This window comes from Arthrobacter sp. ISL-85 (genome assembly GCF_018613675.1).
Classification (GTDB): domain Bacteria; phylum Actinomycetota; class Actinomycetes; order Actinomycetales; family Micrococcaceae; genus Arthrobacter.
This window is the reverse complement of sequence record NZ_JAGGPQ010000025.1, coordinates 57,672-114,311: the sequence shown is the minus strand read 5'-3', so window position 1 is coordinate 114,311 and position 56,640 is coordinate 57,672. Positions and strand designations below refer to the sequence as shown.

The following is a 56,640-nucleotide window of genomic DNA, read 5'->3' as shown; positions in this document are numbered from 1 at the left end:
AGGACCTCCGGTCGGTGGACAATGCCGACGAAGTCCTGGCCAGCATCGCCGAGAACGGCGCAGACCAGGACCGCGGCACGGAGCAGAAGGTGGTCTTCGTACAGATCCACCTGGACGAGGCCCCCGCCGACACCGCGGATGCCTACCTCCGGCTGCACCTGCTCTCGCACCGCCTGGTCCAGCCCAACACCATCAACCTTGACGGCATCTTCGGCAAGCTCCCCAATGTCGTGTGGACCAACTTTGGCCCGGCCGCCGTCGAAGGCTTCGAACTGACGCGCGCCAAGCTGCGCCGCCGGGGCGCAGTCACCGTCTACGGCATCGACAAGTTCCCCCGCATGGTGGACTACGTGGTGCCCAGCGGGGTCAGGATTGCCGACGCCGACAGGGTTCGCCTGGGTGCACACCTCGCCGCGGGCACCACGGTCATGCACGAGGGCTTCGTGAACTTCAACGCCGGAACCCTGGGCACCTCCATGGTGGAGGGGCGCATTTCGGCAGGCGTCGTGACCGGTGACGGCAGCGATGTTGGCGGCGGCGCCTCCATTATGGGCACCCTGTCAGGCGGCGGCAAGGAAAAGATCACCATCGGCGAACGCGTGCTGCTGGGGGCAAACTCCGGCGTGGGCATCAGCATCGGTGACGATTCTGTGGTTGAAGCCGGACTCTACGTCACGGCGGGCACCCGGGTCCGCGTTCCGGGACCGAAGGACGAGGTAGGCGAGGACACCACCAGGATCGTCAAGGCTGCCGAGCTCTCCGGCGTACCCAACCTGCTGTTCCGCCGCAACTCCACCACGGGAGCAGTGGAGGCCCTCCCCCGCAAGGGCCAAACGGTGGAACTGAACGACGCCCTGCACGCCAACTAGTCCTTTCGTGGCACCTCTGTCTGTGGCGCGCAGACGCGGCCTGCGCCGCCTGGCGGTGCTGCTCCTCACCCTTGCCTTGGCAGTGGGAGGCATTTACACGGCAGTGTACTTTGTGCAGCGTTCCGAGACCCTCGTGTCGGAACGGTGCACTGCCACGGCCGGGGACCGGACCGGGGAACTGGCGCCGGACCAGGCGGCCAACGCAGCCCTGATCACTGCCGCCGCCGTCCGGCGGCGCCTTCCCGCACGTGCGGCCACCATTGCCCTGGCCACCGCCATGCAGGAGTCCAAGCTGCGCAACATCGGGCACGGTGACCAGGCCGGCCCGGACTCGCGGGGACTGTTCCAGCAGCGGCCGTCGCAAGGCTGGGGCACCGAGGCCCAGATCATGGACCCCTACTACGCCGTCAACGCCTTCTATGACGCCCTCGTGAAGATCCCGGGATACGAGACGCTGGATATCACTGACGCGGCCCAGCAGGTCCAGCGCTCCGCTTACCCCAAGGCATATGCCCAGCACGAGGAGATGGGTAGGGCCTTCGCTTCCGGGCTTACCGGACAGACCCCGGCGGCCGTCCAATGCACGCTTCGCTCCCCGACAGCCGCGGGAAATTCCGCGACAGTGGCCACCGACCTTGAGCAGGCCTACGGCGGCGTTGATGCCCAGGTGGACGGCGCCACCCTGGTGGTTGCGGCGGACGGAGCGCTGGCGTGGTCGGTTGCCCAGTGGGCGGTTGCGAACGCCAAGGACCTGGCTGTGACCAAGGTGGAAGTGGCGGGCCGCAGCTGGGGCCGGCCCGGCGGGGACGGATGGCAGGCGTCGGGGGCCGCCGACGGGCAGGTGCGCATCACCATACGGCAGGACGACGCCGGCACGTGAGGACCGCCGTCGTCCTGCCGTGAAGGCTAGACCAGGATTTCCAGCACCGGCTGGACGTAGCTGCGCAGCAGCTCAGGCTGGCCCATCAGCTCCTGGCTCATGATGATCTTGTCCGGTTCCAGGTACCACGCCCGCTGCTCGTCCAGCGGCAACTCAATGATGGTCAGCGTGAAATCCCGCGAATCCCGCCCCACTTCCATCAGCCGGTCATCCACCATGTCCTCGAGCAGCTGGTCCGCCCCGCTGGCCACGCGCTCGGCTTCAAGCTCCGCATATTCGCTCCTGCGCTCCCTGGCCCAGGTCAGGGCAGAGCCGAAATGGGCCTGCAGGACCCGTTGGAGGGCCGGAGAGTTGCCGAAAGCTTCAAACCCGGGCGGGGACAGTTCGGGGGATGTGTGCGGATGGGCCTTCAGCAGCTGCTCCCACCACGCCTCCCACTCGGTCTTCAACGCGCCGAAGCCGCCAACGTCTGCGGTCAGATGGGTGTGGTCGGCGCAGCGGATTTTGGGGGACGCATGGGAGAGCAGGGGACGCCCCACTCCGTTCAGGCCAGCCGTGTCCCGGACGTAAAGGGCAATCATCATTGGCCCGGACGTATCGGTGGTGATTTGCCACCCTGACCCGCTTGCGTGACGCATCCAAAGTCCTTCCCTGGCCTACTGATGCCGGCCTCATGATCCGGTCCTGCCTACCCGGCTATCAGTCTATTCCCGCAGCCAGTTCACGGTAGTGCAGGGACAGGCTTTTGATCGCTCACCGTGCGAGCCCGTCCAGGTGGCGCTCAAGCACGTCCCGGCACATGCGCGCCGTCATCCAGTCCGGCTGCAGCAGGGCGTGCATGCACAGTCCGTCCAGCACGGCCAGGAGCCGCTCCGCCTCCACCACCAAGTTCTCCTGCGGTTCGTGGTCAGGGAGCAGGGTTGCGACGAGTCCCCCCACGATGGCCGCGACTTCGCGGTGGCTGCGGTCCGCTTCCGCGGCAAGGAACGGCCGGATGCGTGCTGCGTTCTTGAAGGCAAGCCAGGCACAAGCCTCCACGGCGGTTTCCTCATCCAGGGGAAGCATGCCACCCAGAAGGGTTAAGACAGCCTCCCGTTGACGGGGACTGCCGTGGGCAGCTTCCTCCACCGCCGGCAGCAGGCCCTCCAGCCGGCCGACCACGCGGTCAACCACGGTTCCGAACGTAAAGGCCAGCAGCTCCTCACTGCCTTGGAAGTAGTGCCGGACAGAACCCACTGCCAGTCCCGCCTCGTCCGCTACTTCCCGCAGCGACGCCCGCTCGAGCCCGTCCACGGCAATGATGCGGAGGACCGCCTGAACCACGTCCTGCCGCCGGGCCTCGGCATCTACAATTTTGGGCACCATTCTTATTAGCACACTTGTGCTTCCACTGCCCTGTCACACGGCGCCCGCCATCCGGAACACGGCGGCGGCCAACACTCCGCGTGGGATAGCGTTGAGGCATGAAAATCTTGGTCACAGGGGGCACCGGCTACATCGGTTCCCACACTGTTCTTTCCCTGCAGGAAGCCGGCCACGACGTGGTCGTCATCGACAACCTGGTCAACTCCAGCGAGGAGTCGCTGCGCCGCGTGGCCGAACTCACCGGCAAGACCGCAGAGTTCCACAACGTGGACCTGGTGGACGAGGCCGGCGTCGAAAAAGTCTTTGACGGGGCAGGCATCGAGGCCGTCATCCACTTCGCGGGCCTGAAAGCCGTAGGGGAATCGGTGCAGGAGCCGCTCAAGTACTACTACAACAACCTGGTGGGCACCCTGAACCTGGTCCGGGTCATGGACGGGCACAACGTCCGGTCCATCGTCTTCAGCTCGTCAGCCACCGTCTACGGCGAACACAACCCCATCCCCTACATGGAAAAGATGGAGATCGGCGCCAACAACCCTTACGGGCGCACCAAGGAACAGATCGAGGACATCCTGTCCGACCTCGGCGCCGCCGACTCCCGCTGGCACATAGCACTGCTGCGCTACTTCAACCCGGTGGGCGCCCACCCTTCCGGCCGGATCGGCGAGGACCCACAAGGCATCCCCAACAACCTCGTCCCGTTCATTGCCCAGGTGGCCGTGGGGCGCCGCGAGAAGCTCATGGTCTTCGGGGGCGACTACGACACCCCGGACGGCACCTGCCTGCGCGACTACATCCACGTGGTGGACCTGGCCGACGGACATGTGGCTGCGCTCAACCACATCGCTGACCGTACCGGCGTCTTCCGCTGGAACCTGGGCTCCGGCAAAGGCTCCTCCGTCCTGGAGGTGCTGCGCTCCTTTGAGAAGGCAGTGGGCAAGCCCATCCCCTATGAGATCACCGGCCGCCGGGCGGGCGACCTTCCGGCCTTCTGGGCCGACGCCACCTCAGCCCTGGCGGACCTCAGCTGGTCCACCACCAAGACCGTGGACCAGATGTGCGAGGACCACTGGCGGTGGCAGAAGAACAACCCCCAGGGCTACGCCTCGTAGCATTCCCTCCCATCGATTGCTGCGTACTTGTCGTTTTGGAGCCCCAGAACGACAAGTACGCAGCAATCGATGGTGTTTAAACGCGGAACGGCCGCCCACCTGTGGAAGGTGGGCGGCCGTTGTCGTCATTGCCTTGTGCCGGAAGCCGGCGGGGACGGTCAGCGGGCGGGGTAGTCCCGCTCCGGCTCTCCGATGTACAGCTGGCGCGGGCGGCCGATCTTGGTGTTCGGGTCGCTGATCATTTCGCGCCACTGGGCAATCCAGCCCGGCAGGCGGCCGATGGCGAACAGGACCGTGAACATCTTCTCCGGGAAGCCCATGGCCTTGTAGATCAGGCCGGTGTAGAAGTCCACGTTCGGGTAGAGCTTGCGCTGGATGAAGTAGTCATCGCTGAGGGCCTTCTCTTCCAGCCGCATGGCGATGTCCAGCAGTTCGTCGTTGCCGCCGAGCTTGCTGAGGATCTCGTGGGCCGTGGCCTTGACGATCTTGGCGCGCGGATCGTAGTTCTTGTAGACGCGGTGCCCAAAGCCCATGAGGCGGACGCCGTCCTCCTTGTTCTTGACCTTCTCCATGTAGTCCTCGGGCTTGAGGCCCTCGGCCTGGATCTGGCGGAGCATCTTCAATACGGCCTCGTTGGCGCCACCGTGGGCGGGGCCGAAGAGGGCGTTGATCCCGGCAGAAACGGAGGCGAAGAGGTTGGCGTTGGAGGAGCCCACCAGTCGCACGGTGGAAGTGGAGCAGTTCTGCTCGTGGTCCGCGTGCAGGATAAGCAGCAGGTCCAGGGCCTTGGCGACCACCGGGTCCACCTCGTACTGTTCGGCGGGCAGGCCGAAGCTGAGGCGCAGGAAGTTCTCCACCAGGTTCATGGAGTTGTCCGGGTACAGCATGGGCTGGCCGATGGACTTCTTGTGCGCGTATGCGGCGATGACCGGCAGCTTGGCCATGAGGCGGATGGTGGACACCTCCACCTGCTCGGCATTGAACGGGTCCAGGGAGTCCTGGTAGAACGTGGACAGCGCGGACACGGCAGAGGACAGCACCGGCATGGGGTGCGCGTCGCGCGGGAAGCCACCGAAGAAGCCCTTGAGCTCCTCGTGCAGCAGGGTGTGGCGCCGGATCTTCTGGTCGAATTCGTCCAGCTCAGTGGGCGTGGGCAGGTTGCCGTAGATCAGCAGGTAGGACACCTCAAGGAAGCTGGAGTGCTGCGCCAACTGCTCGATGGGGTATCCGCGGTAGCGCAGGATGCCCGCATCGCCATCGATGTAGGTGATGGCGGAGGTGGTTGCTGCGGTGTTCATGAAGCCGGGGTCAAAGGTCACGGCACCGGTCTGCTTCAGCAGCTTGGAGACGTCGTAGCCTTCGTTCCCTTCAACAACCTGGATGCGCGGGAGCTTCAGCTCGCCACCTGCGTGGAGCAGGGTCGCAGCATTGTTGGTCTCAGTCATGGAGTCCCCTTCATGAGGCGTCTTCGGCCTCTGTCGAAAGCTTGATCCAACATCAGGTGAGCCGTGCACGAAGCCTGAGGAGACAGGTTCCAACACCCGGGCTGCCTTCTTGTAGAAAGCCACCATTGATCGTCAACTTAAAAAGTACCGCTCCTTGGCGGGTGTCACTAATCCGTAGCCTTCCCGTCCGGCCTAAAATGCCCCGGATGTGGGACGAGTCACATGATTATTACGTGCCCGTGGGAGCTGGATCCGCCAGCCGTGAAACAGCGGCGTCAATCCGCTCATCGGATCCGGTCAAGGCCACCCGGACATAACCGTTGCCCGCGTCTCCGTAGAAGACGCCCGGCCCCACCACGATGCCCCGATCGGCAAGCCGGTCCACCGTTGCCCACGTATCCTCTCCTGCCGTCGACCACAGGTACAGGCCGGCGTCGGAGTCCTTGATCTCCAGGCCGAAATCGAGCAGCGCGGGCACAAGGCGTTCGCGCCGGCCGCGGTACAGGTCCTTCTGGGCCTCGACGTGGGTATCATCGCCCAGCGCCACCCGCATGGCCTCCTGGACCGGGTAGGGGACGATCATCCCCGCATGCTTGCGGCTGTTGACCAGGTTCGGCATCAGGTCCGGATCACCGGCAACGAATGCCGCCCGGTAGCCCGCCAAGTTGGATTGCTTGCTGAGCGAATACACGGCAAGCAGGCCTTGGTGTGAGCCGCCGGCCACCTGGGGATCGAGGATGCTGGGGACGCGCCGGCCGCCGCGCTGGACGTCCCAGTCGCCCCAGCCAAGCTCGGCGTAGCATTCGTCCGACGCCACCACAGCGCCCAGGTCACGGGCCTGCGCCACCAGGGCTTTCAGCGACCCGGCGTCCCGGACGCTGCCGGTGGGGTTGCCGGGCGAGTTGACCCAGATGAGGCGCACGCGCGACCGGGTGGCATCATCGAGCTCGTCCAGATTGTCGGCGGCAACGGAAGTGGCCCCGGCGAGGGTGGCGCCGATATCGTACGTAGGGTATGCCACCTTTGGGCGTACGACGACGTCCCCGGGCTTCAGGCCCAGCAGCAGCGGGAGCCACGCAACAAGTTCCTTGGAGCCTACGGTTGGCATGATGTTGCGGGGATCAAGTCCAGACACGCCACGGCGGCGTTCGAACCAGCCGGCGATGGCTTCCCGAAGCGCAGGGGTGCCGTGAACGGTGGGATAGCCTGGGGCATTGGAGGCCGCTTTCAGGGCGTCCTGGACCAACTGGGGCGTGGGATCCACCGGGGTTCCGATGGAGAGGTTGACTACCCCGCCCGGGTGCTCCGAGGCCTTGGCCACGTAGGGGGCCATGGCCTCCCACGGGTAGTCGGGCAGGTTCAGGCCAAACGAATTCACTGCTGCGGTCACGTTGTCCGTCCGCGTCAGTGGTCTTGGTTCTGCGGCGGCAGGGCGGCGATCATCGGGTGGTCCTTGCCCGTGTTGCCGATCTTGGCCGCGCCGCCCGGGGAACCGAGGTCATCGAAGAACTCGACGTTGGCCTTGTAGTAGTCTGCCCATTCCTCCGGGGTGTCATCCTCGTAGTAGATGGCCTCCACCGGGCACACCGGCTCGCAGGCGCCGCAGTCGACGCATTCGTCCGGATGGATGTACAGCGAACGCTCGCCCTCATAGATGCAGTCGACCGGGCACTCCTCAATGCATGCCTTGTCCTTAACATCCACACACGGCTGCGCGATTACGTACGTCACGTCCCTGGCCTCTCCACGTTGGGTTCCGGCTTCCCGCCGGCTCTTGCATCCGGCGGCACGGCCGGACTGTTGACATCTGAGCCTATTATCTCCCAGCCCGTTCCCGCGAACCTAGCCGGCGCCCCTAGTATGAACTGGTGAGTCTGCCAGTGCCTGCGCCCGCCCGCTTCCTCGCCTCGGCTGAGCCCGGTACCCGGGTGGTGGTGCGCTACCGGATCGAGGGTGGCCTCACGGATGCCCTGGGCCACCTGCTGGCCTGCGACGCCGGTTCCTGCACCGTCCGTACCCGCCAGTCCGACGTCGTAATTCCCCTTGAGCTTGTGGTGGCCGCCAAGGAGGTCCCGCCCGCTCCCCCGAGCCGCCGGCCGGCCCGCGCTTAAACGCAGAACGCCACCGGTGCAGTACCGGTGGCGTTCTGGGGACTTGGTGAGCTACTAGGCCTTGGCGCGGGCGCGGTTGGCCTTGGACCGCTCATTGGTGTCCAGGATGACCTTGCGGATGCGGATGGCTTCCGGGGTCACCTCAACGCATTCGTCCTCGCGGGCGAATTCCAGCGACTCTTCAAGGGTGAGGTCGCGCGGCGGGGTCAGGTTCTCGAAGGTGTCAGACGAAGCGGCACGCATGTTGGTGAGCTTCTTTTCCTTGGTGATGTTGACATCCATGTCGTCGGCGCGGGAGTTCTCGCCCACGATCATGCCCTCGTAGACCTCGGACGTGGGCTTCACGAAGAAGGAGCCGCGTTCCTGCAGGTTGATCATGGCGAAGGGGGTCACAACACCCGCGCGGTCGGCAATCATCGAACCGTTGGTGCGGTATTCGATGGGGCCGGCCCACGGCTCGTAGCCTTCGGAGATAGAGGCGGCAATGCCTGCGCCGCGAGTGTCCGTGAGGAAGCGGGTGCGGAAACCGATCAGGCCACGGGCCGGAACGATGAACTCCATGCGGCACCAGCCGGTGCCGTGGTTGGCCATGTTGGTCATGCGGCCCTTGCGGGCAGCCATGAGCTGCGTGACGGCGCCCAGGTACTCTTCGGGAACGTCGATGGTCATGTGCTCCATCGGCTCGTGCACCTTGCCGTCGACAATCCTGGTGACAACCTGCGGCTTGCCAACGGTCAGCTCGAAGCCCTCGCGGCGCATCTGCTCCACCAGGATGGCCAGCGCCAGCTCGCCACGGCCCTGGACTTCCCAGGCGTCGGGACGCTCGGTGGGCAACACCTTGATGGAGACGTTACCGATCAGTTCCTTGTCAAGGCGGTCCTTGACCTGGCGCGCCGTGACCTTCGCGCCCTTGACCTTGCCGGCCAGCGGGGAAGTGTTGATACCGATGGTCATGGAGATCGCGGGATCGTCCACGGTGATCAGCGGCAGCGGCTGCGGGTTCTCGGCGTCGGTCAGGGTCTCACCGATGGTGATGTCCTCGATACCGGCGACGGCGACAATCTCACCCGGGCCAGCGGACTCGGCCGGAACACGGTCCAGGGCCTTGGTGGCCAGCAGTTCGGTGATCTTGACGTTCTTCAGCTCACCGTTGGCACGTGCCCAGGCAACCGTCTGGCCCTTGCGCAGGGTGCCGTTGTAGATGCGCAGCAGCGCCAGTCGGCCCAGGAACGGGGAGGCGTCCAGGTTGGTGACGTGCGCCTGCAGGACACCTTCCGGGTTGTAGGTGGGAGCGGGGATGTGCTCGATGATGGTCTTGAACAGCGGCTCCAGGTCCTCGTTTTCCGGGGCGGTGCCGTCGGCGGGCTGCTCGAGGGACGCGCGGCCAACCTTGGCGGCGGCGTAAACAACGGGGACTTCGAGGATCTTGTCCAGGTCGAGGTCCGGAACTTCATCGGCGAGGTCGGAGGCCAGGCCCAGGAGCAGGTCCATGGACTCGTGGACAACTTCCTCGATCCGGGCGTCGGGGCGGTCGGTCTTGTTGACCAGCAGGATGACGGGCAGGTGCGCGGCGAGGGCCTTGCGCAGCACGAAGCGGGTCTGCGGGAGCGGGCCTTCAGAAGCGTCCACCAGGAGGACGACACCGTCAACCATGGACAGGCCGCGCTCCACCTCGCCGCCGAAGTCGGCGTGGCCGGGGGTGTCGATCACGTTGATCGTGATGGTCTCGCCGTTGGAGGACGGACCGTTATAGGCCACGGTGGTGTTCTTGGCCAGGATGGTAATGCCCTTTTCGCGCTCCAGGTCACCGGAGTCCATCACGCGGTCTTCGAGGTGGTTGTGCTCGGCAAAGGAGTTGGTCTGCTTGAGCATGGCATCGACCAGGGTGGTCTTGCCGTGGTCAACGTGGGCCACGATCGCGACGTTGCGGAGGTCACTGCGTGATGCAGTGGCTACCGCGGTGTTGGTGGTGGTTTCAGACATGCGTAAAGACTCGATTCCGTGGGTCAGGTGTAGTCATCGCAACATTTCCAACCGAAACGCACGATAGATCAGGCCCTTAGCACAGGGCTCCTTTTCCAAGTCTAACTGCTGGGGCAAGTGATGGCCTAAATTTCGGCGGGGTTCACGGCCGCCGGAGACGCCGCGATCAGGCATCCCCGGAATGGGATGTGACCAAGTTCACTGACAGTTCTGCGTGCGTGGCATGATGTGGGTGACATAGAGCCCGACCTTTGAGAACGCCGGAGACAACGATGCCCCCTGACAAGGCCAGCATCCTCCGCGGTGCCGCATGGGGCGCCGCCGCAGTGGTTTCCGGACTCGTGGCGGTCGCCGGATTCTTGGGACCCACGGGCAACGGACTTTCGGGCGGCTCCTCCGACAACGGCCCGGCCCGGGCAGCCGCAGGCCAAGCAGCCGGCGGCGAGGCAGCAGCCGGGAACCAGGGCAGCGCGATGCAGGCGGTGGCGGCCACTTCCCAGGTCCGGAATCCGGGCAACGGAAGGCTCGAAGCAGTCCTGCCGGACGTCGGCATGACCGTCCTGCTGATCGGGGATTCGCAGTCGGAACCCACTGATGGCTGGCCTCGCGTGGGCCTCGCCGCAGCTGGGTACAACGTGTACTTCTGCGGCCGCGGCGGCACCGGCTACGTGGCAGCGAACGGCGCCACCGGTAATTACGTGGACGCCCTGCAGCGCGGTGACTGGCTGCTTCCCTCCGGCACGCCCGCACTGGTTGTGATCGAGGGTGGCGGGAATGATGCCGCCGGAGGCGCGAGCAACGTGCAGATCACACGAAACGCCGAGAGGCTGATCGCTGAACTGCGTGCCCGCTATCCCGGGACACGGCTGGCGATGATCGGCACCCTGGCGCGCGGGGCGAACGACGGCGGCGGCCGCCGGAGCGAGGTGGACGCGTTGCTGGGTGCCGTGGCGGCAGCCAACGGGCTGCCCTTTGTCTCCGCGGGTGATTGGCTGACCAGGTACGGGCTGGCAAAGGACCTCGCTGATGCGGTTCACATGAACGCCGAAGGCCGCGCGGCTCTCGGCGGAATTCTTGCGGGCAGGCTGCGGGAACTCGGGCTGGACCGGAAACCGGGAGCGGAGCAGGCCGCCCTCGCTGCAGTGCCTGGCAGCGACAGCACGTTGCAGGACTGACAAGCCAGCCTGCAGAACATCAATCCATGACTGTAGACAATGTAAACACGTGGAGCCGGGACCCAGAGGTCCCGGCTCCACCTGTCTACAGGAGGCTTCCCGCTATGCCACCTCAGGCGGAAGCATCAGCTTCGCGCCGGGGATGGCGTTGAGCAGTGCCTTGGTGTAGTCCTGCTGGGGCGATTCGAAGACCTCGTCCGTGGATCCTGTCTCCACCAGGCGGCCCTTCTCCATCACGCACACGTGGTCCGCGATTTGCCGCACCACAGCGAGGTCGTGGGTGATGAACAGGTACGTCAACCCGAGGTTGGCCTGGAGATCGGCCAGCAGGTTCAGCACCTGCGCCTGCACCAGCACGTCCAGGGCGGAAACTGCCTCGTCACAAATGATGACCTCGGGATCCAACGCCAGCGCCCGCGCAATGGCGACGCGCTGCCGCTGCCCGCCTGACAACTCGTTCGGATACCGCTGCATGGCGGACTGGGGCAGGGCCACCTGGTCCAGGAGTGTCCGGACCTTCTTCTCCCGGCTGGCCTGGTCCCCGATCTTGTGGACGCGCAGCGGTTCTTCGATCGTCCGGTAGATGTTGTACATCGGGTCGAGCGAGCCGTACGGGTCCTGGAAGATCGGCTGGACACGCCGGCGGAACTTGAACAGTTCGGCAGGCTTCAGGGCCGAGGTGTCAACGCCGTCGAACAGGATCCTGCCGTCCGTCGGCTTTTCCAGTTGGAGCACCATCTTGGCCACCGTGGACTTGCCGGACCCCGACTCCCCCACGATCGCCGTCGTGGTTCCCCGCCGGACGTCGAAGCTCACGCCGTCGACGGCCGCGAAGTCCGTCGCCTTGCCCAGCCCTGAGCGGAGCTTGTAGACCTTCCGCAGGTCCTGGATCTGCAGGAAGGTCTCCGGCTTGACTGTTTCAGCGGCAGGCGCCAGCAGGTCGGCCGTCTCCACACCCTGTTCCTTGGCCACCTGGATGCGGCGGCTGGCAAGGGAGGGTGCGGACTCCACGAGACGCTTGGTGTACGGGTGCTGCGGATTGCGCAGCAGTTCCAGCGACGGCCCCGCTTCAACGACGCGGCCCTGGTACATGACCACGACCTTGTCGGCACGCTCGGCTGCCAGGCCCAAGTCGTGGGTAATGAGCAGCACCGAGGTGCCCAGCTCGTTGGTCATGGTCTCCAGGTGGTCCAGGATCTGCCGCTGGACGGTGACGTCGAGGGCCGACGTCGGCTCGTCCGCAATCAGCAGGCGCGGCTGGCAGGAGAGACCAATGGCGATCAGGGCACGCTGGCGCATGCCGCCCGAGAACTCGTGCGGGTACTGGTTGGCCCGGCGCTTAGCGTCCGGCAGCCCCGCCTGGGACAGCACCTTGGCGATATCGTCCGGTCCGCTGGGCCGGCCGTTCGCCCGCAGTGTTTCCCGGACCTGGTAGCCGATCTTCCACACCGGGTTCAGGTTGGACATGGGGTCCTGCGGGACCATGCCAATAGTGTTGCCGCGCAGCTCGATCATGCGCTGCTCGCTGGCATGGGCGATGTCCTCGCCGTCGAGCAGGATCTGGCCGCCGGACACCTTGCCGTTGTTGGGCAGGAGGCCGATGGCGGCCAGTGCGGTGGTGGACTTGCCGGAGCCGGACTCCCCCACGATGGCCACCGTCTCGCCGGGCATGATGGTCAGATGCGCATTCCGCACCGCCTTGACCTCACCGCTGCCGGTCTTGAAGGTGATGGCGAGGTCGCGGATTTCGAGCAGCGGCCGGACGCCGGTGGCACCGGTCTCGTCAATGCGGACGTCTGGACTTGTCATCTCTTTATCTCTCATCGCTGACGGCTCTTCGGGTCGAGGGCGTCACGCACGGCGTCGCCCAGCATGATGAAGCTCAGTACCGTGATGGACAGCGCCGCGGCCGGGTAGAGCATGATTTCCGGCCGGGTCCTGATCGATGCCTGTGCCCCTGCGATGTCATTACCCCAGGACATGATGCTCTGCGGCAAACCGATGCCCAGGAAGGACAGGGTGGCTTCGGCCACGATGAACACGCCAAGCTCCAGCGTCGCCAGGACGATGATGGGAGCAAGCGCATTCGGCAGGACGTGGCGCAGCAGGGCGCCGAACTTGGACACCCCAAGGGCGCGGGCAGCGGTGACGAAGTCCGCGTTCCGTACCTCGATGACCGCGCCACGGGTGATGCGGGCCATCTGCGGCCAGGCCAGGAGCGCGATAACGAACACCACCGTCCACACGCTCTTGTTCTCGCGGAACAGCGGCAGCTGCGTGATTACCAGCGCGCCCAGGACGAGCGGCAGGGCGAAGAAGATGTCGCCCAGCCGGGCCAGTACGGCATCGATCCAGCCGCCGTAGTAACCGGCAAGTGCGCCGAGCGTCACGCCGATGACCAGCACGCACAGTACGGAAAGCAGGCCAACGGAAAGGGAGGCCTGGGTGCCGTGGATGACCCTGGAGTACACGTCGCAGCCTTGGAAGGTGAAGCCGAAGGGGTGCCCGGCGGTGGGGGCGCCTTCTGAATTGGAAAGCTCGCAGCCTGCGTTGGGCGGGGTAGACGTGAAGAGGCCCGGGAACAAAGCAATCACGATCAAGGCAATGATCAGCAGTGCCGAGATAATGAACAGCGGCCGACGGCGGAGCTTGCGCCACGCGTCTGCCCACAGGCTGAGCGGGGCCTGGTCAGTCTTGACGGCGTCCGTTGCCTGCAGCGGTGTCTCGTCGATGGGGGCCACGAAGTGGCTGTTATTACTGGTCATAGCGGATCCTCGGGTCAAGCCAGGCGTACAGGAGATCGACAAGCAGGTTGGCTACCACGAACACCAGCACCAGCACGCTGACGATGGAGACGATGGTGGGGCCTTCACTGCGAAGAACAGCCTGGTAGAGCTTGTTGCCTACGCCGGGAACGTTGAAGATGCCCTCCGTAACAATGGCACCGCCCATCAAGCCGCCCAGGTTGGCGCCCAGGTAGGTCACCACGGGGATCAGCGAGTTGCGCAGGATATGGGCCAGGACCACCCGCGGCCGGGAAAGGCCTTTGGCGGTGGCTGTCCGCACATAGTCGGCGTTCATGTTCTCGCTGACTGACGCGCGGGTCAGCCGGAGGACATAGGCGAAGGAGACGAGTCCCAAAACCACTGCCGGCAACAGCAGGGTTCCCCAGTTGGCGTTGGCGCCCACGGTGGGTTTGGCCCAGCCGAGCTGCACGCCGAAGACGAGCTGGAAAACGAAGCCCAGGACGAAGGTGGGGACTGCGATCACAACCAGGGAAGCCACCAGGACGGTGGAGTCGAACCAGCCGCCACGGCGCAGGCCGGCGAAGACGCCGAACGCAACCCCGAAAATGGCCTGGATGGCGAGTGCCTCGACGGCGAGCATCGCCGTCACGGGGAAGACACGGGCAAGGCTGGCGGCGATGGGCTGGCCGGTGAAGTCGTTGCCCAGGTTGAAGGTGAAGAGGTTTTTGAGGAACAGGCCGTACTGGACCCAGAACGGCTGGTCCAGGTTGTACTGGCTGCGCAGGGTGTCAATGACGGCCTGCGGGGGCTGGCGGTCGCCGAACAGCGCGGCGATGGGATCGCCGGGCAGGGCGAACACCATGTAGTACACCAAAAGGGTAGTGCCGATGAAAACAGGGATCACCTGCAGGAGTCGGCGCAGAATGAACCGGATCACAGGATCACCTGCCTTCCGGTAAGGGGGAAAACGCGTTCATGAATGCCTTCCTGCCGCTTGCAAGCCAATGGGGGCCCGGACGGAACCGGAACCCCCATCAGCCTGACGGCAAGTTAGATCTGGTGACTACTTTGCGGTAATGCCGTAGTAGAGGATTTCACCGTTCCAGCCGGTCTCGGCCTTCGTGATGTTGTTGCTCCACACGATCGGCCGTGCCTGGTCCCAAAGCGGCAGGCCCGGCAGGTCCTGGAACAGGATCTCCTGCGCCTGGTTGAACTTGGCGTTGGCCTCGTCGGTGCTCTTGGCGGCCAGGCCATCCTTGAGGAGCTTGTCGAACTCGGGGTTCGAGTACTTCTCGTAGTTGGAGGAAGCGCCCGTTGCCCAGACCGGTCCCAGGAAGTTGTAGAGCGACGGGTAGTCACCCTGCCAGCCTGCGCGGGTCAGGCCCGGCAGCTGCTGGGACTTGCGCAGGTTCAGGACTTCAGCGAACTTGGCGAAGGGCTGGATCTCAGCCTGGATGCCGAGGTTGTTCTTGAAGCCGTTGGCGACAGCGTCAATCCATTCCTTGTTGCCGCCGTCGGTGTTGGAGGCAATCTGGAGCGGCTTGGAAGCGTCATACGGCTGGATCTTGTCGGCCTGCGCCCACAGGTCCTTGGCCTTCGCGGGATCGAAGTTCAGGACTTCGCTGCCCTTGATGCCTTCCTTGAAGCCATCGATGACCGGCGGGGCGAATGCCTTGGCCGGGGTGCGGGTGCCGTTGAAGACCACCTTGGCGATTTCCTCGCGGTTGATGGCGTAGGACAGTGCCTGGCGGCGCAGCTTGCCAGCTTCTCCCTGGAAGTTCGGGTTGTAGCCCGGGATGTTCAGGGTGGAATCGGTGGCGACGGCCTTGGTGGCGTTCCGGTCCGGGAAGTCGTTGACGTAGGTCTTCAGTGCGTTGGACGGCAGAACGTCAGTGATGTCCAGGTTGTCTGACTGAAGGTCCGTGTATGCGGGGCCCGGATCGGTGTAGAACTTGAAGGTCACGCCGCCGTTCTTCGCTGCACGGGTGCCGTTGTAGTCAGGGTTCTTTACGAGCGTGATGGACTGGTCGTGGACCCAGGAACCCTGCTTCTCGAACTTGTAGGGACCGTTTCCTACCGGGTTCTCGCCGTAGGTCTTGGGGTCAGCCAGGGCTGCGGAAGGCAACGGGTAAAACGCCGAGTAGCCAAGGCGCAGGGACCAGTCAGCTTCAGGCTGCGCGAGCTTAACCGTGATGGTGGAATCATCGGTTGCCTGGAGACCGGACATCTTGTCAGCCTTGGGGGCGGGCGTGGTGGTGGTCTTGCCATCAGCACCCTTGGTGGAATCTACGGCAGAGACATCGTCGTAGCCTGCGATGGATTCAAAGAAGAATCCGTTGTTCTGCAGGTTCTTGGAGTTGGCGGCGAAGTTCCAGGAGTCAACGAACGTCTTGGCCGTGATGGCTTCACCATTGGTGAACTTCTGGCCCTGCTTGACCTTGATGGTCCAGTTCTGTGCGTCGGACGACTCGATGGAATCGGCCAGCGCATTGACGGCCTTGCCGTTTGCGTCGTAGCTGCGAAGGCCTTCGAACAGCAGGTTGACGACCCGGCCGCCGTAGACCTCGTTGGTGTTGGCCGGCAGCAACGGGTTTTGTGGTTCGTTGCTGTAGGCCGTGATGACCTTGTTCGGATCGCCGGCGGCACTGCTGGCACCGTCGTTGCTGCCACCGCCGCCGGTGCCGCATCCGGTCAGGGCAAGCGCGGCGATGGCCACGATGCCCAATGCTTTGGAAGTGCGCGTAAAACGCATTCCGCCTCCTATGAGTTGTGGGAGAGAGATATAGGGGAATCTTGTGCTTCCCCGCAGGCCGGACGCAGCTCAGCGCTGTGACGAAACCTACATAATACGAGTTAGCCTAACCGCACGTAGTCCAGATATTGGTACTCCGTTGCCAAACCGTGACCGGCGCAGTGCAATGCCGCATTCAAGGGTGGATAGTTAGGCACGTCACATGCTACTCGCCGGTAAGCCTGACGGCGAATCGGCGCCGCAAGGGCCAAAGGGCCCTAAACAGGGCGTGGCTGCAGCTAGGACAGCCGCCACTCCCACACGTTCCACCACACGCCGAGTGGCCCGGGGCTGGTCTTGACGCCGGTGACACGGGAACTGAAGGCCGTTGTTCCCAGGGTCTGGTAGAGCGGGAGGCCGTACGCGTCCTCCCAGATGTGCTTGTCGATTTCGGCCAGGAGCTCGTCCTGTTTGCCCAGGTCGGTGGTCACGGCCAGTTGCTCCATGACCTTGTCCGCGTCGCCGTCGGAATATCCCGTGAAGTTGCTGCCTGCCCCGGTCCGGAAGATCTGCGGCACCCTGCTGACACCGGCCTCTGACCCGATCCAGCCCGACAGGGCGGCGTCATAGCCACCCCGGCTTAGCGCGGCAGCCCAGTCCGCGCTTCCCTGCCCGCCGTCGATAACCCGGAATCCCGCCAGCCCGGCTGAATCGCGGATGAGGGCGAACGCTTTTGCCCGGTTCGGATTGTCCCGGTTATAAAGAATGCGGATGCTGGGAGTGGCATCCTTCAGGAGCTTCTTGGCCCCATCAATGTCCACCTTGGCGTAATCGGAAGACCCGTTGTTCTTCACGGTGTCGTCGTACTTGGGCTGACCGGGCAGGAACACCTGCGAATCCAGCGGCGCGTTGTCCGGCCCCTGGGTTCCCACCACGGCGTCCACGATCGCCTGCCGCGGCACCGTTTTGAGGAAGGCTTCCCTGACATCCTTGTCGGCGAACGGCCCGGAGAAGCTGAGGTCCAGATGGTCGTAGCCGGACTGTTTGTACCGTTCAACGGTGATCCCTTGGCCTGACAGGCCGGTGAGCAGATTGTCCGTGGCAGCCGAGGGCTGGGGCGAGATGATGTCTGCCTGGCCGTTGCGCAGGGCATCAACTGCCGCCGGCACTGCGCCCGTGAACCTGACATTGATCTCGTCCAGCCAAGGTTCCGCGCCCCACACGTAGTCCCGGTTGCGGACCAGCTTCATCGACACTTCCGGCACGATGTCGCGCACGATGTAGGGACCGCTGGACAGGTAGAGCGCGGGGTCGTCCGGAACGGATTTTGTGTTGAAACCGGTGTTCCAGAAGTCGCTGACCTTTTTGAGGGCCGGGTGCGGCGCCGGCTTGTCCGGGTTGCCGCGCGGCGTGTCCTTAAGCAGCTTGACCAGGTCTTGCTCATCGTTGAGCCCGCTCTTGGCCGCGACCACGTGGGCCGGGAGTCCGACGTCGAACGCCACTTCCCAGTCAGCGTACGGTGCGGCGTACTCGATGGTGATGGAACGGCCGTCCGACCCGATTTCGGGAAACAGGGTACCCGCCAGCCCTGTGGTGTCGGAGGCAACCGAGAAGTACTTGGTGCCCTTGCCGGCGGCGGCGGGGTCGACGTCGTCGAAGTAACCCGACCCTGCGGCCCAGCTCAGCAGGAGGTCGGCAGCTCCGATCTGGGCGCCGTCCGACCACTTCACGCCGTCGTTGACCGTGTACTTCACCTTGAGCGGCTGGTCCGAGACCTTTTCGAAGTGCCCGAACTTGTCGTTGCGGACCACCCTGGAGCTGGCGTCGAGGTAGAAAAAGCCCGAGTGCGTGATGGCACCGATCTTGGAGTTGATGTCGGTGTTGCCGTTGGCGCTGTAGGGGTTGAACGAGGAGAATGCGTTGACCTCGGCCACGGTGACACTGCCGCCGCGCTTGGCCTCCCCCACCACCACGGACGGGGCGCTGGCGCCCGAACAACCCGAAAGAACCAGGGCAGCCGCCAACGAGGCAATAAGCAACTGCATCAGACGCCGGACCGGCATGCCGCCTCCTTGTGGTTTTCCCTCTCCGGAGGGGACTGGGGCCGCTGCGATCACGCCCTACAAACTCAGGATACTTGGTACTGCTGCCCGGTATCCGAATCCGATCCCCCGCCACTTGGAGAGGTAGTCCGGGCAGCCGGACGGGACCTCCGGCCCAAGCCCGGCCAGGATCCATGCCCCTTGCGGGTGCAGTCCGTCATCCTGCCAGGAAACGATGATCTGCGTATGGTTCCAGCGTGACGCCGCCCATAGACGCTGACCGTCCCGCCGTCCAATAAAGGGATTGCAGCCCGCACCTTTGGCCACTTGCCGTACTCCCACGAATGCACGGCCTCTGGTGCACCCTCATACCTCGGTGTCAGGTACTCGTAATTGTTGTCCTCAAGGGTGAAGCTGCCTATGCCGTAAACAAACCTGCCCCGGTTCAGCATCCGGCCAACGGCTTACAGGTCGATTTTCACCACGGAGAGCACAGTAGGTGGAGGGAGTGACAAACCTGTCGGACAAAGAAAAACACCCCCACGCGAATCGGCCGGACTCAAGCGTGGGGGTGTTTCTAGGGAGGTGGCCTCCGGTAATTTGGGGGGTGACCGGAAGCCATTACAACCATAAGCAAACTTATTGTTTCCGTCAAATCTGTGATTCCGACCACATGTATCGTCACCCGTGGGATGTGGCTCCAGGCAACTACTTTCGGGGGAGCCACATCCCTCTATTTATTGCCCCTATAGAGGCTCCTATGAGGACTGATAGCTCGCCGCCAAGCTCAACGTATCCACGGATACAGTGCGCCGCACGTGCACGGCAGGTAAATGGCCTCACGCAAGGATCGGTCGGCTGAATCGCTTTACTGATGAGGACTACCAAGCCATCGTTGCCAGGCCGGCAGCTCCAGAACCGTGTCAAGGGTACGGCGCAAGCGCATTGCGGAGATGCTCAGATCGATGTCAGACGGTCGCCTCCAGGCCCGCCGAAAAGCCCCGGTCCTGCCAGTAGGCCCGGGGCTTTTCAGCGGCTCCACTACGCATCCATCCATCCGCTCTTCCGAACCCATCGAGTAATCTCCGTCAGGTCATCGTCAATCCTGGCGAGGACAGCCACGTCTATCGTTCGGTGCGTCCTGTTCTCGCGTTCGATCAGCCCATCCGCCACGCGTTTGGCAGCCTCGAAAGATTCGGCTTCGAACTGCTGCGGTTTGGACTGACTCCGCTTGTCACTGCCATCTATCGGATAAAGGAACGTGAGATGGAAGGTCTGCATGCGGACAGTGTACTAAGAGCTTTTAGCGCGCCTGTGCTGTTTCACAGGGCTGCCAGCGGGCAGCAGAAAACCCCCGCGTCCGTTGACTCAAACCGCGGGGGTTCTTCTAGGGCAAAACTAGTACCTACCATGCCGGTTTACCTAATCGCGTGACTGGCTAAGGGGTGGGCGGTTAGGCACTTCTACGCCTCCGGGCTAATCGCGGCCGGCTGTGAGGTGGTTACGGTCCAACGGGCCCTAGGGCGTGTCTCCTAAAGCTGTCAGCCAGATGCTGATGGCCCGAAGGACTGCTCCGCCGCGACAGGTGAGTGCGAGTTTGTCGTAGCGTGTGGCCAGGGCTCGCCATTGCTTGAAGGTGTTGAAGTTCCGTTCGACGACATTGCGGCCCTTGTAATCTTCCCTGTCGAAGGCCGGAGGTCGGCCGCCGCTGGAGCCTCGTCGTTTTCGATGACCGATCTGATCGGATGGTTGCGGGATGACTGCGACGATGCCGCGGTCACGCAGGTGGGTTCTGATTGCTCTGGAGGAGTATGCCTTGTCACCGCGGACACGGTCCGGGCGGGTTCGCGGTCTGCCCGGACCGGCGCGGTTGATCTTCAGCTGCTTTATCAGGTGGGTGAACATCGGCGCGTCCCCGCCCTGGCCGGGAGCAACTAGCAGAACCAGCGGCCTGCCTTTACCGTCGACTAGGGCGTGGATCTTGGTGCTTAGTCCGCCACGGGAGCGCCCAATGGCGTGGTCGTCGGGCTCAAGAAACAGATTCATGTAATTCGAGCAGGCCCCCTGTGGTGCGGGGAAGGTTGGTGCCGTGCTGGTGGGCGCGGTTGACCGTCGAGTCGACCGAAACCGACCAGTCCACTTCACCGCGGGCGTCCGCGGTCGTCAGCAGCGCTGCCAGGATGCTGTCCCAGGTCCCGTCTCCGCTGTAGCGGCGGTGCCGCTTCCAGATCGTCTGCCAGGGACCGAACTCAGCAGGCACGTCCCGCCAGGCGATCCCGCACCGATAACGGTAAATGATGCCCTCGACCACACGGCGGTCGTCCCGAAACGGACGACCCCGGCAGCCAACAGAGGACGGCAGCAACGGCTGAATGCGGGCCCACTGCCCGTCAGTCAAAACAGAATTACGAGACACCCATCCAGCATCCCGGCTAAAGTGTCCCAGATTTAGGAGACACGCCCTAGGCCATGCCAACGCAACGACGACGTTGGACACGTATTCGCACCTGTGGCCGACCGCTGAAGACCGCACCAGGTCCGCGGCAGGAGCCATGAAGACCAAGATCTCAAAATTCCTGCGGACTCGGTGCGGACTCAGCACGCATAAGCCCAGTGATTACGCGGGAAAACGGGCCACGTCACACGTTGAAGCGGAACTCCACCACGTCGCCGTCGGCCATGACGTATTCCTTGCCTTCGATCCGGACCTTGCCGCGGGATTTTGCCTCGGCCATGGAACCGGCATCTACAAGGTCCTCGAAGGAGACCACTTCGGCCTTGATGAAACCGCGCTGGAAGTCGGAGTGGATGACGCCCGCCGCCTGCGGTGCCGTGTCCCCCTGGCGGATGGTCCAGGCGCGTGCTTCCTTGGGTCCCGCCGTGAGGTAGGTCTGCAGCCCCAGCGTGTGGAAGCCGACGCGCGCCAGCTGGTCCAGGCCGGACTCGTCCTGGCCGTTCATCTCGAGCATCTCGCGTGCTTCTTCCTCGTCCAGCTCCACGAGGTCGGCTTCGAGTTTGGCGTCAAGGAAGATGCAGTCTGCAGGGGCAACCATGGCCCGCAGCTCCTCCTGCTTTTCCGGGCTGCCCAGGATGCCTTCGTCCGCATTGAACACGTAGATGAAGGGCTTGGCGGTCAGCAGGCCCAGCTCCTTGAGGTGTTCCATCTCGAGCTTGTCGCTCTTGATGGAGGAGAAGATGGTGTCTCCCCGCTCCAGCACGGCCTGCGCGGCCTTGACGGCAGCGAGCTCGGCGGCTTCCCGCTTCTTGATTTTGACTTCTTTTTCGATCCGCGGGATGGCCTTTTCGATGGTCTGCAGGTCCGCGAGGATCAGCTCGGTGTTGATGGTCTCCATGTCCGAGCGCGGATCCACCTTGCCGTCAACATGCACCACATCGGGGTCGTCGAAGACCCTGACAACCTGCGCGATGGCTTCAGCTTCGCGGATGTTGGCCAGGAACTGGTTGCCCAGCCCCTCCCCCTCGGATGCGCCTTTCACGATGCCGGCAATGTCGACGAACGAGACAGCGGCGGGCAGGACGCGCTGTGAGCCGAAGATCCCGGCGAGCTTCTGCAGCCTGGGGTCCGGGAGGTTCACCACGCCCACATTGGGTTCGATGGTGGCGAACGGATAGTTCGCGGCCAGGACCTGGTTGCGGGTGAGCGCGTTGAAGAGGGTTGATTTGCCGACGTTGGGCAGTCCGACGATGCCAATAGTAAGAGCCACGAGCATTGATTCTACCCGCCGGACCCCGGGGGCCAGTACCCGCGGAATGTCACTGCCCATGATTGTCAGAGCCCCGTGCGACAGTGAAGCCATGGATGCTTTTGCCTTGATTCTGGCCCTTCTCATGCTGCTGCTTGGTGCGCTGGCAGGCGCTGCGGCCACCTATTTTTCATTGCGCCGGAACTCCCATGGGCTGGAGGCGGACTTTGACCAGGTGTCGTCCCGCCTTTCCGAGGTCACGGCACAGCTGGCAGCGGCCGACGCCGAGCGGCGGCTTTTGGCGGCACAGAACCGTGAGCTGGGCGAGGCCCGGACACAGGACGGCAGCGTGTTGCGGGCCCTGGCTCCCGTAGCTGAGAAGCTTTCCGCGGTCCAGCAGCAGGTGGCACTGCTGGAGCGGGACAGGGTTGAGCAGTACGGCCAACTGGCACAGCAGCTTCAGGAGGCAAGGCTTTCCGATGAACAGCTCATCCGCTCGACGCATGCCCTGGAATCGGCGCTGCGTTCCAACAGCGCCAGGGGGCAGTGGGGTGAGGTGCAGCTCCGCCGCGTGGTGGAGGCTGCGGGCATGCTCCGCCACGTCGACTTCGTGGAACAGGTCCACAGCGCGGGGCACGATTCCGCCGTGCGGCCGGACATGGTGGTGCAGTTGCCGGGTGAAAAGCAGCTGGTGGTGGACGCCAAAGTCCCGTTGTCGTCCTACCTCGAGGCACAGGAACTGGGCGCGGGGGATCCCGGCCCGGGCCAGCGGTCCGGATCACAGTGGGCCGCCGACAGCCGGAACCGCCAGGCCCTGCTGGCGGCGCACGCCAAGGCGCTTCGGGCGCACGTCGACGCGCTGGGTACCAAAAAGTACTGGGACATCCCGGGGAACTCTCCGGAGCTGGTGGTTTGCTTCATCCCGGCCGAGTCGATCCTGGCGGCGGCCCTGACTGCTGACGCCGGACTCCTGGACCACGCGCTGTCCCGCAACGTGGTCCTGGCATCACCAAGCACCCTCCTGGCCGTGCTGAAGTCGGTGGCATTCACCTGGCGCCAGGACGTCCTGACGGACAGTGCACGCGAGCTCTTCGAACTCGCACGGCAGCTGTACGACCGGATGGGTACCCTGGGCGAGAACGTCACCAGGCTGGGATCTTCGCTGAAGACGTCCGTTGACCGCTACAACGCCATGGTGGGCACCCTGGAAGCCCGTGTCCTGCCCACAGCACGGAAGCTCAACAGCCTCGAAGAGTCCGGTCTGGTTGCACCTCCGGTTGTGGAGGTAACCCCGCGTGCGCTGGTGGCCCCCGAACTGCAGGGCGACGACGAAGCAGCCTGAAGCCACGGTCCCGCTCTGGGGCGGGACGGGCATTCGCTGACGGCCGCCACAGATCCGGTCAGGCCAGCCAGCGCCACCAGCGTGGCTGCTCCGGTTCCGGCGCTGGTTCCGGTTCCGGCTCCTCGCCCAGGGCCAGCGCCGCCTGGGCGATGTCGTCCGCGGTGAGGGTCATGACGGCCTCACGATCGAGCTCGTCGAGACTTTGTTCCCCGTCGAGCGACAGCCGCAGCGCCTGGCGGTTGAGCGCCTGCTCGAACAGCGTGCGGGCGAACCGTGCGTTGCCGGAGTCCTCGCCTGCATGGAGCCCGGTGAGGATGCGGCGCAGCATCTGGTCCGCACCTGGCTCGAGCGTGTACTCATGTTGGGCCAGCATTTGGTTGAAGATCGTCTGGAGTGCGTCGACTGTGTAGTCGGGGAACGTGATCTCGCGGGCGAACCGGGAGCGGAGTCCGGGGTTCGAGAGCAGGAAGGACTCCATCAGCCGCGGGTACCCGGCCACAATCACGACGAGGCGGTGTCGGTGGTCCTCCATCCGCTTGAGCAGGACCTCGATCGCCTCGGGGCCGAAGTCCATCCGGCCGTCCTCCGGGGCCAGCGCGTAGGCCTCGTCGATGAACAGGACGCCGTCCAGCGCACGCCGGATCACCCGGTCCGTCTTGATGGCGGTCGCGCCGACGTACTGCCCCACCAGGCCGGAACGGTCGACCTCGACCAGGTGCCCTTTCTGCAGCAGACCAACCGCGCGGTACATTTCGGCCAGGAGCCGCGCCACGGTGGTCTTGCCCGTGCCCGGGTTCCCGAGGAACACCAGATGCTGTGATGTGGCCACCTCGGGCAGGCCATGCGCCTTGCGACGGGCCTGGACCTGGAGCAGTGCGACGAGGGCCCGCACCTGTTCCTTCACGGTCTCCAGTCCCACCAGCGCGTCGAGCTCAGCCTGCACCTCGGACAGCGGCCTTGCCGGCCCGGGCCTGGCACCGATGAGATCACCCATCAGGTCGTCAACGCGCTCCGAACCGGGCAGCCTGAGCTGATCGGCCAGGTGGCCGATGGTTCCACGGAGGTCGTCGAGCGGATTGCGGCTGGCAGCCATGGATCCACTGTAGTACTCAATTCCCGACCCGGGGCGGGTTGGGAACCGGTCGCCTCATCTGTTTGGGCCGAAGCCTTCCTAAGAGAACCCGGTGCTTCTAGCTGCGGGACCGTCGTCCGCCCAGTGCCCGGCTGACATCCCCGGCCTGCTTAAGGGTGGCCCGGAGCTCCTTGGGCAGCGAGAAGAGGAGGTCTTCCTCCGCCGTGACCACTTCCTCCACGGCGCCGTAGCCGTAATCGGCCAGCAGCCGCAGCACGTCCTGGACCAGCACCTCGGGAACGGACGCCCCTGACGTGACGCCCACGGTGGCCACGCCTTCGAACCACGTTTCGTCAACCTCGTTGGCGAAGTCCACCCGGTACGAGGCCTTGGCACCGTATTCGAGTGCCACCTCCACCAGCCGGACGGAGTTGGATGAGTTGGCCGAGCCCACTACGATCACCAGGTCGGCCTTGGGCGCAATCTTCTTGATGGCTACCTGGCGGTTGGTGGTGGCATAGCAGATGTCGTCGCTGGGCGGATCCTGCAGCGTGGGGAACCGCTCCTTGAGCAACCGGACAGTTTCCATGGTCTCGTCCACGCTGAGGGTGGTCTGGGAAAGCCAGATGACCTTTTCGGGGTCGCGGACAGTGACCTTGTCCACTTCGTGTGGCCCGTTGATGATCTGGATATGCTCCGGTGCTTCACCGGAGGTGCCTTCCACTTCCTCATGGCCGTCGTGGCCGATCAGGAGGATATCGAAATCGTCCTTGGCGAAGCGGACGGCTTCCTTGTGCACCTTGGTGACCAGGGGACACGTGGCATCGATGGTGCGCAGGCCACGGCTTTCGGCGGATTCGACAACTGCCGGGGAAACGCCGTGGGCTGAGAAGATCACAAGGGCGCCTTCGGGTACTTCGTCTGTCTCGTCCACGAAGATGGCGCCCTTCGCTTCCAGCGAGCTGACCACGTGGACGTTGTGGACAATTTGCTTGCGGACATACACGGGCGGCCCGTAGTGTTCCAGCGCCTTTTCGACGGCGATCACCGCCCGGTCCACGCCTGCACAGTAACCGCGTGGAGCGGCCAGCAGCACCTGCTTGGTGCCGTTCACGGGGGCTGCAGCTGCTACCTCCTCAGGCGAGCGGCGCCTGCGCGGAATGGTTGGCATCGAAAGGGATACAGCCGAGGTGGTCATCCCTCCATGTTACCGGCTGGTCCCCGCGCGTTTCCGGGATGCGAACAACGTCACAATGCCTGCTGCCACCAGGACGCCTCCGGCAGCCGCTGCCGTTGAGATCCAGGTTTGGAAGTCTTCGCCGGCGGCCGCTAGGAACTCGTCGCGGAACATGTTGGCCACCGCGTTGCCGGTGTCCGCGGCCTGGGCACGGGCTGAGCCCAGCTGCAGGCCCAGCGCCCACAGCCCGGCGAGGGCCAGTCCGCCCAGCCCGGCCGCCAGCAGCACGGTCCAGCGGCGGCGTGCCGCCACGAGCGCCAGCAGGAATGCCACGGCAGATCCGATGGCCAGGATGTAGCCCATGGGCGCATAGGTGGCCAGCCGTTCGGTCCATTCCCGTTGGGCAGGCTGGCCTACATTGATCAGCGTCTGTCCCGGCGGGTCGAGGGGAAGCCGGGTGGTACGGGAGATCTCCTCCGAGCCGAGGGCAACCAGTGGGGCGACGTCAAGGGTCAGGGACGAGGTCGGCGCTCCTCCCTGGGACGCTGTGTCGGCGAAACTAAGGCGGTGGCTTCTGCGGAGGGTTTCTTCCCAGGCTGCCGGATAGCCGGGCAACCCGGTCAGCGACTCCGCCGCCTTTTCAAGCATCGGCTCCACAAGCCCCGAAAGGAAACCGGGAACCGATCCGGTATCGATCGTTCCCACCGCGGCCGCAGCCAGCTTCCGCTGGAATTCCGAGTCCTTGCCAAGTGGAGCGGCAAGACGGACAAACCCGTCTTCCTGGACGATGTTCCGGTCCACCCAGATGGCGGGAACGGCAACGGCAGCCAGGAGAATGCCCAGCACGGTGGCGATGGCAGAGACAAAAGTGCGCACAACAGGTCCTTCGGGGTTGGGGGCCTTATCCCATCCTAGGCAGGGTTGAGGGACTGCCCCTGTCAGTGCCTGGTGCTACACCTTATGGATAAGGTTGATTGACCGCCCCCAACTGATCAAAGGACCGCATGTCCGCAGCACCAGCCTCCCAACGGCGTCCGCATGTCTGACCAGGCCTCACTTCCGGGTACTGCCCCCACCACCCTGCCGGCCACGGCAGCGGAAACCAGCCCGGATAACCCGTGGCCGTTGCAGCTGCTGTCGCAGAAGCTGAAGGCCCACATCGACCGCACTCCGTCGGCATGGGTTGAGGGCCAGGTCATTGAACTGAACCGCCGCGGCACCAACGCCTACCTCACCCTTCGCGACGTGGATGCGGAGGTGTCGCTGCCGGCTTCTGTCTGGACCAAAGTCCTGGAGCGCCAGAACCTTCCGCTGGAGCGCGGTTCCCGGGTGGTGGCCCTGCTCAAACCGGAATTCTGGCTGAAGACGGGCAGGCTGAACATGCTGGTGCGGGACATCCGGCCGGTGGGACTGGGTGACCTGCTGGCCAGGATTGAGCGGCTGCGCCAGGCCCTCGCCGCTGAAGGTCTCTTCGCCGATTCCCGGAAGAAGCGGCTGCCCCTTCTGCCGCACCGGATTGGCCTGATCACGGGACGCGACTCAGACGCTAAAAAGGACATCCTTCGCAACGCGGCCCTGCGGTGGCCGGCAGTTGAGTTCGAGATCCGCGAGGTCGCCGTTCAGGGAAACACCGCCGTGACCCAGGTGGTCCGCGCCCTTCGCGAGCTGGACGCCCGGCCGGACGTGGATGTCATCGTCATCGCGCGCGGCGGCGGGGCGCTGGAAGATCTCCTGCCGTTTAACAGCGAGGACCTGATCCGTGCCGTGGCCGCGGCCAACACGCCGGTGGTGAGCGCCATCGGCCACGAGGCGGACCGGCCGCTGCTGGATGACGTCGCCGATCTCCGGGCTTCCACCCCCACCGATGCCGCCAAACGGATCGTCCCGGAGGTATCCGAGGAACTTGCCGGTGTGGGCCAGGCACGGGAACAACTGCGGCGCTGCATGGAACGGCTGGTGGACCGGGAGTCGGACCGTCTGGCGGCACTGCACTCGCGGCCTGTCATGGCGGCGCCCGAGGGCATGGTTTCCGTCCGGGGCGAGGAAATCGAGCGGCTGCTGCTGCGCTCCTCGGCAGCTGTGAGCTCCACGGTGGTGCGGGCAGCGGACCAGCTTGAGCATTTGAAAGCCCAGGTGCGCGCGCTCTCACCGCAGAAAACCCTGGACCGCGGGTACGCCGTCGTCGAACTGGCAGGAGACCAGGCCGTCCGGATCGCCGAAGCAGGCCACGCCGTTGTCCGCCGGCCCGCCGAGGCGCCTGCCGGTGCCGCCCTGTCCATCCGTGTGGCGGAGGGCCGCTTCGGAGCCACGTCCACCGGGGTACCGCACCCCGGAAACCCAGAACAGCATCAGGAATTGGAAGAGAAGTCATGACCGAACAGAAACCAGAGTCCGATGTCGCAGCCTTGAGCTACGAGGAAGCCAGGGAACAGCTCATCGCAGTGGTGGGCAGGCTGGAGGCCGGTGGGGCAAGCCTGGAGGAATCCCTGGCCCTGTGGGAACGCGGCGAGGCGCTGGCAACACGGTGCGAGGAATGGCTCGAAGGGGCACGCAAGCGGTTGGCCGCTGCCCGCGACCAGCCGCTCTGATGCCGGCGGACCCGGTCCTGGCCACGGTCAGGACCGGGCCACCAGTTCCCGTTCGGTATCAACGTCGAATTCAGCCTTGGGCCACTCCAGCCGAAGATCCGACAGTGCCGACATCACCAGCTGCTGCACGGCGATCCGCGCGAACCACTTCTTGTTGGCCGGAATTACGTACCAGGGTGCTGCCGCTGAGCTGGTCTCGTCAAAGGCTGCCTGGTAGGCCGCCATGTAGTCATCCCAGAAGGCCCGTTCCTTCAAGTCACCGCTGCTGTATTTCCAGTGCTTGGCAGGATTGTCCAGGCGGGCCAGCAGCCGGGACTTCTGCTCATCCTTGCTGATGTTGAGCATCACCTTGATGATCGTGGTGCCGGCGGCGGCCTGCCGTGCCTCGAATTCATTGATTGCGCGGTAACGCCGGCTGATTTCATCGGGGGTTGCCCAGTTGTGGACCCTGTGGATGAGGACGTCCTCGTAGTGGGAACGATCGAAAATGCCCACCATTCCGGCAGCCGGCACCTCCTTTTCGATGCGCCACAGGAAATCGTAGGACTTCTCCTGCTCAGTGGGGGCCTTGAACGCCTTGAACTGGACGCCTTGGGGATCCATGGTGGCCATGACGTGGTTGACGATCCCGCCTTTGCCCGCGGTGTCCATCGCCTGCAGGACCAGGAGTATCCGCTTCTTGCCGCCGAACCTCGACTCCGCGAACAGCTTTTCCTGCATTTCCGAGAGCTTCCTGTCCAGGTCAGCCAGCAGCGCTTCGCCGTCGGCCTTGTTGCCGCTGTAGCCCGGGGTCGCATCAGGGTCCACGGCGGCCAGCGAAAATCCCTTCCCGACGCGCAGGGTCTCAGAGGGATGCTGGTCGAAGCCGACAATGCGGGGCATGGGGATCCTTCCACGGGGAGAGTCACGGGCCCGGTGGCCCGTGAGCACAGGCTAGTTCCCCTGGTACCTGCTTAGGAAGTCCCCCATGCGGCCGATGGCCTCTTCGATGTCCTTGACGTTGGGCAGCGTCACCATCCGGAAATGGTCGGGTCGCACCCAGTTGAAGGCCCGGCCGTGGGACACCAGGATCTTCTGCTCCCTGAGGAGGTCCAGGACAAACTTCTCGTCATCCCGGATGTGGTAAACCTCCGGATCAAGCCGGGGGAAGAGATAAAGTGCGCCTCTGGCCTGCTGGGTGCTGACGCCGGGAATGGCGTTCAACATGTCGTAGGCCTTGTTGCGCTGCTCCAGCAACCGGCCGCCCGGAAGGATGAGGTCCTTGATGCTCTGGTAGCCGCCCAGCGCCGTCTGGATGGCATGCTGCGCCGGGACGTTGGCGCACAGGCGCATATTGGCCAGGAGGTTGATGCCTTCGAGGTAGTCGGCCGCATCCTTCTTGGGGCCCGAAATGGCCATCCAGCCGGCCCGGTAGCCGCAGACGCGGTAAGCCTTGGACAACCCGCTGAAGGTCAGGCACAGGACGTGGTCGCCGGTGAGGCCGGCCAGGTTCACATGGACGGCGTCCTCGTACAGGATCTTTTCGTAGATCTCGTCGGCGAAAACCACCAGGCCGTGCTTTTCGGCAAGGGCAACGATGCGTTTCAGGGTCTCTTCCGGGTAAACAGCGCCCGTGGGGTTGTTCGGGTTGATGACCACGATCCCCTTGGTCCGGGGCGTGATCTTGGCTTCCATGTCCTCAAGGTCAGGCTGCCAGCCGGACTCTTCATCGCAGAGGTAGTGCACCGGGTTGCCGCCCGCGAGCGCCACGGACGCTGTCCAGAGCGGATAGTCCGGCGTGGGGATAAGCACTTCGTCGCCCGAATCCAGCAGCGCCATCAGGGACATGGTGATGAGTTCGCTGACGCCGTTGCCCAGATAGATGTCATCGACATGGATGTTCTGGATTCCGCGGGTCTGGTAGTACTGCGAAACGGCGGTGCGCGCCGAGAAGATGCCCCGGGAATCGCTGTAGCCCTGGGCGTGGGGCAGATGGCGGATCATGTCCACCAGGATGGCGTCCGGCGCCTCGAAGCCGAACGGCGCGGGGTTTCCGATGTTCAGCTTGAGGATCCGGTGGCCCTCCGCCTCCATCTGCTGGGCGGCCTCAAGGATCGGTCCACGAATGTCATATAGGACGTTGTTGAGCTTCGTGGACTGCCTGAATTCTGCCATTCCTCAAATATGCCACAGGAAGGATGCACGGCCGTTGAGACATCCGACACATGGCCGACGGCGGCTGCAGGACCTTCGAAAGTCCGGCAGCCGCCGTCGTCATCACCAACCCGTTGCCTGCCCAGGGGCAGGGAACGGGACCTACTTGACGATGCCCTTGTCCTTGAGCCAGGCGGCGGCCGCTGCCTTGGCGTCCTGCTTCTGGCTGCCGCTGACCGCCCGGTTGAGGTTGATCAGATCATCCGTGGTCAGGGTGCTGGACACGGAATTCAGTGCCTGCTTGGCTTTGTCCGTCATCTTGGCTTTGTTGTACAGCGGCAGGACCTGCTGGGCGATGAAGTTGTTCTTGGGATCGTCCAGCACCACAAGGTCGTTGTCCGCTATGGACGGCGTGGTGGTGTAGATATCGGCCACCTGCACCTGGTCCTGCAGCAGCGCCTTGAGCGTCACCGGGCCACCGCCGTCACTGAACGGTTCCAGCTTCTTGGGTTCGCAGTTGTAGTTCTTCTTCAGCCCGGGCAGGCCGTAGGCACGCTCGCCGAAGGTGGCCGGCGCCCCTACGACGATCTGGCTGCAGACCTTTGCCAGGTCATCGATGGACTTCAGCTGGTACTTCTCCGCGGTTGCCTTGGTGACCACCATGGCGTCCTTGTCTTCGGCCTTTGAAACGTCCAGGACGCCGAGTCCATCCGGCAGCTTGCCCGGCAGGGCCTTGGCGATGTCCCCTGCGGAGACTTCCGTGGCTGCTTTGTCCACGTACAGCAGCAGGTTGCCGCTGTAGTCCGGCACCACGTCCACCGAACCGTCCTGGACGGCCTTGAAGTAGACCTCACGGGAACCGATGTTGGGTTTGGTGGTGGCGGTGATTCCGTTGGCGTTCAACGCCCCGGCGTAGAGCTCAGCGATGATCTGGCTCTCCGGGAAGTCGGCGGAACCCACCACCAGGGATGTGGCTCCGCCGGAAGCCCCGCTGCTGGACGCCGGGGCGTTTTTCAACGGATCGGATGAGCCGGCGCAGGCGGACAGCGCCACTGCCAGGCCAAGCCCGGCGGCCAGGCCGGTGAACGCCCGCCTGCCGAGGCGCTGGGCACGGTTATCTTTCATGACTTACCTCCTTGGACAACAGTCTCCGCAACAACGGGGTCTGTGAGATCAACCGCAGCCTGCTGGCTGCGGAAGGACAGCTTCGAGGCCCCTGGTGTCAGGAACAGCCTCTGGAACCGGGACAGGACCAGGTCGACGGCGATGGCCAGCACTGCGATGAGGAGGGAACCTCCCAGCATCTGGGGGAAGTCGCTGAGGACAAGTCCGTCGAAGAGATACCGGCCCAGGCCGCCGAGGTTGATGTACGCCACCACCGAGACGGTGGCGATCACCTGCAGCACTCCGGTCCGGAACCCGCCGAACATGACAGTGAGGGCATTGGGCAGTTCGGCCCGGAACAGGACCTGGAGTTCGGTCATGCCCATGGCCCGGGCGGCGTCCACCACGTTACGGTCCACGCTGGAGATGCCCGCGTAAGTCCCTGCCAAGAGCGGAGGCACCGTGAGGATTACCAGGGCCCACACGGGAGGCATCAGCCCGATGCCGGCCAGCAGCACGAACAGGATCAGCAGGCCAAGGGTGGGCAGGGCGCGCAGGGCGCCCGCGAGGGCCACCACGGCCACCCTGCCCCTTCCCGTGTGGCCGACGAACAGCCCGACGGGAACCGCGATGGCGGTGGCAATCAGCATGACCAGCCCGGTGTACTGCAGGTGCTCCCCCAGCCGGGTTGGGATGCCCATGCTTCCGGTCCAGTGCAGCGGGTCGGCAAGCCACGCGAAGGTATCGGAGAAAACGTTGCTCATGCCGCACCACCTGCCGGGGCCGCAGCCCGCGCGGCAGCAGCCCCAAGTGTTCCCGAGGGGTGGCCGGCTGCGTGGTCCCGCTGCCTGCCGGCCCGTTCCCATGGGGTGAGGACGCGTTCGAGCAGGACCAGGATGGCGTCCATCACCAGTGCAAGGACCAGGATGGCGACTATGCCCACCACCACCTCGGTGACGAAATCGCGCTGGAGACCGTCGGTGAAGAGCATGCCCAGGTTGCCGACACCCAGGAGGGCTGCAACGCTGACCAGCGAGATGTTGCTGACGGACACCACCCGGAGGCCGGCAAACATGACCGGCAGGGAGAGCGGCAGGTCAACCTGCAGGAACCGTGCCAGCGGCTTGAAACCCATGGCCTGTGCGGCCTGGCTGACGTCCGCGTCCACGGAGTCGAAGGCATCGAGGGCCGCGCGCACCAGCAGTGCCACCGCGTAGATGGTCAGCGCCACAACCACGTTGAGGGGATCAAGGATTCGGGTGCCCAGGATGGTGGGCAGGATGATGAACAGCGCCAGCGACGGTATGGTGTACAGCAGCGAGGAGGCCGTCAGCACCACAGAACGCAGCGCGCTGTTTTGCCGCGCCAACTGTGCCAGCGGGATGGAAATCACGAGGCCCAGCACCATGGGCACAAGCGCCAGGACCAGGTGCTGGCTGCCGCGCTCCGCGATCACGCCGGTGTTGGCCAGGAACCATTCCATCAGAGGGCAGCCTGCCGCACCTGGCGCGCCTCTTCGATCAGCGCCAGCACCTCTCCCCCGCGGACCACGCCCAGGACCCTGCCCTCGGGGTCCACGGCAACCCCCAGGCCGGACGGCGAGGAGAGGGCAGCGTCCAGGGCCCGGCGAAGGCTCTCCCCCAGGCGGAACAGCGACCCGCCCGGAACGAGCTCAGTCTCCGTGCCGGGCGCCGACCAACCGAGCGGACGCTTCTCCGCATCCACCACCAGCTGCCAGCCGCCGGCAGCGCGGGAATCCGACTCGTGCCCTGCAGACGCCCGGACAATCGTGGGTACCGGATGGATTGCCACGCCGTCGGAGGCGGTGAAACCCAGGTGGCGGAAGCCGCGGTCCCGCCCGACGAAGGACGCCACGAAGTTGTTTGCCGGCGCCCGCAGGATTTCCTCAGGCGAGGCGTATTGGGCCAGCTGGCCGCCGGTGGCGAAGACAGCCACCTTGTCGCCGAGGATGGTGGCTTCGTCGATATCGTGGGTCACGAAAACGATGGTCTTGGCCAGGTCCTTCTGCAGGCGCAGCAGCTCCTGCTGGAGTTCTTCGCGGACAACAGGGTCCACGGCGCTGAAAGGCTCATCCATGAGGAGGACGGGCGGGTCCGCCGCGAGGGCGCGCGCCACGCCGACGCGCTGCTGCTGGCCGCCGGAAAGCTGTGACGGGTAGCGCTTGCCCAGGGAGTGCGCCAGGCCCACCACGTCGAGCAGCTCTTCGGCGCGCTTCCGGGCCTCCGCTTTTGATACCCCGTTCAGCCGCGGAACGGTGGCAATGTTGTCCAGGACCGAGCGGTGCGGCAGCAGCCCGGCCGACTGCATCACGTACCCCATGGACCGCCGCAGTTCCGCCGCCGGTACGGAGGTGACGTCGCGGCCGTCCACGGTGATGGTCCCCGACGTAGGTTCCACCATCCGGTTGATCATCCTCAGCGAGGTTGTTTTTCCGCATCCGGAGGGGCCAACGAAGACGGTGACAGATCCTTTGGCGATGGACAAGGACAACCCGTCCACAGCCGGCTGGCCACCCGGGTACTGCTTGGTAACGCTCTGGAACTCGATCATCGCCTGGTCCATGGTGCCGACTTACCTGTTCTCTTGGACGGACTGTTCCCAGCACCGCGACACTGCCATACGCACGCTGATAGTTACGGTAGTCCAAACGCTGGCAGGGTTCACCAGCTGAAGCCCTAATCCGCGCAAAGGAATCCCTACTGTAACCATTCGGTACCCCGGCCCCGGTGGATGGGTTTGGCGGGATCCGGAGGGACCGCCGCTCCTGTCCGGCCGCCGCGGCCGGGCCTACAGTTGAGGCGTGACCAATTTGGAAGTTTCGCCCCAGCAGGAAGTTTGTCCTCCCTCCCCCGCCGGAGGGACGTCCGGACCCTGCCTGCAACTGTGGCCCGAACGCGAGGTGCCGCTCGGTGGGGTCCGTGCCATGAACGTCAAGCGCACGTTGCCCCAGCGCGGCCTCCCCACCATCGGGGCCTGGTGCTTCCTGGACAGCTTTGGCCCGGACCGGACCGCGATGTCCGTCCTTCCCCATCCCCACATCGGGTTGCAGACGGTGACGTGGCCACTGGCGGGGCACATCCACCACAGGGACAGCGTGGGCAGCAACGTGGTGGTGCGTCCCGGGGAGCTGAACATCATGACAGCAGGCCACGGGGTCTCGCACTCCGAGTTCGCTGTGCTTCCTCCCGACGGCGGGGAGTTGCCACTGCAGCGGGGCCTGCAGCTTTGGGTGGCCCTCCCTGACGAGAACCGGCACCGGGAGCCCGCATTCGAACAGCACAGGGAACTGCCCCGTGCCGGCGGCCCGGGCTTCACGGCCACCGTCATGGTGGGAGAGCTGGGTGGGGTGGTGTCCCCCGCCACGGTGTTCTCGCCGATCGTCGGCGCGGACGTTTCCTGCGAAGGGGACGCGGTGCTGCCGTTGAACCCCGGCTTTGAGCACGGCATATTGGTGCTCGACGGCGGCCTGGCGGTGGACGGGCAGGACCTGCCGGCGGGGCCGCTGGGCTACTTGGGCACCGGCCGCAGCGAACTCAGGGTGAAGGCACTCCCCGGTACGAGGTTCCTGCTGATCGGCGGTGAGCCCTTTGGCGAGGAACTGCTGATGTGGTGGAACTTTGTGGGCCGCACCCACGACGAAGTGGAACAGGCCCGGAATGAGTGGGAAGCGCAGGCCGGGCTGCCGGATGCCGAATCGGCTGCAGCCCGCTACGGCCTGGTTTCCGGCCACGGCCCGGATGCCGGGGCGGAGGCCGGCCGCATTCCGGCTCCCCCGCTCCCCGGCGTCCGGCTGACGCCCCGGAAGCGTTCGGTGGGTTAAGCCGGTTCTGCCACCAACTGCAGCACGCCGAACACGGGTTCCTGGTCCAGCACACGCACGTCCGTGATACCGGCCCCGGCAAGCTTGCGGCGGAATGACTCCTGGAGCGGCCTAACATTCATGCCGAGCCCGCCGCCCAGGATCACGGGACCGTCAATTTTCAGCTGGCCCAGAACTTGGCCGGCCAGGGCTGCGAGGTCCTGCCCGGCCTGGTCCAGCAACCTTGCGCTGTCCTGGTGCCCGGAGGCCGCGGCCTCCACAACGTGCCTGGCCTGTTGTGCCCAGAAGCGCCGCCCCGTGTCCGGTGCGTGGAACAAGGCGATGAGCTTGCTGGGATGGTCCAGGCCGCAGGACGCCAGGAGGGCCGCCGTGAGCTGGTCGACGGGCAGGCCCTGGTTCATCCTTCGCAGGCTGTGCCGCACCGCTTCCCTGCCAAGCCAGTAGCCGCTGCCTTCATCCCCCAGCAGGTATCCCCAACCGCCGGCCCTGGCCTCGCCGCCCTCGGCATTGCGTCCCCACGCGGCCGAGCCGGTACCCGCGATGACCGCCACTCCCGTGGCGGCGCGGCCCGCGGCCAGCAGGAGGCGGGAGTCATGGACAACGGTGACGCGTGCTTCCGGGGCCAGGGGCTGGATCAGCGCAGCCAGGGCGGCCGCGTCCTCGTCGGTATCAATGCCGCCGGATCCCGCGTACACCCGGTCCACGTGCCCCCCGCCGATCCTGGCGAAGAGGTCCGCCAGGTTGCGTGCTGCCTGGTCACGGCTGACATTTTGGACATTCGAGCTTCCGGCCGACTCGTCGGCCACGGGGAGGCCGTCCTCGAACCGAATGCCGTGCGTCTTGGTGCCGCCGATGTCCAGCCCGATCGTGATGCCGTGCAATGGACTGGCCGTGGAGCCCGGCGCATGGTCAAAAGGAGTGGCCGAGGGGTTCTGGGTGTTTGTCACGTCACAAGGGTACTTGCCGCACGATGTTTGGCGCCCGGCCGCCCCGAACCAGCCGTCTCCCGCCGCCGTCGGACAATTCTTCCGGGCTCAGACGCCTGCCTTGGTGACCAGCCCGGCCAGCAGACGTGGTCCCTGTGCCACCACCAGCTCGCGGAAAAGCCGGGCCGGAACCGGTTCGCTTTCCGGTTTTCGGCGCCGCCAGCTTACGCCGACTTCCCGGAAGGCGAGCACCGAGTCCAGCGGGACTTCCACCCAGCCAAGGTCTCCCGTTTCAGGACGTGGGGTCCGGCCCGGAGCGTCGCCGCCCGGCGGCAGGATGCTGACGCCAAGGCCCGCGGAGACCAAGCCGCGAACGGTGTGGGAATCCTGGCTTTCGAAGGCGATGCGCGGTCGAAACCCGGCCTCGCGGAAGAGCGCGTCCGTCAGCGAACGCAGCCCGTACCCGGGCCCCAGCACAACCATAGGCTCCGTCCGGATGTCCGCCAGCCGGGCCATCCGCTGCCGTGCGAGCGGATGGGCGTGATGCACCACCAGGCGGAGCGGCTCGCGGTAGAGCGGCGCTGAATCGAGGTTTTTGCCGGGCGGCGCCACGGGTGCGGTGAGGGCAAGGTCGGCCTCCCCTGTTGACAGTTCTTCGAGGCAGGTGCTCCGGGCGCCCTGGCTGAGGCGGAATCCGGTCCCCGGATGCCGGGCACGGAAGGCACTGATCAGCAGTGGAAGGGTGGCCTCACCGAAGGTGTGCTGGAAAGACACAGACACCGTGCCCCTGACCACCTGGGACTCGTTACGTACCAGGTCGAGTCCGGCCTGGAACTCCGCGAGCGCCTGCTCGATGAAAGGCAGCAGGGTGCGGGCGGCAGGAGTCAGGCGGACTCCGCGGCCGTCGCGGACCAGGAGCTCGGTGCCGACGGCCGCGCTGGCCCTCGCCAGGGCCCTGCTGACCGTTGACTGGGGTACTCCGAGGAGTTCCGCTGTTTCCGTCACGTGTTCCGTCCGGCCAAGCTCGGCGAGAACCGGCAGGAGCGGCAGCAGCTGCGCCAGCTGTTTCCGGTCCGGTTCCATGGCAGCCTCTCCCGGTCGAGAATAATCCGGTTTTGCTATCAGTTTGGCATGAAGCATGCATTGGAAGCATCCATTGCGGGCGGACTACGCTGGCTGGATGCCACAGAACGCAGGCGCCGGCACTGACGCTTCCCCCCTCTGGAACGGCCACACCAAGGGATCCAGGGCTTACGGGCGGATCCTGGCCGGCCTGTCCTGCGCAGGTGTGGCCACCTTCGCCCAGCTCTATTCCACCCAGGCGGTCCTTCCCCTCCTGGCGGCAGACCTGCGCATCACTGCTGCCGAGGCCGCCCTCACCATCTCCCTGGCCACCGTGGGCCTCGCCGCCACGGTGATTCCCTGGTCCTTCCTCGCGGACAGGATCGGCCGCGTGAAGGCCATGATGTGGGGCATCACCGCGGCCACCATCCTGGGGCTGCTGGTGCCGATGTCCACCACTTTCAGCATGCTGCTGGTCCTGCGGCTCCTTGAAGGAATGGCCCTGGGCGGCATTCCCGCCATCGCCATTGCCTACCTCAACGAGGAGGTCAGCAAAGCCCATGCCGCCCTTGCGGCGGGAAGCTACGTGGCCGGGACCACGCTGGGCGGGCTGTCCGGGCGGCTGGTCGCGGGGCCGGTTGGTGAGCTCTGGGGATGGCGGTCGGCAGCCCTGGCCGTGTCCCTGCTGGCAACTGTTGCCGCCGTCGCGTTCCTTGTCCTGGTGCCACGGGCCCGGGGTTTCATCCCCGCCCAGGCCTCCGGCCTCCGCAGCGCCCTCCGGACGCTCGGCGGTCACCTGCGGAATGTACGGCTGCTGGCCCTGTACGCCCAGGCGTTCCTGATGATGGGCGGGTTCGTGGCCGTCTACAACTACCTGGGCTTCCGGTTGTCCGGTGCGCCCTTCGGGCTCCCGGCCACGGCGATCAGCCTGATCTTCCTGGCCTACCTGTCCGGCACCTTCTCCTCACGCTGGGCTGCGGGCATGACCACCAGGTACGGCCGCCGGAACGTGCTGTTGGCAGGGCTTGCACTCGCGCTGGGCGGACTGGCACTGACCCTTACCCCGTCCCTGATCCTGATCCTGGCCGGTCTGGTGGTGTTTACCGGGGGCTTCTTTGCGGCCCACAGCATCGGCTCCGGATGGACGGGCGCCATCGCCGGAACCGGGCGCGCCCAGGCGGCATCACTGTACAACCTTGCCTACTACGTGGGCTCCAGCCTGCTGGGCTGGGGCGGGGGCCTGGTCTTCCAGGCGTGGGGCTGGAACGCCCTCGCCGGAGTCGTTATGGTCCTGGCATGCCTGACAGCAGCAACTGTCGCCGTCGTCCATCCCCCGGCGGACCGCACCTCCTAAGCCAGGGAGCATTGGACGAATTAACCATCTTCAGGGGGCTGCGGGACGGTCTGGATGTTCGGCAGGACGCGCGCCTGCTGCACGGCTGGCGGCGATTCTGCGGTCTAGGATGAACCAGGACCGCTTGGAAGGAACCGCGTTGAGTACGAATGCCAGGAACAACAGGCCAGGGGCACACCTGGAGCCGCTGGATGCCATTGACGAGCGCCTCCTGGCGGCCCTCGTGGGGGATGCCAGGATCTCCAACAAACAGCTCGCCGAGTTGGTGGGGATCGCGCCGTCCACAGCCCTCATGCGGACCCGGGCCCTTTCCGAGCGGGGCATCGTCCAGGGCTACGAGGCCAAACTGAGCCTGTCTGCAATCGGCAGGTCGGTGCAGGCACTGGTGGCTGTAAGGCTTCGCGCCCATGACAGGGACCAAATCGACCGCTTCACGGCGCGGGTGCCGCACCTGCCTGCCGTGCTTTCGACCTTCCACACCTCAGGCTCGGTGGACTACCTGCTGCATATCGCCGTCGGAAGCACCGAAGACCTGCGCGACTGGGTGCTGGATAACCTGGCCACCGACCCCGTGGTGGGCCACACCGAAACCACGCTGGTCTTCGAACACATCCAGGGCAACCACGGACCGCTTCCGGACTAATCCCGGCAACGGCACCAGGCAATTGCTCAGGCGGCCGCCTGCCGCCTTGCCGACTGGACCATTGTCACCGCGGCAAGGCCGATGGCCGCTGCCCCGCACAACAGGACGAAGCCCTGCACTGCTGCTGCCATCCCGAACGCGGCGCTGGCCCAGCCCAGGCCCAGGACCGGCACCGCGCTCCCCAGGTAGGTGATGACGTAGACGGTGCTGATGATCTGCGCGTGGCGGGCCGGTTCCACCCTGGCTGCCACGTCATTGAAAACGGTCCGGAACGCCAGCCCCTGCCCCAACCCTGCGGTAACGGCGGCGCCTACCAGCATCAGCGGACTGTGCCAGGCGCCAGCTGCCCCCAGCAGCATGACGGAGACACCGAGGACGGCCAGGCCGGCGGGTACGGTCAGGCGCCCGCGGATGGTCACCAGCTGGCTCAACGCCGACGCGCCGAGCGGCAGGCCCGCCAGAACGCCGATCAGCGGCCTCGAATCGGTGCCCAGGACCTGTGCAAAGTAGCCCGGGGCCAGCGACAGGGAGAAGCCAAACACGGCAAAGCTCAGGAAGCCGACGCCGGACGCCAGCCAGAAAGGGCCCCTCGCCTGGCGGGACACGAAAGGCCGCCGCGGTGCGAGGGCATGGAGCGGCCGGGAGACGGCGGGAACCATGATGGCCGGGCGGGCGCGGATCAGGTACAGCGGCACCAGGAGCCCGGCGAGGAGCAGCGAATGGACTGCGTACGGAGCCGTGGTGGCGCCGGGAAGCAGGGACAGCAGCCCACCGATGACCGGGCCCGCTGCAACTCCCCCCGAAGACGCCAGCAACGTAAAGCGTGATGCCCACTCCGGCCGGGACGGTAGCAGTTCACGCAGGGCAGCCGCACTGGCTCCCGTGGCAAGCGCAACTGCCATGCCCTGCAGGGCCCGGCCGGCGCACAGGGCGGCCAACGATTGGGCCTCGGCAAAGATCCAGCCGCCCGCCAGTCCCGTAAGCACAGCGACCAGAAGGGCAGCGCGCCGGCCGATATGGTCCGACCAGTGCCCGGCCAGGAGCAGCGTTCCCACCAGCGCCAGGACGTAACTGGCGAAAGCCGCCGTCACCTCCAGGCTGGACAGACCCAGGTTGGCCTGCAGCAGCGGATACAACGGCGTGGCAAGGTTGGCACCCACCAGGAGCATGAAGATGACCGCCCCCGAAATCACCAGCCGCGCGGTGGTGGAGGCATTCCACCCGCTGGGCGTAGCCGTTACGGGTCGCATGCGAAGTTCGCTGAAGACCGTCATTGTGCCGCCTTTTGGTTCGCCGCGGCGGATGGTCCTTGTGGGAGCCCGGCGCGGTATCACTGTGTTGGTTCCAGCGTGCGGCACTGTTGCCCCATCCATCCGATTTTGGGGGGATAATTGAGCAGGATCATCAACTTATGGATGCCTGTGTGATGGAGAGTGACGATCTTGAACAAGTTGGACCCCATGGACCTGAAGATCCTCCTGGCCCTCATCAGGGACCCCCGGATCCAGATCGGTGAACTCAGCGAGTCGTTGGGTATCGCCCGCAACACCGCCCAGTCGCGTGTGCGCCGACTGCTCCGCGCCGGCGTGTTACGCCCTGGCGGGCGCGAGGTGGACCTTGAGGCGGTGGGCTATGACGTGGTGGCCTTCGTGACCATCGAGGTCTCCCACCGCGAGCTCGACGGCGTCGTGGCGGCGCTGCGGCTCATCCCGCAGGTCCTGGAAGTCCATGAGATCTCCGGCCGCGGCGACGTCTGGTGCCGGGTGGTTGCCACCGACACCCACAACCTCCAGTCGTCCCTGCGGCAGGTCCTGAGGATCAGGGGCGTCATCCGGACAGAGACCGTCCTGGCCCTGCACACCCACATCCCGTACCGGACCGAACCCCTCATCAGCGGTCTCAGCACTGCCGCCGGCCCGGCTAGGATTTCCTGAATGACCATCATCGATAACGCCGTCTACGTCAACGGCGTCCGGCACGCCGAGCCCGAAAGCCTTGAGCAGACCTTCGAGACCCTGGCGCTGCACGGCGGCATGGCATGGATCGGGCTCTACCGGCCTACTAAAGAAGAAATGACCGCCGTAGCCAGCGAGTTCGGGTTGCATGCCCTTGCGGTGGAGGATGCCGTTTCGGCCCACCAGCGGCCCAAGCTTGAGCGTTACGACGACAACCTGTTCACCGTCCTGCGCCCCGCCCGGTACCTGGATGCGGACGAGACCGTGGAGTTCGGTGAGCTCCACGTCTTCACCGGGAAGAACTTCGTCGTGACCGTCCGGCACGCCGAAACAGCAGGCGTGGCCCGGGTGCGGCAGCGGCTGGAGGCACGGCCTGACCTCCTCCAGCATGGACCCGAAGCTGTGCTGTACGCCCTGCTGGACCGGGTGGTGGATGACTACGCGCCCGTGGTGGCCGGGCTGGAGAACGACATTGACGAAATTGAGGACCAGCTGTTCAGCGGCGATTCCTCGGTCTCACGCCGGATCTATGAGCTGGCCCGCGAAGTCATCCAGTTCCAGCGCGCCATCCACCCCCTGCCCGAGATGCTGGACCAGCTGAAAGGGGGCTTCGAGAAATACCAGGTGGAAACTGAACTGCGGCACAGCCTGCGCGACGTGGAAGACCACGTTGAGCGGGTGATCTCCCGCGCGGACTCGTTCCGGGACCTGCTCCAGAACGCCCTGACCCTGGACGGAACCCTGACTGCGAACCGGCAGAACGAGGCCAGCGCCGAGCAGAACGAACAAGTCAAGAAGATCTCGTCCTGGGCAGCCATCCTGTTCGCGCCGTCATTCGTGGCCGGAATCTATGGCATGAACTTCGACAATATGCCTGAGCTGCACTGGGCCTTCGGCTACCCCTATGCGTTGATCCTCATGGTTGCCGCCGGGGCCATCATGTATGGGATCTTCAAGAAGAAGGGCTGGATCTAGGCGTTTTTAGGCCCGGCCACCCTTCCCGGCCGCCCTTCCCGGCCGCCAAAGCGGCCCGTGCGTTGCCCGCCAGCGTGGACGAGGACCGGGACAACCAGGAACGCAACCAGGACCTGGCCGGTGGCAACGAACACCCGGGCCCACCCGCCGTCGAGGGTGGGATCAAGGAAGTCGTAGCCGTACCACCCGTCCAGGCCCCGCGGACCCAGGAGAACGCAAGGAACGCCACGGGGTAGCCCAGCCAGGCGATGGGCCGCCACCAGTGCTGCAGGACTGGCGTCCGGCTCTGTGAGGCTCATGGGGAAAGCTTGGCGCCGCTGCTGCTGAACCGGCCAGGGTCCTGTAGCAGTCATGGGTTGCCGCCTGGGCCCGTAATCACTGGTCCGGCAGGCGGGTTTGCCGTCAGGCGTTGGTTCTACGCTTCAGCCAGCCCCAGACGCCGGTGGCGACAAACAGGACCAGGCCGATGATGGCGAGCCAGAGAAGGCCCTTAACGACGAAGCCGACGATTGACAGGATGAGCCAGATGACCAGAAGTCCGATGATGATTCCCATGGGCCCACTCTAGGCCCGTCCCGACAAGTTGGGTTGGGCATTCTCCCGCGTTTCGTGGACGGGCTCCCTGCTGCCGTGGAACCGGATATCTTGATGACCTGCGTCACGGCCTTCGTTGCTGTTCCGATGTGTCATTGCTTACCTTCGGGGCAAAGTTGCGGAATCGCCGGGGCAGGCATGGAACCCTTAAGATGCACCGGCAGTGGGTCGCACACGCATTGCGGTCACGGCCGACCTGTCGCCAGAACATGCTGAACAGACAAAGTTGGAAAAGATGCGCAACACAACTGACCCCGACGAAACCCAAGAACCAGGCGAGGAGGCCCCTCGTGCCGAGAACGCCCTCGGCCTGAGTGCCAGCCAGGTCATTGCCGGCGGGGGCGCCGCTGCCGTGGCTTCCGTCATCGGCGGGCATCTGGGCCTGGCCGGAACCGTCGTCGGCGCCTTCATCCTCAGCGTCATCTCAGCCATTGCGCTGCCGCTGTTCCGGGCCTCCCTGGACAGGAGCCACGCCCAACTCAAGCGCGTCATGCCCAGGCGCGACACACGTGCGGGCCGAGCCGCTGAGGCAAGCCGGCCGACGCGCCCGCTGACCGCCACGGACACTGCCAGCGCCGTGAGGGCGAATTCCGATAAGGTCTTCGCCTCGCCCCTGCGGCTGGATCCGGCCGAGGCTCCGGCCAGCCCCCGTGGTGCACGGAAGGCCCGGATGGCCGTCGGGGGAACGGCCGTCATCTTCCTCGTGGGGCTGGGCTCGATCCTTGGCTTCCAGTCGGCAACGGGCCTGACCCTCTCGAACGGGACCAGTGCTCTCCAGTCCGGTGTCTCCCAGGTGGTCTCCAGTTCGAACGACAGCAAGGCCACTCCCCCTTCGGACCGGACACCGACAGCACCGGCGGTCGAGTCCCCCGCGGTGCCGACACAGCCGGCTACGGACCCGGCTGACGAGCCGACACCGACAGCCACGCCGTCAAGGCACCCTACGCAGAGCCCGAAACCATCGGCTCCTGCAAGCACGAAGGCCCCAGCGCCTACAAGGGAGCCTCTTCCCGCGGTGGCTTCCGCCGGGGCCGCCCCCACGGATTAGATATGCCTAATCCCCTGCAAGGCCGGTCTTGCTGGCGTGCAGGAGGGCGCGTATCTTGACGCCATGTCCACACGGGCCGGCCGGCCGTCGGCGTCTGCACAACAAAGATGTATATCGTGTGGAACTCCTGCTGCCGGGTAAGACCCGTTCAGGTCCAGTAATCCGTACTGGACCTGCCCGGTCCCAAGCCTCCCATCGAGGCAGCTGGTCCCATGCCACCCACAGGAAGACCTGATGAAAGTTCCTTTTGACCACGCTGTCCCGGCCCATGTTGACTTGAAGCAGGAGCCAGGTCCGGAACGCAATCCCCTGGTCCGTTGGCTGCTCGCGAACCAGGTTGCGCCCGCCGGCCCGGAAGCCAAGGAAGACCACAGGCCCAACGCATGGTGGAAGGTCATGTGCCTGACCGGCGTCGACTACTTCTCCACGTTGTCCTACTTGCCGGGCATCGCAGCCCTGGCGGCCGGAGCGCTATCACCACTGGCGACCTTATTGATCGTGGCCCTGACGCTGCTGGGCATGCTGCCGATGTACCGCAGGGTGGCCCAGGAAAGCCCGCACGGACAAGGGTCAGTGGCCATGCTGGAGACGTTGTTGCCGTTCTGGCGCGGCAAGTTCTTCGTCCTGCTGCTCCTTGGCTTCGTCGCGACCTCCTGGATCATCACCATCACCCTCTCGGGCGCCGACGCGACAGTCCACCTGCTGGAGAATCCCTTGATCCCCGAAGCCCTCAAGGGTGGTGCGGTCATCATCACGGTTGTCCTGCTGCTGATCCTTGGCGGGGTGTTCCTGCTCGGCTTCAATGAAGCCGTCGGCGTCGCCATCCCGCTTGTGGCAATCTACCTGCTGCTCAACGCCGCCGTCGTGGTGGCCGGCTTCGTTCACTTGGCCGCGGATCCGTCGCTGGTGAGTGGCTGGACGGACCGGCTGCTCTCCAGCAGCGGAGGTCCGATGGGGCTGGTCAGCCCTGCCGTCCTGGCCTTCCCGCTGCTGGTCCTGGGCTTGTCGGGGTTCGAAACCGGGGTTTCCATGATGCCCCTGATCAAGGCAACCGGGACTACGCCCGATGAGGTCATGGCCTCCCGGGTCAGGAACACCCGCAAGCTGCTCACCACCGCTGCCCTGATCATGAGCGTTTACCTCATGGCCACCAGCTTCCTCACCACGGTCATGATTCCCGCCAAGGAGTTCCAGGACGGCGGCCAGGCCAACGGACGCGCGCTGGCCTTCCTCGCCCACGAACTGTTCGGCGCCGGTTTCGGCACCGTCTATGACATTTCCAGCGCCCTGATCCTCTGGTTCGCCGGCGCTTCCGCGATGGCCGGGCTCATCAACATCGTGCCCCGCTACCTGCCCGCCTACGGCATGGCACCGGAGTGGGGCCGCGCGGTCCGGCCTGTCGTACTGGTCTACACGGTGCTGAGCATCGGGATCACCATCGCTTTCAGGGCGGACGTGAACGCACAGGCCGGCGCGTACGCCACGGGGATCTTGGCCATGATGGTCTCCGGGGCGGTTGCAGTCACCGTCTCTGCCATCCGGCGCCACAGCCGCGCCGGTGCCGTTGGTTTCAGCGTCCTGACCCTGATCCTGCTGTACGCCCTGGGTGACAACGTCATTGAAAAACCCGACGGCATCCTCATCTCCGCGTTCTTCATTGGCGGCATCATCGCGGTTTCCCTGGTGTCCCGGGTTACCCGGACCACGGAGCTGAGGGTGGAAACCATCGAATTCGACGAACGGGCCCGCCAGTTCATCACGGACTCGATCGAGTTCGACGGCGAGCTTCACATCATCGCGAACAAGCGGCAGACCGGTGACAAGGCGGAATACGCCGAGAAGGAATTCGAACAGCGGGGGCTGAACCCTGTCCCAGGCCCGGCCGACGTCATCTTCCTGGAAGTTGAGATCTCCGACCCCTCAGAGTTCAGCCACACACTCCGTGTGGAAGGCACCGAGGTCGAGGGCTTCCGCGTCCTCCGCGTGAAGTCGCCGGCCGTGCCGAACGCCATCGCAGCGGTCCTTCTGGCCCTGCGGGACTCGACCGGGGTCCAGCCGCAATGCTACTTCGAGTGGTCGGAGGGCAGCCCGGTCAACCATTTGATGCGCTACCTGTTCCTCGGCCAGGGGGATACGCCGCCGCTGGTACGGGAAATCCTTCGGGAGACCGAACCAAATAAGGCGGCAAGGCCCGGCATTCACGTGGGCTGACGGCGCGGCGAGGGTCTGCGCAGTAGGACATCAGGGTAGAACGGTGAAGGGGACGCTGCGGCGTCCCCTTCTTCTCCGCTGGCCTCCCGGGCATGTTCTCCTGACCCGCCGTACACATGTGAGTCATGACCTACTCCCGCTCCCGCCTCGCCCTCTTCGCCGCTTTGCTGATCGCCGCCCTGGTGGTCGTCGGCTTCCTCTATACCAACGCCCAGAAGCACCAATCAGCAGCACCCGCGCCGACCGCCTCCGCGGCTCCGTCGGCCCAGGGTGACGACGAGGACAGCACTGAGGGCCAGGACAGCGCCGACGGCACCGCCCCCACGATCGCAGCCATCCCGGCAGGTCCGCAGGCCAGCACCGCCACCGCTGTGAAGGCGGTCCACTCCCCCAACAGCGTCGCCGTTGACCTGAGCCTGGCCCCGGGCCAGTGCAAGGCCCGTACCGTTGACGCCGCCGCCGGGCTGTACCTGCCGGACCCGGCCTGCACCCCCGGTGCGGTTGACCCGGCCGTCACACAGGACAACCTGGCCGCGACCATCTGCAAGTCTGGCTACACAACCACGGTCCGCGCGCCCGCGTCCGATACCGACAAGACCAAGGCCCTGAGCCTGTCCCAGTACGGCCAGACCCGCGCCTCCACCACCGAGTACGACCATCTGATCTCGCTCCAGCTCGGCGGCACCAACGCCGTGTCCAACCTCTGGCCCGAACCCAACCGCGCCGGAGCACCGGGCACCACCAACCCGAAGGACGCGATCGAGACCCGCCTGAACAAGGCCGTCTGCAGCCACAAGGTGACCCTCGCCGCCGCGCAGAAGGCCATCGCCGCCAACTGGGTAACCGCCGAAAAGGACCTGGGCCTCTAGTCCCTTGGGCTTTCGTGCTCTGTTAGCAGGCTTTGACAAGGGCCAGTTCGTCCCATTCGGTGGGGTACCGCGGGGACAGGGCCTGGCGTTTCATTCCCCAGTCCGGCGGTTGGACCATCCCGGCGATGCCAAGCCCGATGGACGATTTGCCGTACTTGTCCATCACAGCTCCGAGGAGCTCCCCGATGCGCTTTTCCTCATGCGCGGTGGCAAAAGCAGGCAGCTGAGGGGCCGCGCCGGCCGGTGAGAGGTCAGTAAGCATCACCCCGGTCCGGGCGTACGGAACGCCATCAACCTGCCAGCCCTCCAGCGCCTCTGTGGCGGCCTTTGTGAGGATCACGGGGTCGACGGGGGCGCCGGGAGTTTCACAGCCGCAGAGGGGAACGGGGCGGCGTTCGGGTTGAAGTGGGAAGTGCCGGCGAAGCAGGTCATGAGCTTGGCCTGCTGGTGGTCCTTGGCAAGCCGGATCCCCGCCTGCTTGGCGTAGATGGCCATAACCTCGTGCATCCTGGCCGCGCTTGTCGCGACGTAATGCGCGATTCGGGTGGCGTCCAGCCGCCGGGCTACGTGCTCGACGTCGGCGGGGACGCTGCGGGGAACGGGACGGTGATGGAGGCGAACGCCGCGGGCAGTCATCGAGGAGCTGCTCCGTACCTAGATCGGTCGCTGCCCGCTGGCGCCAACCGGCCACCTGCTTTCAGCTACCACTCAGTAAGTGGTCTTAGTGTTGATGCCGTCGCGGATCGACTGGGGTCCGCGGCGGTACGAAGCACGACGAAACGAATAGAAGGACATTCAGTAATGAAGTCATCAATTCCGTCAATGAAAACCCGCATCGGCGTCGGCGCTGCCGCAATCCTGGCCGCCGGCGGAATGGTCTCGATGGGCGTTGGAGCCGCAACCGCGTCGCCCACCGCATCAACAAGCTCAACCGCTTCCCCGTCCCACTCGGCGAAGGCGTGGTCGAAGGACTCGGCTCACGGCGAGGGCGTGCACGGTGGTCTGGGACTCTTCCTGAACCTCAACGCGGACAGCCCCCAAGCCGTCGGTGACCGCGCCGCCAAGGCAGCCGCGGCAATCGTGAACCACCCGCAGCTATTTAACAAGCTGCCTGCCGCCCTGCAGGCAGACATCACCACCCTCAAGGACGCCGCCCCGGCTGACCGGGTGGCTGACGCCTTCAAGATCAAGACCACCGCCCTCTCCGGCGGCTACGGCGCCGAGATCCAGCAGCGTGCCCAGAAAGCCGTCAACGGCGAGGCCGGAGAGTCCGGCAAGGCGGAGTCCGGCGAAACCGGTGTGCGGCAGGAGCTGCGGACCGCGTTGACCTCCGACCACCCGGGTGCTGCGCTCCAGAAGGTCGCCGACCAACTGATTGGCCATCCGGACCTGTTCGCCAAGCTGCCCGCGAACCTTCAGGCTGACCTGACCAGCCTGAAGAACGCCGCTCCGGCAGACCTGGATGCCCAGGCGAACAAGATCAAGGACACCGCCCTGAATGGCGGCTACGGCGCTCAGGTCCAGAAATTGGTCCAGTCGCTCGTCAACAAGGCTGAAGCGGCACCGGCCGTATAAAAGAAACATCCGCATACGGCTCAGGCCGGGCAACCCCACCGGTTGCCCGGCCTTTGTCGTGCCTGGGGCTAAGGACTTATGCGTCTGGCCGCTGGTGGCCACCCTCCGCTCTGCGTCGGCGGAGTTCTTTCCAAGCCAGGCCGAATTGAAGGAGCACTGCCAATCCCATGAGAGTCACAGCTCCTACGCTGCGATGCCCGCGCCACTGGCGTCCGCCCCCAAGTCAGCTCGCCACCCTAGAGAATGGTTGCATCTTCGGGGGCATCCAGTGGCGGGTGCCGGCGACCGCTACACCCGGGAAACCCTTACAAATAGTGGAGCTAAGGAGATTCGAACTCCTGACCTCTTCGATGCGAACGAAGCGCTCTACCAACTGAGCTATAGCCCCGGAAGTACCGCGGCCTGCGGGGTGCTTCCCCGCCGGCGCGGAACCAGTGTCCCTAGGCTACAAATTTTCCGGGCCCAACGCCAATTGACGCGCACGGGGGCAGCGGAGCGGGACCAGGGCGCTCCCGGCGTCCTACGCGCGGCGGCGCTGGAGGACGTCGTCGAGGTTGCTGAGGGCGCTTTGTGCCTTGGAGAGCTGCTGCGCTTCCGCCGCGGCTGCCGCCTCCGCAGCCGGAGCCGTGGAAGCGCCCTGCTTCAGTGAGGGCTTACCAACCGCTTTGGGCGCTTCCGGGAGCTCAAGCGGCTGGGGCTCGGGTCGTTCCGCCTTCGGGGCCTCCACGTAAATGGGCTTGGGGACCTCCACGGGCTCCCAGGGGGTGCTGGCGGGAGGGGCGGGCGTGGATGTGGCTGCGGTGGTGTCGCCGGCAGCTATGGCGACGGCGAGGGCGGCTTCGCGAAGCTCCACGGCGGTCAGCGGCTTGACAGCGTGCTCGCCTGCCTCGGCGTCGAAAAGCGGCCTTTCGGGCCGGGCCGGTGCCGCTTCAGGCTTCGCAGGAATGATTTCGACGGCTTCCGGACGGCGTGCCGGCGCGCTCATGGCGGAGCGGAAGGCGGCGTTCACCTTCGCCCTCCGGTCCCGGACAGCGAGCCAGCGCAGCAGTGCCACCGACGCGACGGTCAGCAGGGCGCAGGTGAGCGGAAGGGCGGGCGATCCGATCCCGAAGGGAAGCAGTACCCCCGAGATGAAGGCGGTGACCAGGGACAGCAGTCCCACGAGGGCCAGGGCAGTCCGGCCGTAGCGGATGCGGAACGGTGCCGCAGGTGGGGTGCTGGCAGTGCCGGCAACGGATGCTGCACTCTTCCTGGGTTCCATGGCTTTCTCCTGCTGGGCGGCGACGTTCAGGACCAGGCCGGCGCGCGGGTCCGGCCTCTCATCGGCGGGGGCGTCTGCCATGAAGTCGCCGGCGGCCTGGAATTGGTGCCTGCGGTTCCGGAGGACGTAAGGGGCAACCCAAACAATCCAGAGCGCGACGGCAACCACAAGGATCACTGAGCTGCTAAGGGGGAAGTCCACACTCAAAACCGTATGAGCATCATGCCTGCTCAGGCCGCATTAGCTGCGGTGTGTCGTGCCCTCTCCGGCAAACGGTTGGATTTATGTCCGGCGCGACGCCAGCCAGGGACCCAGCAGGCCTTCCGGGACCTCTTCCGAGGTGAGGGCGAACGAACGGTGGTCAGCCCATTTGCCGTTGATGTGCAGGAAGCGGGGGCGGTATCCCTCGTCCCGGAAACCCAGCTTTTCCACCACCCGCAGGCTGGGGCCGTTCTCGGGCCGGATGTTGATTTCCATCCGGTGCAGGCCAAGCGCCCGGAAGCAGTGGTCCGTTACCAGCGCCACGGACGTGGGGGCTATCCCCCGCCCGGCGCAGGATTGGTCCACCCAGTACCCCAAGGTGGCCATCATGGCCGAACCCCAGACGATTGAAGACACCGTCAGCTGGCCCACGATCGCCGGATTCCTGAGGCCCGGCTTCCACTCGGTAATGAGGAACGGCAGCGCCGTAGCCTGTGCCGCCTGCATATTGAGCGAGCGGACCATGTGCCGGTAATCAGGAAGTCCGCCGGCAGGGTCCGGATTGGAAGCCTCCCATGGCGCCAGCCACTCACTGTTCCGCGACCGTACTTCAGTCCACTCTTTTTTGTCGCGGTACCGGATGGGCCGCAGGACCAGGTCACCGCACTCGAGGGTGACCGGCCAGACAGGACCAAGACGCATGGCGCTACCGGGAGAGGCCGGCGGTGAACCCCGGCAGCCATTCCCGCAGGCCCGGACCAAGGTCTTCGCTGTCGATTGCCAGCTGGACACAGGCCTTGAGGTAGCTGAGCTTGTCACCGGTATCGTAACGGCGGCCCCTGAACACCACGCCGTACACGCCGTGCCCCTCGGCGTCACCGGAGGCCAGTTCCTGAAGGGCATCCGTCAGTTGGATTTCGCCGCCGCGGCCCGGCTCCGTGTGCTCAAGGACGCCGAACACGGCGGGGTGCAGGACATAGCGGCCGATCAGTGCCAGGTTGGACGGGGCTTCCTCGGGTGAGGGCTTTTCGACAAGCCGGTTGACGCGGACGTAGTCTTCGCCATCGATTTCCTGGACGTCGGCGCAGCCATAGGCGCTGATCTGGGATGGTTCCACTTCAATCAGGGCGACGACGGACCCTCCGGTTTTCGCCTGAACATCGATCATGATGCTGAGCAGTTCGTCGCGGGCATCGATGAGGTCATCGCCCAGCAGGACGGCGAAGGCTTCATCGCCCACATGCTGCTTGGCCCGGAGCACGGCATGCCCCAGCCCGTGCGGATCACCCTGCCGGACGTAGTGGATGTCACCCAGTTGGCTAGCTGCCTGGATGGACGCAAGTTTTTCGGTATCCCCTTTGTCCTCAAGGGTCGATTCGAGGGACGGCACCCTGTCAAAGTGGTCTTCGAGGGCCCGCTTGTTGCGGCCGGTAATCATCAGCAGGTCGTTGAGCCCCACGTGGACGGCTTCCTCCACCACATACTGGATGGCAGGCTTGTCCACGACGGGAAGCATCTCCTTGGGCATCGCCTTGGTGGCGGGCAGGAACCTGGTGCCCAGGCCGGCTGCGGGAATGACGGCTTTGCGGACTCTGGGTTTACTGGTGTTCACCGGACTAATCTAACGTCAGCGTCAAGTATTTCAGTAACCACCGGGACGGCGGGCCGGCACGGGGTCCGAGGTTGCGGAACGCCGGGCGATGCAGGGAGGACAACATGCTTCAAGAGACGAACGCCGTCAAGGACGATATCCGGGCGATCCACCGACGACGGCGGGCGGGCCTTACGCCGGAGCAGTTGGAAGCTGCGGGCCTGGCGCTGGCCACCCACGGGGACGCCTGGGCGGGATCGGTCACGGAAGGACACCCTGGAATAGCCTGTGTATACCTTGGCGTGGGCCAGGAACCGCCCACCCTGCCGCTGATTCACGCCCTGCATCGCAGCGGCCACAAGGTCCTGCTTCCGGTGTGCGAAGCCGCCAGGGAGTTGAGCTGGGTGTTCTGGACCCCGGACACCGGCTTCGAACGCAGCAAATACGCCCCCATCCTGGAACCCGCCGGGCACCGGCACGGGCCCGAAACTGCCGGCGGCGCAGCAGTGCTTTTCATTCCGGCCACAGCCGTTGACCTTTCCGGCAACCGGATTGGCCAGGGCGGCGGATACTACGACAAGTTCCTGGGCCACCTTGCCACCGCCGGGAAGGAAATCCCGCTTGCCGCTGTTATCTACGACGATGAATTGCTGCCCGCCGGCCGGATCCCGGCAGAAGAGTTCGACCGCCCGGTCCAGGGCGTCCTTGCTCCCTCCGGGTACCGGCTGCTGGACGGCGGCGCGTGAGCACGGGCGTGCCGGGCGCAGTGATAGAATTAGCACTCAGGCCCTGCGACTGCTAACGGTTTACCACCGGGCAGCACGGGACCTCTCGTTTGCCCAAGAGGAGGAGCACCAGTGCCAACATATGCTTACGCCTGCAAGGATTGCGGCCACGCCTTCGACATCGTCCAGTCGTTCTCGGACAGCAGCCTGACGTCCTGCCCCGAATGCCAGGGCACGTTGCGCAAGAAGTTCAACAGCGTCGGCGTTGTCTTCAAAGGCTCGGGTTTCTATCGCACGGACTCCCGCGATTCCAAGGGCAGCTCCGTCTCCCCTGCACCCGCCGCGGCTCCAGCCGCACCCGCTGCTGCCCCCGCAGCTCCCGCAGCCGCTGCAAACTAAACCGACACAGTATTCACGACGACGGCCGGCGCGTTCCAGCGTCCGGCCGCTTTTGTCCACATAGCCGCCGTCCGGGCTCCCTTGGGCCTTTGCCCGCCATTAGCGTGGGCGCATGCCCATACTTCCCCGCCGTCGCCGCACCGGCCCCCGTACCCCACCAGCACCGCCGGCATCGGCCGCCGCCCCGGGAGCCGCCCCCTGCCTGCCCGTGTCGCGGGCTGGTTGAGCCGCAACCGCCGGCTCGCCGCCGCACTGCTGTTGTGCGCAGCTGCCGCCATCACCGTCCAGCAGCTCACTCCTGCCCCGCTTTCCACTGCCACCGCCCTGGCCGCCGCCCGGGACCTCCCCGCCGGAACCACCGTGACGGAAGCGGACGTGAACCGTGTCCAGGTGCCGCCAGGCATGGTGGCCGATGGCTTCCTCAAGGATGACGCCGCCGCGGCAGGCAAGCAGCTCGCCGCGCCGATGCGGAAGGGCCAGCTCCTCACCGATGCCCAGCTGGTGGGTCCCGGGCTCTTGGCGGGCACTCCACCCGGTTCAGCAGCCGTTCCACTCCGGATGGCGGATGCCTCGTCCATTCAGCTGGTCTCCCCCGGCCAGCTGGTCAACGTGGTGCTCACATCTGCCAACGGGTTCGACCAGCAGGGCTCCTCCGAGGTTCTGGCGTCAGCCGTCCCCGTACTGTGGACTTCCAACAAGGGCGGCCAGAGCGGACAATGGCTGGGCACCACGGAGACGGATGGACTGATCGTGGTGGCAGCCACCGCCGAACAATCATCGCGCCTGGCCGGAGCCTCGACGCAGGGCAGGTTGTTTTTCGTCCTGGTCGGCCCGCCGTGACCTCCGGACGGTCAGCCCCAGTGCGGCGGCTTCTGTTCCTTCAGCCAGGTATCGTGGTCGTCTTCACGGTCACCCCAGCTGCGGGCGTCGTCTTCCGCGGCCTTACTCGGGAGGATCTCTTCGGTGCCGCCCACAGCCGCCGGGGACCCCTGAGCAGGTGCGGCCTGGTCCGCGGACCCGGCCCCGTCAGGTGCTTTTTCCGTCCGACCGTTCTTGTTCTCGTCCTGGCGCATGTCTTCCTCGCGGCCGTCATCCTCGAGCCTGTCTTCTGCAGGCCTTTCTTCCTCGGTCATGGAACCCGTCTCCTGGTCGCCACCGTCGCCGTGCCGGCCCGCCCCCGAAGGCCTGGGCAGGTACGGGACTCCGGTGGACGTCGCGGCGCCAATTCCATTGAGCGCCTGGTCAACGTCGTCGTCAAGGAAACCCACAGGCTGGCTGTTCCTGCCCGGCAGCACCATCTTTTCCAGGCCGAGGTAGCCGGCAATGCGGTCCGCGCAGGAGGAGGGGTCCGTGAACACCTCGATGGTCCACAGCGGCATGTACCGCCAGCCCAGGCGTTCCAGCAGTTGCGGGCGGAGCCTGCTGCGTTCACGCACGCTCATGGTGCGGTACTGCGCAGTGCCGTCGGACTCAATGGCTACCGGCCGTGGAATGTCCGAATCATCCTGGCCCATGGTGTTCAAGGGGTCGGCAGCTGCAACCACGTCAATGGCGCCATCGTATTGGTGCCAGACCCTTGCGCCGCGGGCACGCAACCGGTCACCCAGGTCCGCCACCAACGGGTCCGCGCCAAGTGCCTGTTCGCTGGCCGCAGCGCGGGACGCCGGGGTACCAAGATCGGTGTTGCCGGCAATTTCCCGGTCCAGGAGCATATAGAGGTCCACCGCACCATGGGCGAGCCGGGTGTGGTCCAGGTCCTCGGGCCGGAAGCAGGTAAGCACATGCAGGGAACGGCGCGCCCGGGTCATGGCCAGGGCGAATTTCTCCCGGCCACCTTCGGCGGACAGCGGCCCGAAGTTGTGGAGCGCCCGGCCGTGCGGAGTCCGCCCGAATCCTGGCGAGAAAATGACGTGGTCGCGGACCAGTCCCTGGGCGCGTTCCAGGTCCACCACGCGGAAGGACTCCGGGCCGGCGCCGAAGAACCCGGCCAGGCCCGGCTGGTTGGACAGCTGGAGCCTGATGGACTCGCCGATCCTTGCCGCGTGCCGAAGGCTGGCCGTGACCACCGCGAGGGAGGTCCGCGGACGCAGGCGGGCGTGCTCGAACACCAGCTCCACTACCCGGTTGACCTCTGCAACCACGGACTCCACGCCCTCGTGATCGGCACTGGGAAGGCCGGTGCCGTCGGGCAGGTACTCCACCAGCAGGGACCGGTCCAGCCCCGTGGCCGACTGGCCTTCCGGCAGCCGGCGGAGGCTGCCGTCGTAAAAGTTCTTGCTGAGCTGCAGGACCAGGTCCTCGTCCACTGCGCGGTACACCACGTTGAGCCGCCACACCGGCAGCACTGCAGAAAGCGCGGTGAAGGCGCTTTCAACGCGGTGGTGGGCCGACTCCCCGGGTGCCAGCCGCTCCACCCCCACGGTGAACGTCCGGGGCGTGGCGATGCGCGGGTCGCCGAAGGCAATCACCTGGCGGGCCCGGGCGATCGACGGCAGGACAGCCTGCAGCGACGTGGCCTCCGCATCGAGGATGACGACGGCATCAAAATGCTGTTCAGCCGGAAGCAGGCCCGTCATCAGGTACGGGCTGACCGACCAGACCGGAACCAGAGCGCCGATCAGCTCAGGTGCCTGCGCGGTGAGGGACGGCAGGGAAACACGACCGTCCTTGAGCAGGCTGCGCAGGAGGTCTGCCTGGCGCGGCTGGGCAGCGATGGCCGTGCGCCACCGCTCCGCGAGGTCCCACCGCAGGCGGGCGGCGCCGCTGGCAATATGCGCGTTGTCCGCCAGGCGGTACTCCGCTTCCAGCTGCCGCAGGGCTTCGCCGTCGGACATGGCCAGGTAGTCGTCGCCACTGATCATTGCCTCCAGCGCGGACTGCCACCACGCCAGTTCCAGCTCGGCGGCAACGGATCCTTCCGGGACTTCCCTTTCGGCGAGGTCGGCCAGGAGTTCGCCCAGGCCGTGTTCGCGCATGTTCTCCACGAGGAGTGTGCGTTCGGGCAGGGTCTTGAGCGTATCGGTGTCGGCCACCAGCCGTTCCAGGCGGTCCATCAGTTGCGCGTAGGGAACGGTGGACAGGGCCCCGCCGTCCTCGGTGTACCGCAGGGCCTCGCCCAACTGTGCCAATTCCTGGTCCAGGGACCGGTACATGGCGTTCATTTCGGCCAGGCCCGAAGGAACGGCGGGATGGCGCTGGGTGGTGGCATAGCCCGCCCACAGGGCACGCTGTTCCTGGACCAGCACCAGGGACGAGTGCAGGTCAGCGATATGGACGCCCGGCCGCACGTATTCCTTGGCCACCCGGCGCAGCCTGGAGCGCTGCATGGCGGTCAGCTCGATGCCCCGCTCACGCCGCCACGCGGACGGCGCGGTGGCGGAGATTAGGTCCGTCACCGGACGGTCGAAGATGTCCGGCGTGAATTTGTCGAGGCTTCCGCGGACGGCCACCAGCAGTTCCAGCTGCTCGCCCCACTCCGCGAAGGATTCGCCCAGGCGGATTTCGGCATGCTCAGCGACGGCGTCCATGCGGTTGCGGAGGGCGGGCAGGTTTTTGGCAACTGAACGGACCAGGTCCTGGGCTTCCTCGGTTTCCTTGCGGGTCAGCAGCCGGGCGCCGTGCCAGGGGCTGGTGGTGGCAGCCTTGCTGAAGCTGCCCAGTTCGGCGGCGCGGCGGAGCCTGCCTGCCAGTTCCCCACGGTCGCGGATGCTGTCCAGGGCGCTTCGCTTGAGCCGGACGGTAGTGGCAGGCGCGGGGTGGATGGAGGTGAGCTCGGCGAGGGACTGCATGGCCTGGTACGGCGAGCAGCCCCACCTTTCGCGGACGTTGTG

At 65.5% G+C, this 56,640-nt stretch carries 54 protein-coding genes and 1 tRNA gene (2 of these 55 running past the window's edge); 20 read left to right on the top strand and 35 right to left on the bottom strand.

The window, feature by feature from the left end; all coding sequences use genetic code 11:
• Together dapD and J7I84_RS18685 are read left to right on the top strand one after the other, a co-directional pair.
• On the top strand, positions 1-869 hold the 3' portion of the coding sequence (gene dapD / locus J7I84_RS18690) for a 2,3,4,5-tetrahydropyridine-2,6-dicarboxylate N-succinyltransferase (RefSeq protein ID WP_214946021.1). The gene continues 160 nt to the left of window position 1, outside the view; 869 of the gene's 1,029 nt are visible here — the last part of the coding sequence; the start codon falls outside the window, past its left edge; it ends in the stop codon at positions 867-869.
• Between the two features lie 22 nt (positions 870-891).
• Entirely contained in the window at positions 892-1,749 is an 858-nt protein-coding gene (locus J7I84_RS18685) for a hypothetical protein (protein WP_214946041.1), read from the top strand.
• Positions 1,750-1,775: 26 nt separating this feature from the next.
• Here J7I84_RS18685 and J7I84_RS18680 read toward each other — a convergent pair whose 3' ends face one another.
• Positions 1,776-2,387, bottom strand: coding sequence for a hypothetical protein (locus J7I84_RS18680; RefSeq protein ID WP_214946020.1), 612 nt, complete (start codon positions 2,385-2,387; stop codon positions 1,776-1,778).
• A gap of 115 nt (positions 2,388-2,502) precedes the next feature.
• Complete coding sequence (locus J7I84_RS18675) at positions 2,503-3,111, bottom strand: TetR/AcrR family transcriptional regulator (RefSeq protein WP_214946019.1); 609 nt, start codon at positions 3,109-3,111, stop codon at positions 2,503-2,505.
• A 101-nt stretch (positions 3,112-3,212) separates the two neighbouring features.
• On the opposite strand from J7I84_RS18675, the gene galE reads away from it, so the two are divergent.
• On the top strand, positions 3,213-4,226 hold the full coding sequence (gene galE / locus J7I84_RS18670) for a UDP-glucose 4-epimerase GalE (RefSeq protein WP_214946018.1): 1,014 nt from the start codon (positions 3,213-3,215) through the stop codon (positions 4,224-4,226).
• A gap of 158 nt (positions 4,227-4,384) precedes the next feature.
• Here galE and J7I84_RS18665 read toward each other — a convergent pair whose 3' ends face one another.
• The 3 genes from J7I84_RS18665 to fdxA form a co-directional block, all read right to left on the bottom strand.
• On the bottom strand, positions 4,385-5,671 hold the full coding sequence (locus tag J7I84_RS18665) for a citrate synthase (RefSeq protein ID WP_214946017.1): 1,287 nt from the start codon (positions 5,669-5,671) through the stop codon (positions 4,385-4,387).
• Between the two features lie 229 nt (positions 5,672-5,900).
• Positions 5,901-7,061, bottom strand: a complete 1,161-nt coding sequence (dapC, locus tag J7I84_RS18660) for a succinyldiaminopimelate transaminase (protein WP_214946016.1) — start codon at positions 7,059-7,061, stop codon at positions 5,901-5,903.
• 14 nt (positions 7,062-7,075) lie between these two features.
• On the bottom strand, positions 7,076-7,402 hold the full coding sequence (gene fdxA, locus J7I84_RS18655) for a ferredoxin (RefSeq protein ID WP_013601705.1): 327 nt from the start codon (positions 7,400-7,402) through the stop codon (positions 7,076-7,078).
• A gap of 137 nt (positions 7,403-7,539) precedes the next feature.
• On the opposite strand from fdxA, the gene J7I84_RS18650 reads away from it, so the two are divergent.
• A complete protein-coding gene (locus J7I84_RS18650; protein ID WP_214946015.1) occupies positions 7,540-7,782 on the top strand; it encodes a hypothetical protein in 243 nt (80 codons plus the stop codon).
• Positions 7,783-7,836: 54 nt separating this feature from the next.
• Here J7I84_RS18650 and typA read toward each other — a convergent pair whose 3' ends face one another.
• Positions 7,837-9,765, bottom strand: coding sequence for a translational GTPase TypA (typA, locus tag J7I84_RS18645; RefSeq protein ID WP_214946014.1), 1,929 nt, complete (start codon positions 9,763-9,765; stop codon positions 7,837-7,839).
• 272 nt (positions 9,766-10,037) lie between these two features.
• Between typA and J7I84_RS18640 the strand changes: the two genes are divergently transcribed.
• Positions 10,038-10,940, top strand: a complete 903-nt coding sequence (locus tag J7I84_RS18640) for an SGNH/GDSL hydrolase family protein (RefSeq protein WP_214946013.1) — start codon at positions 10,038-10,040, stop codon at positions 10,938-10,940.
• Positions 10,941-11,042: 102 nt separating this feature from the next.
• Here J7I84_RS18640 and J7I84_RS18635 read toward each other — a convergent pair whose 3' ends face one another.
• The 8 genes from J7I84_RS18635 to ychF all read right to left on the bottom strand — a co-directional run bounded on the left by J7I84_RS18635 (position 11,043) and on the right by ychF (position 22,185).
• Positions 11,043-12,749, bottom strand: coding sequence for an ABC transporter ATP-binding protein (locus tag J7I84_RS18635; RefSeq protein WP_214946012.1), 1,707 nt, complete (start codon positions 12,747-12,749; stop codon positions 11,043-11,045).
• 11 nt (positions 12,750-12,760) lie between these two features.
• Positions 12,761-13,705: an ABC transporter permease gene (locus J7I84_RS18630; protein WP_214946011.1), complete on the bottom strand. Its 945-nt coding sequence runs from the start codon at positions 13,703-13,705 to the stop codon at positions 12,761-12,763.
• Positions 13,695-14,624, bottom strand: coding sequence for an ABC transporter permease (locus tag J7I84_RS18625; protein WP_214946010.1), 930 nt, complete (start codon positions 14,622-14,624; stop codon positions 13,695-13,697). Before J7I84_RS18625 ends, J7I84_RS18630 begins: the two co-directional genes overlap by 11 nt.
• A 126-nt stretch (positions 14,625-14,750) precedes the next feature.
• On the bottom strand, positions 14,751-16,439 hold the full coding sequence (locus J7I84_RS18620; RefSeq protein WP_214946009.1) for an ABC transporter substrate-binding protein: 1,689 nt from the start codon (positions 16,437-16,439) through the stop codon (positions 14,751-14,753).
• Positions 16,440-16,717: 278 nt separating this feature from the next.
• Positions 16,718-18,481: an ABC transporter family substrate-binding protein gene (locus tag J7I84_RS18615; protein ID WP_214946008.1), complete on the bottom strand. Its 1,764-nt coding sequence runs from the start codon at positions 18,479-18,481 to the stop codon at positions 16,718-16,720.
• Positions 18,482-19,501: 1,020 nt separating this feature from the next.
• Positions 19,502-19,741, bottom strand: coding sequence for a hypothetical protein (locus J7I84_RS18610; RefSeq protein WP_214946007.1), 240 nt, complete (start codon positions 19,739-19,741; stop codon positions 19,502-19,504).
• Positions 19,742-19,978: 237 nt separating this feature from the next.
• Positions 19,979-20,876, bottom strand: a protein-coding gene (locus J7I84_RS18605; protein WP_311381167.1) for an IS5 family transposase whose coding sequence is annotated in 2 segments (ribosomal slippage) — positions 19,979-20,524 and positions 20,526-20,876 — 897 coding nt in all. Because the reading frame shifts where the segments join, the coding sequence is not laid out codon by codon here.
• Positions 20,877-21,099: 223 nt separating this feature from the next.
• Positions 21,100-22,185, bottom strand: a complete 1,086-nt coding sequence (ychF, locus tag J7I84_RS18600) for a redox-regulated ATPase YchF (protein WP_214946006.1) — start codon at positions 22,183-22,185, stop codon at positions 21,100-21,102.
• A gap of 91 nt (positions 22,186-22,276) precedes the next feature.
• Between ychF and J7I84_RS18595 the strand changes: the two genes are divergently transcribed.
• Positions 22,277-23,506 carry a DNA recombination protein RmuC gene (locus J7I84_RS18595; protein ID WP_214946005.1) on the top strand — a complete coding sequence of 410 codons (1,230 nt, stop codon included), beginning with the start codon at positions 22,277-22,279 and terminating at the stop codon, positions 23,504-23,506.
• 58 nt (positions 23,507-23,564) lie between these two features.
• On the opposite strand, the gene J7I84_RS18590 is transcribed toward J7I84_RS18595, so the two are convergent.
• The 3 genes from J7I84_RS18590 to J7I84_RS18580 form a co-directional block, all read right to left on the bottom strand.
• Complete coding sequence (locus J7I84_RS18590) at positions 23,565-24,599, bottom strand: AAA family ATPase (RefSeq protein WP_214946004.1); 1,035 nt, start codon at positions 24,597-24,599, stop codon at positions 23,565-23,567.
• 97 nt (positions 24,600-24,696) lie between these two features.
• On the bottom strand, positions 24,697-25,776 hold the full coding sequence (locus J7I84_RS18585) for a 4-hydroxy-3-methylbut-2-enyl diphosphate reductase (RefSeq protein WP_214946003.1): 1,080 nt from the start codon (positions 25,774-25,776) through the stop codon (positions 24,697-24,699).
• A gap of 9 nt (positions 25,777-25,785) precedes the next feature.
• Positions 25,786-26,631, bottom strand: a complete 846-nt coding sequence (locus J7I84_RS18580) for a hypothetical protein (protein ID WP_214946002.1) — start codon at positions 26,629-26,631, stop codon at positions 25,786-25,788.
• A 162-nt stretch (positions 26,632-26,793) separates the two neighbouring features.
• On the opposite strand from J7I84_RS18580, the gene xseA reads away from it, so the two are divergent.
• Together xseA and J7I84_RS18570 are read left to right on the top strand one after the other, a co-directional pair.
• Positions 26,794-28,128: an exodeoxyribonuclease VII large subunit gene (gene xseA / locus J7I84_RS18575; protein ID WP_214946001.1), complete on the top strand. Its 1,335-nt coding sequence runs from the start codon at positions 26,794-26,796 to the stop codon at positions 28,126-28,128.
• Positions 28,125-28,343 carry an exodeoxyribonuclease VII small subunit gene (locus J7I84_RS18570; protein ID WP_214946000.1) on the top strand — a complete coding sequence of 73 codons (219 nt, stop codon included), beginning with the start codon at positions 28,125-28,127 and terminating at the stop codon, positions 28,341-28,343. The genes xseA and J7I84_RS18570 overlap by 4 nt, the downstream gene beginning before the upstream one ends.
• A gap of 27 nt (positions 28,344-28,370) precedes the next feature.
• Here J7I84_RS18570 and J7I84_RS18565 read toward each other — a convergent pair whose 3' ends face one another.
• From J7I84_RS18565 to J7I84_RS18540, 6 genes are all read right to left on the bottom strand, one after another.
• Positions 28,371-29,225 (bottom strand): polyphosphate kinase 2 family protein, encoded by an 855-nt coding sequence (locus tag J7I84_RS18565; protein ID WP_214945999.1) that lies wholly within the window; start codon positions 29,223-29,225, stop codon positions 28,371-28,373.
• Positions 29,226-29,276: 51 nt separating this feature from the next.
• Positions 29,277-30,497 (bottom strand): pyridoxal phosphate-dependent aminotransferase, encoded by a 1,221-nt coding sequence (locus J7I84_RS18560; RefSeq protein WP_214945998.1) that lies wholly within the window; start codon positions 30,495-30,497, stop codon positions 29,277-29,279.
• Positions 30,498-30,638: 141 nt separating this feature from the next.
• Positions 30,639-31,601, bottom strand: a complete 963-nt coding sequence (locus J7I84_RS18555; RefSeq protein WP_214945997.1) for an ABC transporter substrate-binding protein — start codon at positions 31,599-31,601, stop codon at positions 30,639-30,641.
• Positions 31,598-32,344: an ABC transporter permease gene (locus tag J7I84_RS18550; RefSeq protein WP_214945996.1), complete on the bottom strand. Its 747-nt coding sequence runs from the start codon at positions 32,342-32,344 to the stop codon at positions 31,598-31,600. Before J7I84_RS18550 ends, J7I84_RS18555 begins: the two co-directional genes overlap by 4 nt.
• Entirely contained in the window at positions 32,341-33,063 is a 723-nt protein-coding gene (locus J7I84_RS18545) for an ABC transporter permease (RefSeq protein WP_214945995.1), read from the bottom strand. The genes J7I84_RS18550 and J7I84_RS18545 overlap by 4 nt, the downstream gene beginning before the upstream one ends.
• Positions 33,063-34,163 (bottom strand): ABC transporter ATP-binding protein, encoded by a 1,101-nt coding sequence (locus J7I84_RS18540; RefSeq protein WP_285291242.1) that lies wholly within the window; start codon positions 34,161-34,163, stop codon positions 33,063-33,065. Before J7I84_RS18540 ends, J7I84_RS18545 begins: the two co-directional genes overlap by 1 nt.
• A 238-nt stretch (positions 34,164-34,401) precedes the next feature.
• Here J7I84_RS18540 and J7I84_RS18535 point away from each other — a divergent pair, with 238 nt between their 5' ends.
• A complete protein-coding gene (locus tag J7I84_RS18535; RefSeq protein ID WP_214945993.1) occupies positions 34,402-35,421 on the top strand; it encodes a pirin family protein in 1,020 nt (339 codons plus the stop codon).
• Here the strand turns inward: J7I84_RS18535 and J7I84_RS18530 are convergent.
• Both J7I84_RS18530 and J7I84_RS18525 read right to left on the bottom strand, forming a co-directional pair.
• Positions 35,418-36,368: a BadF/BadG/BcrA/BcrD ATPase family protein gene (locus J7I84_RS18530; RefSeq protein WP_214945992.1), complete on the bottom strand. Its 951-nt coding sequence runs from the start codon at positions 36,366-36,368 to the stop codon at positions 35,418-35,420. The genes J7I84_RS18535 and J7I84_RS18530 overlap by 4 nt on opposite strands.
• Before the next feature lie 87 nt (positions 36,369-36,455).
• A complete protein-coding gene (locus J7I84_RS18525; protein ID WP_214945991.1) occupies positions 36,456-37,430 on the bottom strand; it encodes a LysR family transcriptional regulator in 975 nt (324 codons plus the stop codon).
• A gap of 97 nt (positions 37,431-37,527) precedes the next feature.
• Here J7I84_RS18525 and J7I84_RS18520 point away from each other — a divergent pair, with 97 nt between their 5' ends.
• Entirely contained in the window at positions 37,528-38,763 is a 1,236-nt protein-coding gene (locus J7I84_RS18520; RefSeq protein WP_214945990.1) for an MFS transporter, read from the top strand.
• A gap of 139 nt (positions 38,764-38,902) precedes the next feature.
• Positions 38,903-39,406 (top strand): Lrp/AsnC family transcriptional regulator, encoded by a 504-nt coding sequence (locus J7I84_RS18515; RefSeq protein ID WP_214945989.1) that lies wholly within the window; start codon positions 38,903-38,905, stop codon positions 39,404-39,406.
• 26 nt (positions 39,407-39,432) lie between these two features.
• Here J7I84_RS18515 and J7I84_RS18510 read toward each other — a convergent pair whose 3' ends face one another.
• Complete coding sequence (locus tag J7I84_RS18510; RefSeq protein WP_214945988.1) at positions 39,433-40,680, bottom strand: MFS transporter; 1,248 nt, start codon at positions 40,678-40,680, stop codon at positions 39,433-39,435.
• Between the two features lie 168 nt (positions 40,681-40,848).
• On the opposite strand from J7I84_RS18510, the gene J7I84_RS18505 reads away from it, so the two are divergent.
• Together J7I84_RS18505 and corA are read left to right on the top strand one after the other, a co-directional pair.
• Positions 40,849-41,340: an Lrp/AsnC family transcriptional regulator gene (locus J7I84_RS18505; RefSeq protein ID WP_251046806.1), complete on the top strand. Its 492-nt coding sequence runs from the start codon at positions 40,849-40,851 to the stop codon at positions 41,338-41,340.
• The gene (gene corA / locus J7I84_RS18500; protein WP_214945987.1) at positions 41,341-42,336 is read left to right on the top strand and encodes a magnesium/cobalt transporter CorA; all 996 of its coding nucleotides are present in this window, start codon (positions 41,341-41,343) and stop codon (positions 42,334-42,336) included.
• On the opposite strand, the gene J7I84_RS18495 is transcribed toward corA, so the two are convergent.
• Both J7I84_RS18495 and J7I84_RS18490 read right to left on the bottom strand, forming a co-directional pair.
• Complete coding sequence (locus J7I84_RS18495; protein ID WP_251046805.1) at positions 42,333-42,635, bottom strand: hypothetical protein; 303 nt, start codon at positions 42,633-42,635, stop codon at positions 42,333-42,335. The genes corA and J7I84_RS18495 overlap by 4 nt on opposite strands.
• A gap of 103 nt (positions 42,636-42,738) precedes the next feature.
• Positions 42,739-42,891, bottom strand: a complete 153-nt coding sequence (locus tag J7I84_RS18490) for a hypothetical protein (protein WP_018760353.1) — start codon at positions 42,889-42,891, stop codon at positions 42,739-42,741.
• Between the two features lie 274 nt (positions 42,892-43,165).
• Here J7I84_RS18490 and J7I84_RS18485 point away from each other — a divergent pair, with 274 nt between their 5' ends.
• From J7I84_RS18485 to J7I84_RS18475, 3 genes are all read left to right on the top strand, one after another.
• Positions 43,166-43,978: a hypothetical protein gene (locus J7I84_RS18485; RefSeq protein ID WP_214945986.1), complete on the top strand. Its 813-nt coding sequence runs from the start codon at positions 43,166-43,168 to the stop codon at positions 43,976-43,978.
• 234 nt (positions 43,979-44,212) lie between these two features.
• The gene (locus J7I84_RS18480) at positions 44,213-46,189 is read left to right on the top strand and encodes an amino acid transporter (RefSeq protein WP_214945985.1); all 1,977 of its coding nucleotides are present in this window, start codon (positions 44,213-44,215) and stop codon (positions 46,187-46,189) included.
• Between the two features lie 125 nt (positions 46,190-46,314).
• The gene (locus tag J7I84_RS18475) at positions 46,315-47,058 is read left to right on the top strand and encodes a hypothetical protein (protein ID WP_214945984.1); all 744 of its coding nucleotides are present in this window, start codon (positions 46,315-46,317) and stop codon (positions 47,056-47,058) included.
• Between the two features lie 22 nt (positions 47,059-47,080).
• Here the strand turns inward: J7I84_RS18475 and J7I84_RS21940 are convergent, their stop codons facing one another.
• Together J7I84_RS21940 and J7I84_RS21645 are read right to left on the bottom strand one after the other, a co-directional pair.
• A complete protein-coding gene (locus J7I84_RS21940; RefSeq protein WP_311381166.1) occupies positions 47,081-47,398 on the bottom strand; it encodes a DUF4113 domain-containing protein in 318 nt (105 codons plus the stop codon).
• Complete coding sequence (locus J7I84_RS21645; RefSeq protein ID WP_251046804.1) at positions 47,395-47,694, bottom strand: hypothetical protein; 300 nt, start codon at positions 47,692-47,694, stop codon at positions 47,395-47,397. Before J7I84_RS21645 ends, J7I84_RS21940 begins: the two co-directional genes overlap by 4 nt.
• 186 nt (positions 47,695-47,880) lie before the next feature.
• Between J7I84_RS21645 and J7I84_RS18465 the strand changes: the two genes are divergently transcribed.
• On the top strand, positions 47,881-48,633 hold the full coding sequence (locus tag J7I84_RS18465; protein WP_214945983.1) for a hypothetical protein: 753 nt from the start codon (positions 47,881-47,883) through the stop codon (positions 48,631-48,633).
• A gap of 315 nt (positions 48,634-48,948) precedes the next feature.
• Here the strand turns inward: J7I84_RS18465 and J7I84_RS18460 are convergent.
• From J7I84_RS18460 to galU, 4 genes are all read right to left on the bottom strand, one after another.
• Positions 48,949-49,021, bottom strand: a tRNA-Ala gene (locus J7I84_RS18460).
• Between the two features lie 132 nt (positions 49,022-49,153).
• Positions 49,154-50,071: a hypothetical protein gene (locus J7I84_RS18455; protein ID WP_214946039.1), complete on the bottom strand. Its 918-nt coding sequence runs from the start codon at positions 50,069-50,071 to the stop codon at positions 49,154-49,156.
• A 105-nt stretch (positions 50,072-50,176) separates the two neighbouring features.
• The gene (locus J7I84_RS18450) at positions 50,177-50,797 is read right to left on the bottom strand and encodes a GNAT family N-acetyltransferase (RefSeq protein WP_214945982.1); all 621 of its coding nucleotides are present in this window, start codon (positions 50,795-50,797) and stop codon (positions 50,177-50,179) included.
• Positions 50,798-50,801: 4 nt separating this feature from the next.
• On the bottom strand, positions 50,802-51,707 hold the full coding sequence (gene galU, locus J7I84_RS18445) for a UTP--glucose-1-phosphate uridylyltransferase GalU (protein ID WP_214945981.1): 906 nt from the start codon (positions 51,705-51,707) through the stop codon (positions 50,802-50,804).
• Between the two features lie 104 nt (positions 51,708-51,811).
• On the opposite strand from galU, the gene J7I84_RS18440 reads away from it, so the two are divergent.
• From J7I84_RS18440 to J7I84_RS18430, 3 genes are all read left to right on the top strand, one after another.
• Positions 51,812-52,432 (top strand): 5-formyltetrahydrofolate cyclo-ligase, encoded by a 621-nt coding sequence (locus tag J7I84_RS18440; RefSeq protein WP_214945980.1) that lies wholly within the window; start codon positions 51,812-51,814, stop codon positions 52,430-52,432.
• Positions 52,433-52,543: 111 nt separating this feature from the next.
• Positions 52,544-52,810, top strand: a complete 267-nt coding sequence (locus tag J7I84_RS18435; RefSeq protein ID WP_214945979.1) for an FmdB family zinc ribbon protein — start codon at positions 52,544-52,546, stop codon at positions 52,808-52,810.
• Between the two features lie 222 nt (positions 52,811-53,032).
• Positions 53,033-53,650 carry an RcpC/CpaB family pilus assembly protein gene (locus J7I84_RS18430; protein ID WP_251046802.1) on the top strand — a complete coding sequence of 206 codons (618 nt, stop codon included), beginning with the start codon at positions 53,033-53,035 and terminating at the stop codon, positions 53,648-53,650.
• An 11-nt stretch (positions 53,651-53,661) separates the two neighbouring features.
• Here the strand turns inward: J7I84_RS18430 and J7I84_RS18425 are convergent, their stop codons facing one another.
• Positions 53,662-56,640: the 3' portion of a DUF4011 domain-containing protein gene (locus J7I84_RS18425; RefSeq protein ID WP_214945978.1), read on the bottom strand. The gene runs 1,221 nt beyond the window's last position; the window shows 2,979 of its 4,200 coding nt (coding positions 1,222-4,200); its start codon lies beyond the right edge, outside the window — the gene reads right to left on this strand; its stop codon occupies positions 53,662-53,664.

Excerpts from the sequence above, each read along its gene's own strand:
- typA (WP_214946014.1), bottom strand. The coding sequence starts at position 9,765 with ATGTCTGAAACCACCACCAACACCGCGGTAGCCACTGCATCACGCAGT.
- J7I84_RS18665 (WP_214946017.1), bottom strand. The coding sequence starts at position 5,671 with ATGACTGAGACCAACAATGCTGCGACCCTGCTCCACGCAGGTGGCGAG.
- J7I84_RS18545 (WP_214945995.1), bottom strand. The coding sequence starts at position 33,063 with ATGGAATGGTTCCTGGCCAACACCGGCGTGATCGCGGAGCGCGGCAGC.
- J7I84_RS18595 (WP_214946005.1), top strand. The coding sequence starts at position 22,277 with ATGGATGCTTTTGCCTTGATTCTGGCCCTTCTCATGCTGCTGCTTGGT.
- J7I84_RS18570 (WP_214946000.1), top strand. The coding sequence starts at position 28,125 with ATGACCGAACAGAAACCAGAGTCCGATGTCGCAGCCTTGAGCTACGAG.
- J7I84_RS18620 (WP_214946009.1), bottom strand. The coding sequence starts at position 16,439 with ATGCGTTTTACGCGCACTTCCAAAGCATTGGGCATCGTGGCCATCGCC.
- J7I84_RS18615 (WP_214946008.1), bottom strand. The coding sequence starts at position 18,481 with ATGCCGGTCCGGCGTCTGATGCAGTTGCTTATTGCCTCGTTGGCGGCT.
- J7I84_RS18440 (WP_214945980.1), top strand. The coding sequence starts at position 51,812 with ATGCTTCAAGAGACGAACGCCGTCAAGGACGATATCCGGGCGATCCAC.
- J7I84_RS18635 (WP_214946012.1), bottom strand. The coding sequence starts at position 12,749 with ATGACAAGTCCAGACGTCCGCATTGACGAGACCGGTGCCACCGGCGTC.
- J7I84_RS18540 (WP_285291242.1), bottom strand. The coding sequence starts at position 34,163 with ATGGACCAGGCGATGATCGAGTTCCAGAGCGTTACCAAGCAGTACCCG.
- J7I84_RS18465 (WP_214945983.1), top strand. The coding sequence starts at position 47,881 with ATGAAAACCCGCATCGGCGTCGGCGCTGCCGCAATCCTGGCCGCCGGC.
- J7I84_RS21645 (WP_251046804.1), bottom strand. The coding sequence starts at position 47,694 with ATGACTGCCCGCGGCGTTCGCCTCCATCACCGTCCCGTTCCCCGCAGC.
- J7I84_RS18565 (WP_214945999.1), bottom strand. The coding sequence starts at position 29,225 with ATGCCCCGCATTGTCGGCTTCGACCAGCATCCCTCTGAGACCCTGCGC.
- J7I84_RS18495 (WP_251046805.1), bottom strand. The coding sequence starts at position 42,635 with ATGAGCCTCACAGAGCCGGACGCCAGTCCTGCAGCACTGGTGGCGGCC.
- J7I84_RS18610 (WP_214946007.1), bottom strand. The coding sequence starts at position 19,741 with ATGCAGACCTTCCATCTCACGTTCCTTTATCCGATAGATGGCAGTGAC.
- J7I84_RS18485 (WP_214945986.1), top strand. The coding sequence starts at position 43,166 with ATGCGCAACACAACTGACCCCGACGAAACCCAAGAACCAGGCGAGGAG.
- J7I84_RS18525 (WP_214945991.1), bottom strand. The coding sequence starts at position 37,430 with ATGGAACCGGACCGGAAACAGCTGGCGCAGCTGCTGCCGCTCCTGCCG.
- J7I84_RS18555 (WP_214945997.1), bottom strand. The coding sequence starts at position 31,601 with ATGAAAGATAACCGTGCCCAGCGCCTCGGCAGGCGGGCGTTCACCGGC.
- J7I84_RS18585 (WP_214946003.1), bottom strand. The coding sequence starts at position 25,776 with ATGACCACCTCGGCTGTATCCCTTTCGATGCCAACCATTCCGCGCAGG.
- J7I84_RS18630 (WP_214946011.1), bottom strand. The coding sequence starts at position 13,705 with ATGACCAGTAATAACAGCCACTTCGTGGCCCCCATCGACGAGACACCG.
- J7I84_RS18550 (WP_214945996.1), bottom strand. The coding sequence starts at position 32,344 with ATGAGCAACGTTTTCTCCGATACCTTCGCGTGGCTTGCCGACCCGCTG.
- J7I84_RS18490 (WP_018760353.1), bottom strand. The coding sequence starts at position 42,891 with ATGGGAATCATCATCGGACTTCTGGTCATCTGGCTCATCCTGTCAATC.
- J7I84_RS18640 (WP_214946013.1), top strand. The coding sequence starts at position 10,038 with ATGCCCCCTGACAAGGCCAGCATCCTCCGCGGTGCCGCATGGGGCGCC.
- J7I84_RS18450 (WP_214945982.1), bottom strand. The coding sequence starts at position 50,797 with ATGCGTCTTGGTCCTGTCTGGCCGGTCACCCTCGAGTGCGGTGACCTG.
- J7I84_RS18680 (WP_214946020.1), bottom strand. The coding sequence starts at position 2,387 with ATGCGTCACGCAAGCGGGTCAGGGTGGCAAATCACCACCGATACGTCC.
- J7I84_RS18475 (WP_214945984.1), top strand. The coding sequence starts at position 46,315 with ATGACCTACTCCCGCTCCCGCCTCGCCCTCTTCGCCGCTTTGCTGATC.
- J7I84_RS18510 (WP_214945988.1), bottom strand. The coding sequence starts at position 40,680 with ATGACGGTCTTCAGCGAACTTCGCATGCGACCCGTAACGGCTACGCCC.
- J7I84_RS18560 (WP_214945998.1), bottom strand. The coding sequence starts at position 30,497 with ATGGCAGAATTCAGGCAGTCCACGAAGCTCAACAACGTCCTATATGAC.
- J7I84_RS18520 (WP_214945990.1), top strand. The coding sequence starts at position 37,528 with ATGCCACAGAACGCAGGCGCCGGCACTGACGCTTCCCCCCTCTGGAAC.
- J7I84_RS18590 (WP_214946004.1), bottom strand. The coding sequence starts at position 24,599 with ATGGCTGCCAGCCGCAATCCGCTCGACGACCTCCGTGGAACCATCGGC.
- galE (WP_214946018.1), top strand. The coding sequence starts at position 3,213 with ATGAAAATCTTGGTCACAGGGGGCACCGGCTACATCGGTTCCCACACT.
- corA (WP_214945987.1), top strand. The coding sequence starts at position 41,341 with ATGACCATCATCGATAACGCCGTCTACGTCAACGGCGTCCGGCACGCC.
- J7I84_RS18480 (WP_214945985.1), top strand. The coding sequence starts at position 44,213 with ATGAAAGTTCCTTTTGACCACGCTGTCCCGGCCCATGTTGACTTGAAG.
- xseA (WP_214946001.1), top strand. The coding sequence starts at position 26,794 with ATGTCTGACCAGGCCTCACTTCCGGGTACTGCCCCCACCACCCTGCCG.